The organism is Glycomyces sambucus (genome assembly GCF_900102815.1).
In the GTDB taxonomy this organism is placed as follows: domain Bacteria; phylum Actinomycetota; class Actinomycetes; order Mycobacteriales; family Micromonosporaceae; genus Glycomyces; species Glycomyces sambucus.
Genome location: NZ_FNGF01000008.1, coordinates 1 through 42861, shown reverse-complemented (window position 1 = coordinate 42861; position 42861 = coordinate 1). Strand labels below are relative to the sequence as shown.

The following is a 42861-nucleotide window of genomic DNA, read 5'->3' as shown; positions in this document are numbered from 1 at the left end:
CCGGCTCCGGCTCCGGCTCCGGCTCCGGCTCCGCGGTCTCGCGTCCCCTTCCCGCTCCCGAACCGGAGGCCGACATGACCGCGCAAGTCCCCGCCGAACCGCCGTACCGGCAGATCGCCGCCGAACTGCGAGCGGGCATCGCCGCGGGGGACCTGCGACCGGGCGACCGCGTGCCCTCGGTCCGGCAGATCTCGGCACGCTGGGGCGTCGCGATCGCCACCGCGAACCGCGTCATGGCGGTCCTCCGCGACGAAGGGCTGGTCGTCACCCGGGTCGGCTCGGGCACCGTCGTCGCCGACACCCCGGCCCGCCGAGCCGCCCCCCGCACCATCGAACCCGCACCCCGCGCTCCCCGCCGCGGCCTCCTCCCGCCCGCCCTCAACCTCGCGGCGATCCGCCACACGGCCGTCGGCATCGCCGACCGCGAAGGGCTGCAATCGGTCACGATGCGCCGGGTCGCCTCCGAACTCGGCGTCGGCCCGATGTCCCTCTACCGGCACGTCGCCACCAAGGAGGACCTGCTCCTGGAGATGGTCCAGGCGATCGCGAGCCCCGACGACCTCCCCGCCGACGTCTCCGGCGATTGGCGCACCGACCTCGAACGGGTCGCCCGCCTCCAGTGGGACCTCTACCGCCGCCACCTCTGGGCCGCGCGCGCGATCTCCTTCACCCGCCCGCTCCTCGTGCCCGGCCTCGCCGCCTACACCGAATGGACCCTCCGGGCCCTCGACGGGCTCGGCCTCTCACCGCGCACCTGCGCGCGAGAGGCCCTGTCGCTCCACGCGATCGTCAACACCGCCGCACTCGCGGTCGCCGCCGAGAACGAGGCCGAGCAGGAGACCGGCGTCAGCCTCGCCCACTGGCACCGCACCCAGCGCGACCAGACCGCCGACCTCCTCACCGGCCACGACTTCCCCCACCTCGCCGCCACCCCTGAAGACGCCTTCACCGACATGGAGGCCCTCTTCGAATACACCCTCGCCCGCCACCTCGACGGCTTCGCAGCCCTCCTCGCCGCCCGAACCCCCAAGCCCCGCTGAGCAACAAGAACCGATCTCGCCCCCAAAACCACCCGGTCGCTCCGGCAAACAATCATTCCGCCCACTGCCCAGCGGCCCGCCCACTGCCCAGCGGCCCGCCCACTGCCAATCGGCCCGGCCCGACCGCCCACCACCCAGCGGCCGACAGCCAACCACCCAACAGCCCGACCGCCCACCGCCCAGTCGCCCCCGCCGCAACTGCAGCAACCCATAGAACCGCCCCACCCTCCCCGCCTTAGTAGGCCCACCCACCCCAAAACCTTTCCCACCAGCCCGGACAGAAGTTATCCACAGGCAGGAAATCAATCCTGTACAGCAGGGCCCCGACCTGTGATTGTTGGTAGCAAAAACACCTTTCTCCTGGTGGTGGTTGGAGGAGGAGGGAGGTGGAGTCGGTCTGGCAGGACTGGCGGTGAATGTGGGATTCCCCGGGGGCCGCCCCCGAAGACCGCGCGGGAGTGCACTCCCGCGCGGCTCCTGCCAGACACACCTCGCGAGGTGGATGAAGAAAGCGCGGGCGCATCGGCACCCAGCCGATGCGCCCGCACCATAAACAACACCACCGACAGCAGTCGGCGATCTGCTCACCCGCCCTGTCGCCCCAGCGCATCGGCGACCTCGTCGAGGCGGTCCGCTCTCGACGCCTTGACGAGCACGACATCGCCCGCCGTGATCCGTCCCCGCAGCCAGTCGATGGCCGCGCCGTTGTCCGCCAGCGCGATGCCGCGCTCGCCCGCCCCCTCGGCCGCCGGCGCTGCGGCCTCGCCGACCGCCACGACCAGGTCGGCCCGGGCCGCCGCGTACTCCCCGATGGCCCGGTGCTCGGGATCGCTTTCCTCGCCGAGTTCGAGCATCCCGCCCAGGACGGCGATGCGCCGCGCGCCCTCGACTGCGGCCAGCGCGTCCAACGCGGCGCGGGCCGAGTCGGGGTTGGCGTTGTAGGAGTCGTTGAGGAGCACCGCACCACCGGGCAGCTCGCAGAGCTCCATGCGCCACTTCGACAACGAAGCCCCCGCGAGCGCTGCCGCGCTCGTGTCCAATGGGATCCCGACCGCGAGGCCCGCCGCCGCAGCCGCCGAGGCGTTGTGCGCTTGGTGGGCGCCGACCAGCGGCAGCGCCACTCGGGCCGAAGCCCCGTGGGCCCGCAGCGTGAAGGTCGGGCGTCCGAGGCGGTCCAGCACCAGGTCAGCCACCCGCACGTCGGCCTCTGTCGCCGTGCCGAAGGTGAGTACCGGCCCGTCCGTGAGCGCGCGCATCGCGGACACCGCCGGGTCGTCGGCGTTGAGGACCGCCGTCCCGCCCGGCGCCAGGCCCCTCACCAACTCCCCCTTTGCCTTCGCGATGCCCGCCCGCGAGCCGAAGTACGTCAGATGGGCCTGGCCGACATTGAGCACCACCGCCACGTCCGGCGCGACCAGTTCCGTGAGCGCCGCGATGTCGCCGATGCGCCTCGCGCCCATCTCAAGGGCGAGGAACCGCGTGTCCGCGTCGGCCCGGAGCAGGGTGATGGGTACTCCGAGCTCGTTGTTGGCCGACCCGATCGCCGCCACGGTCGGGCCAGCGCTCGACAGGACCGCTCCGAGCAGGTCCTTCGTGCTCGTCTTCCCCTGCGAGCCGGTCACGGCGACCGCGGTGAGCCCGCCGCGCAGCCGCGCGACCACCTCCGCCGCGAGCGCCTGCAACGCGGCCTGCGCATCGGCCGTGACCACAGTTGGCAACGCGGTCGCCCGCGAGCCGAGCACCGCCACCGCGCCCGCGCGCCCGGCCTGCTCTGCGTAGTCGTGGCCGTCGACCCGCTCGCCCTTGAAGGCGACGAACAGGCCGCCCGGCGCGGACTCGCGGCCGTCGAGCACGGCCGGAGCGGTCACGCGAATTGTGCCGTCGGCCTTCGCCGGGCCGCTGGTGTTGACCGTGCCGCCGGTGATCGCGGCGATCTCGTCCAGACTCATCGGGATCATCGGCGGACCCCGGAACGCCCGCCGGCTCTGTGGAACATCATGCGGCCAGTCCAGACCGCGCCTGGTTGCGAGAGCGTATGCGGATCCCCATACGCGGGCGATATGTTCACGGTCGCTGCCGAACCCGAACCCGAACCCGAACCCGAACCCGAACCCGAACCCGTCCCGGCCGGGCCCGTGGCTTGACCGGGGTCCGACCACGGTCTGACCACTCCGCCGAGCCCCGGCCCGATCCGGCTCGCAGCCGGACCCGGCGTCGAGCCGCGCGACCTATCGCCCGCATATCGAAAAGCCCATACGCCCTCACAACACCGCGGCGCCTTCACTGGGGCGCATGACTGACAGCGAACCGGGCGGCCCGCCGACCGGCATCACGGTGTACGGGTGCGGGGCGGACGAGGCCGAGCTCTTCCGAGAACTCGCGCCCCGCCTCGGCGCCGTGCCGACCATCGCCGCGGCGCCCGTCTCCGAAGCGAACATCGAACTGGCGCAAGGCAACCGGTGCATCAGCATCGGCCACAAGACCCGGGTCACCAGCGCGACGCTCCTCGCGCTGCGCCGCGCCGGGGTCCGGTACGTGTCCACGCGGAGCATCGGCTTCAACCACGTCAACGTCAAGTACGCCGAGAGCGTCGGCATCACCGTCGGCAACGTCGCCTACTCGCCCGACTCGGTCGCCGACTACACGATCATGCTCATGCTCATGGCGATCCGGCACGCGAAACCGGTCGTCCTGCGCGCCGAGGTCCACGACTACCGCCTCCACGAGACCCGCGGCCGCGAGCTGCGCGACCTCACCGTCGGCGTCGTCGGCACCGGCCGCATCGGCGCCGCGGTCGTCGACCGGCTCCGCGGTTTCGGTTGCCGCGTCCTCGCCCACGACAACCGGCCCAAGACCGACGCCGAGTACGTCGCCCTCGACGACCTGTTGCGCCGCAGCGACATCGTCACCCTCCACACCCCGCTCAACGCCGGCACCCACCACCTCCTCGACCGCCACCGCATCGAGCGCATGAAGCCCGGCGCGGTCGTCGTCAACACCGGCCGCGGCCCGCTCCTCGACACCGAGGCCCTGGTCCGGGCCCTCGAAGGCGGCCGGCTCGGCGGCGCGGCCCTCGACGTGGTCGAGGGCGAGGAGGGCGTGTTCTACGCCGACCGCCGCGGCGACCCGGTCGGGAGCAAGCCGCTCCTGCGCCTCCAGGAGCTCCCGAACGTCATCATCAGCCCCCACACCGCCTACTACACCGACCACGCGCTGCGCGACACCGTCGAGCAGTCGATCGCCAACTGCCTTGGATTCGAAAGCGGGAACCGCCATGGATAAGCTGCACATCGCCGTCCTCTTCGGAGGGACCTCCGAGGAGCACCCGGTCTCCGTCAAGTCCGCGCGAGAGGTCGCCGCCCACCTCGACCCGGACCGGTACCGCCCCTGCTACATCGGCATCACGAAGGCCGGCGCCTGGCGCCTCTGCGACGCCCCCGCGCCCGGCTGGGAGGACGGCGACCACCGGCCCGCCGTGCTCTCCCCCGACCGCGCCGCCCCCGGCCTGCTCGTCCTCGACGACGGCAAGTACGAGTCGGTCCGCATCGACGCGGTCCTGCCCGTCCTGCACGGCAGGCACGGCGAGGACGGCGCGATTCAGGGCCTCCTCGAACTCTCCGGCATCCCCTACGCGGGCTGTGACATCCAGAGTTCCGCGCTCTGCATGGACAAGTCCCTCGCGTACACCGTCGCCAGGGCCGCCGGGATCGCGACGCCGCGGTTCTGGACCGTCCGCGGCGAAGGCGACGTCGACCCCGGCGCCCTCCCCTACCCGGTCTTCGTGAAGCCCGCCCGCTCCGGATCCTCCTTCGGCGTCACCAAAGTCCACGCGGAGGACGAGCTCGCCGAGGCCGTCGCGACCGCCCGCCGCTACGACGCGAAGGTCCTCATCGAGGAGGCCGTGCACGGCAGCGAGATCGGCTGCGCCGTCCTCGGCGACGGCGCCGACCTGGTCACCGGCGAGTGCGACCGGATCGCCCTCTCCCACGGCTTCTTCCGCATTCACCAGGAGGACGCCCCCGAGACCGGCTCCGAGAACTCGACCCCGATCGTCCCCGCCGACATCCCCGACGCCGCCCGCGACCTCGTCCGGGACACCGCGAAAGCCGTCTACCGGGCGCTCGGCTGTGGCGGCCTCGCCCGCGTCGACATGTTCCTCACCGACGACGGCCGCGCGGTCCTCAACGAGGTCAACACGATGCCCGGCATGACGTCGTACAGTCGCTACCCGAGAATGATGGCGGCCGCGGGACTCCCGCTCGCCGACGTGCTCGACCGGATGATCTCGCTCGCCCTGGGGAAGGACCGTTGAACGACGACTTCGTGTTCATTGACGACCACGTGCCGGGCGTGACCTGGGACGCCAAGTACGCCACCGCCGACAACTTCACCGGCGCCCCCGTCGACGGCTACCTGGCCGCCCGCGTCGCCGGCACCCGCGCCCTGTGCACCGCGCTCGAGGCCGCCCAGGAGAAGGCCCGCGCCCTCGGCTTCGGCCTGCACCTGTGGGACGCCTACCGCCCGCAGCGCGCCGTCGACCGCTTCCTCGCCTGGACCGCGCTCCCCGAGGACGGCCTGACGAAGGCCCGCCACTACCCGAACATCGACCGGTCCGCGATGGTCGAACTCGGCTACATCGCCGCGAACTCCGGCCACAGCCGCGGCGGCACCGTCGACCTCACGCTCGCGCACCTCGACACCGGCGCGCTCGCGGAGATGGGCGGCGGCTACGACCTCATGGACCCCGTCTCCCACCACGGCGCCGCGGGCGTCCCGGCCGTCGCCGCGGCCAACCGCCGGCTCCTGCGGACCCTCATGGAGGACTGCGGGTTCCGCGCCTACCCGTGGGAGTGGTGGCACTACACGCTCGAAGACGAGCCGTACCCGGACACGTACTTCGACTTCCCCGTTGCCGAGGCAGATCCGTCAAGGTCCACTGAGGAGGGATTGTGCTGATCAGACCGGTGCGCACCGCGGACGCCGACGCCGTGGCGGTCCTCCTCGGCCAGCTCGGCTACCCGCAGCACGAGGGCGTCGCGGCGAGACTCGAAGCGTGGCACGCGGACCCGTCCAGCGCGGCGTTCGCCCCCGAGTCGGAGGACGGGGTCCTCGGCGTGATCGCGGTCCACGTCTGCCCGTACTTCGAGCGGCCCGGCGCCTGGGGCCGGATCGTCGCCCTGGTCGTGGCCGAGACCGCACGCGGCCAAGGCGTCGGCGCGAGGCTCGTGGCCGCCGCCGAGTCGTTCGCGGCCGCTCGCGGCTGCGAGCGCATGGAGGTCACGAGCAACGACCGGCGGGCGGACGCCCACGCGTTCTACGAGGCCCGCGGGTACACCGTCCAGAACGGACGGTCGTCGCGGTTCCTGCGCGATCTCGACGCCCCCGGACCCGGCACTCCCGGCCTCAGTGGTCCTGCCGGGGCAGCTCGACGGTGACCCGCAGGCCCCCGCCCTCCCGCGCCTCCAGCGCCAGCGTGCCGTCGTGCGCGAGGACGATGCTCTGCACGATCGCGAGCCCGAGGCCCACCCCCGCGTGGTCGGAGCGCACCCGCCGCGTCCCGCGCTGGAACGGCTCGGTGAGCGTCGCGACCAGGTGCGGCGCGAGCACCGGACCGGTGTTCTCCACGCTGAACCGCACCGACTGCGGCCCGACGGCGGTGGAAACCTCCACGGTCCCGTCGTCGGGCAGGTTGTGGACGATCGCGTTGTGCATCAGGTTCACCGCCATCTGGAGCAGCAGTGCGTGCGAGCCGACGACCGGCGCCACGTCCCCCGAGGTCCGCACCGCGGTCCCGCGCGCCTCCGCGAGCGGCAGCAGCGTCTCGGCGGCCTCCTCCGCGACCAGCGACAGGTCGACCGGGTCGCGCGTGAACGACCGCCGGTCGGCGCGGCTGAGCAGCAGCAGCGCCTCGGTGAGGTCGATCGCCCGCGTGTTCATGATGGAGAGCCGCTCGACCAGCTCCCCGACCTCCTGCCCGGGGTCGTTCCGCGCCACCTCCAGCATCGTCTGCGTGATCGCCAGCGGCGTCCGCAGCTCGTGCGAGGCGTTGGCGGCGAACCGCTGCTGCTCGGCGACGTGCGCTTCGAGCCGCGCGAGCATGGTGTCGAACGCGTCGGCCAGCTCCCGGTACTCGTCGCGGCGCCCCGGCAGGTTGACGCGGTGCGAGAGCGACCCGTCGGCGGCCATCCGCGTCGCCTCGGTGATCCGTGCGACCGGCGCGAGCATCCGGCCCGCGAGGAACCACCCGCCGACCAGGCCCAGTACCAGCAGGAACACCGCGAGCACGGCCGCCTTCGGCGCGAACGCCCGCCACAGGTCGTACCGGCCCGGGATGAACAGCCCCGGCCCGCGCATCCCGTCGTGCAGCTCACCGCGCACCGAGACCGCCTCGGCCGGAACGTACCTGAGCAGGAACATCCACACGACCCCGAGCAGCAGCAGCCCGGCGACCAGCAGGAACCCCGTGTAGCTCAGCGTCAGCTTGAGCCGGACGCTCATCCCCTCGGCCCTAGGCAAGGTCCGCGCCGCCGCTCTCGATCCGGTAGCCCACGCCCGGCACCGTGGCGATGAGCCACGGCTCGCCGAGCCGCTTGCGCAGCGCCGAGACCGTGATCCGGACGGCGTTGGTGAACGGGTCGGCGTGCTCGTCCCACGCCCGCTCCAGCAGGTCCTCCGCCGAGACCACCCCGCCCTCGGCCGCGACCAGCACCTCCAGGACCGCGAACTGCTTGCGCGTCAACGCGACGTACCTGCCGTCCCGGAACACCTCCCGCCGGAACGGGTCGAGCCGCAGCCCCGCGATCTCCCGCACCGGCGGCCGGCTGTGCGCCCGCCTGCGGTCGAGCGCCCGCAGCCGGAGCACCAGCTCGCGCAGCTCGAACGGCTTCGTCAGGTAGTCGTCGGCGCCGATCCCGAACCCGCTCGCCTTGTCGTCGAGCCGGTCCGCGGCCGTCAGCATCAGGATCGGGATGCCGCTGCCGGAGGCCACGATGCTCTCGGCGACCTCGTCGCCGCTCGGCCCGGGGATGTCGCGGTCGAGCACCGCGATGTCGTAGGCGTTGACGCTCAGCAGCTCCAGGGCGGTGTCGCCGTCGCCGGCCACGTCGGCGGCGATGGCCTCCAACCGGAGCCCGTCCCGGATGGCCTCCGCCATGAAGGGCTCGTCCTCGACGACCAGTACACGCATGGCCCCAATGCTACGAGTCCGGGCATATCGCCCGCATATCGAAATCCGCATACGGGCCCACAACAGCGCTCCTCCTTCACTGGAGCCATGACCCGAACCGACGCGCCGCCGCGCACCCGCCTTCGCAGGCGGGCCGCCGCCGCGATCCTCCCCGTCCTCTCCCCGCTCGCGAAGGCCCTCGGCTACCGCCTCCTGCGCATCCGCGACCGCGGCGGCCTCGGTATCGAGGACGGCGCGATCCCGTACGGCACCAGCGTCTTCGACGACGACGTGCCCGGCGTCGCCAACCTCGATCCGGCCCTGCTCGACGCCCTCCGCCGGGCGGCGGCCGACGCCGCCGCTGACAGGGTCGCGTTCACCGTCAACAGCGGCTGGCGCACCCCCGACTACCAGCGCCGGCTCCGCCGCGAGGCCGTCGCCCGGTACGGCTCCGAGGAGGCCGCCGCCCGCTGGGTCTCCACCCCCGAGACGTCCCCGCACGTCAACGGCGCGGCCGTCGACCTCGGCCCCGCCGCCGCCCAGGCGTGGCTCGACGCCCGCGGCGCCGCCTACGGCCTGTGCCGGATCTACGGCAACGAGCCCTGGCACTACGAGCTGCGCCCCGAGGCCGCCGTCACCGGCCCGCCGCCCCTGCACCCGACGCCCGCCGACGACCCCCGGCACCGCCCCTTAGGGACGTGATCCGTTGCGGCGCCGCATGTCCTGGACCGCGCGCGGGAGCGTTCTCATGTACCGTCGAAACGATCCGAACGCGCTGAACGACGGGAACGCCCATGCCGCCCAGGAGCCGGAGCTCGTCGACAGACGGGGCCGCGAAGATCCTCACCAAACCCCTCGACGACCTGAACGTCTGGCGCCCCGCGTCCCCCAAGGACCGCAGCAGGGGCCCGGAGGCCGGCGGCAGCAAGGACCCCGATCCCGACGGCCCCGTCCAGGGCCCGAAGAAGGACCCGCTCACCACCTACTCCGACGACAGCGACGCGCTCAACCGGTACCTGCGGACCCTGAACAAGAAGGACTACAGCGAGGAGGACCGCAAGCGCTTCAACGAACTCGCCGGGGACGTCTCCAAGCGGCTCGACGAGCTCCCCAAGCGGCCCGGCACCACCTACCGCGGCGCCCCGGGCGGCGAATGGCTCGACAAGGTCAAGAAGGACGGCATCTACTCCGACCCCGCGTTCATGAGCTCGTCCACCGACCGGCGGACCGCCGAGCGTTTCAAGGCGATCGCCACCGGCGCCTTCGGCGGCGAGCGCAAGGACGGCGTCATGATCACCGTCGACGGCAGGAACGGCCGCGACATCATGGGCCAGTCGAGCGCCGCCCACCAGCGCGAGGTCCTGTTCGACCAGGGCTCCCTCTTCAAGGTCAAGGACAAGTACAAGGACGGCGACACCACGTTCCTCCACCTGGAGGAGCTGACGTAGCCGGGTGGACCGCCGGCGCCGCCCGGACCGACCGGGTCAGCGCTCGGACGTTCGCCCTGGTCGCGGACGGTAGTGCCCGTATCGCCCAAGCTGCATAGACCGGCGGACCGCTGCCGCCGCCCGAGCCGCCTGGACCGGCGAGTCGTCCGCCCCGCCCGGGTCGGCGACCACCCGGCCTTTCCGCCCCTCCCGCGCCGCTCGGGTCGACGGAACGCCCGCGCCGACCGGCGTGCTCGGGCGTCCGCCCTGGGCGACGGCGTCAGCACCACTAGGCCCACGCGACCGAACCCTGATCCGTCCCGCCCGCTCCCGACCACCCTCCCCGCCGCCCTCCCGACCTCCCCTCCCCGCTGCCCTCCCGACCTCCTGAAAGAGGCCGCATCCGCGTATCCCGGTAATACCAGTCCCTCCCTGTCCGCCGACTCCGGTCGTACCGTGGAGGGATGGATCGAAGCCAGGACGCCGCCGCGTTCCTCAAGTCGCGGCGCGACCGCGTCACCCCCGACAAGGCCGGGGTCTTCGGGTCGGGCCGCCGCCGCGTGCCCGGCCTGCGCCGCGAGGAGGTCGCGTTCCTCGCCGGGGTGAGCGTCGACTACTACGTGCGCATGGAGCGCGGCGACCTGCGCGGCGTGTCCGCCGAAGTCCTCGACGCCCTCGCCCGCGCGCTCCACCTCGACGAGGCCGAGACCGCCTACCTCCACGACCTCGCCGCGGCCGCCGGGCCCGGCGCCCGCAGGCGCCGCGACAAGCCCGCCGAGCCGGTGGTCCGGCCCGCGCTCCAGCGGTTCGTCGACGCCGTCACCGGGGCCGCCGCCACGGTCCAGAACCGGCCCGGGGACATCGTCGCGGCCAACGTCCTCGGCCGGGCCCTGTACGCGCCGGTGCTCGACAGCCCCGCCGGGCGCGGGAACACCAGCCGGTTCCTGTTCCTCGACCCCGCCGCCCGCGTCTTCTGGCCCGACTGGGAGACGATCGCCGACCAGAACGTCGCCTCGCTGCGGTCGATCGCGGGCCAGCACCCGCACGACCGCACGGTCACCGACCACATCGGCGAGCTCGTCACCCGCTCCGACGACTTCCGGGTCCGCTGGGCCGCCCACGACGTGCGCTTCCACCGCACCGGCGTCAAGCGCCTCCACCACCCCGAGGTCGGCGACCTCGAACTGGCCTACGAGGCCATGGACCTGCTCGCCAGCCCCGAACTGCACCTGACCGCCTACACCGCCGCGCCCGGCACCCCCAGCGCCGAACGCCTCGCCCTCCTCGGCAGCCTCGCCGCCAGCGCGGACCGCGAAGCCGACGACACGAGCACCAGGGGCGGCGCCGAACGCTGACCGGCCCGACAGGCTCTCGGCGCAGCGGCGCCGAACGCTGAACGCTGAACGGCCCGGCGGGCTCCCGGCGCAGCGGCGCCGCCCTCGACGCCGGCACCAGGGGAGTAACGGCAGACCCTCCCGGGGCCGCCGGAACACCCGTAGCGTCGGAGCCGTGAGGGCGGTGCCCGCCCCGACCGACGCCATCCGAGAGGACACCACGATGAAGGCCACGCTCATGTACGCCGCCGGCGACGTCCGGGTCGAGGAGATCCCCGACCCCGTCCTCAAGGAGCCGACCGACGCGATCGTGCGCGTCGTGCGCTCGTGCATCTGCGGCTCCGACCTGCACCCGTACCACTCGATGAAGGTCGCCACCCATGGTCAGACGATGGGCCACGAGTTCATCGGCGTCGTCGAGGACACCGGCGCGGAGGTCACCTCGATCCGCAAGGGCGACTTCGTGATCGCCCCGTTCGCGGTCTCCGACGGCACGTGCGAGTTCTGCCGCGAGGGCCTGCACACCTCCTGCCTCCACGGCGGGTTCTGGAACGACGGCGACCTGGGCACGCAAGGCGGCCAGGCCGAAGCGGTCCGCGTCCCGCTCGCCGACGGCACCCTGGTCGCCGTCCCCGGGATCACCGAGGACTCCCCGCTCCTGGCATCGCTGCTGACGCTCTCGGACGTGTACGGCACCGGCTGGCACGCCGCCCGCGCCGCCGGCGTCACCGGCGGCGACACGGTCGCGGTCATCGGCGACGGCGCGGTCGGCCTCATGGCCGTCCTCGCCGCCAAGCAGCTGGGCGCCGAGCAGATCATCCTCATGGGCCGTCACCAGGCCCGCACCGACCTGGGCCGCGAGTACGGTGCCACCGACGTCGTCGCCGAACGGGGCGAGGAGGGCATCGCGAAGGTCCGCGACCTCGCCGGCGGGCGCGGCGTGCGCAAGGTCCTCGAAGCGGTCGGGCACCTGCCCGCCTACGACCAGGCCCTCGGCGTCGTCCGCGACGGCGGCACCATCGCCCGCGTCGGTGTCCCGCAGTACTCCGAGGCCCAGCTCGGCTGGCGCTTCTTCGGCCGCAACCTGACCTTGACCGGCGGCCCGGCGCCCGCGCGGGCCTACATCGAGCCGCTGCTGCCGGGCGTCCTCGACGGGAGCGTCAACCCGGGCAAGGTCTTCGACCGCACCATCGAGATCGACCAGACCCCCGAGGGATACGCTGCGATGGACGTCCGCGAAGCCCTCAAGGTCATGATCCGCTTGTAGCGAACCGCGAACCGCGAACCGCGAACCGCGAACCGCGAACCGCGAACCGCGAACCGCGAACCGCGAACCGCGAACCGCGAACCGCGAACCGCGAACCGCGAACCGCGAACCGCGCGGACCGACGCGGCATCGCCCGGCCTCAGGCGGAGGCCGGGCGCGGACGTCAGCTCAGACCGTAGGACCAGATGGTCGTCTGTTCGACCTCGGTGCCGGCTGTGTCGGTGGCGGTGGTGCGGACCGAGACGTACTCGGCGTCCTCTGGATGGTGGAGGTCGGCCGTGGCGGTGCCGGCGGTGTGGTCCACGTCGAGTTCGACGGCTTCCCAGGTGCCTTCGAGGTCGTAGGAGACCTCGAGCTCCATCGCGTCCGCTCCGATGCCGCTGCCGGAGGCGTCCATCAGCTGGAGGGTGATCGCCTGCTCGCGGTTCGGGGTCATGCCTCCCGCGACGTCGGGGGCAAAGAGCGCCACGGCGGGGAGGACCAGCTCCTGTTCCGGCTCGAGCGCGGCCGGGTCGAGGTCGAAGCTCCAGTCGATGAACGACTTGAAGGCGAAGGGCCCGCTGGCCTGCTCGCGGGAGCCGGCGACGGTGAGGTGGTAGCGGCCGGCGCCGTCGACTCGCAGTTCGAAGCCCTCGCGCGGGTCGATGCCGGAGGACGAGTCGAGCAACCGCCCGTCGCGCCTGAGTTCGGCGTCGCCGTTGTAGCCGACGAGGACGACCTCTTCACCGTTGAGGCTGGCGCCCAGGGGGACGGCCGCTTCGAGGACGGCCCCCTCGTCGGTCCGGGCGATGTACGCGTCACCGGGCCCGGCCATCACCGGCCCGCGCGGGAAGGCCCGTTCGGTCCACCCGGGTGTGAAGACGGTGTCCTCGACCTCCTCGACGAAGCCCTCGCTCATCGCCTCGGTCTCGGGATCGAAGACGCCGCCCAGAACCGTGGTGTCCCAGGCGATCTCCGGAGTCGCGGTGTAGAGGTTCAGCCGCTGCGACGGGAAGGGCGTGTCGACGACGGCGCACATCGAAAGGCCGATGCCGCCGCCGGCGCGGTCGCCGTACTCGCAGGTGTAGCCCTCGACCGGTACGCCGAAGCCGGTGTAGTCGGTGGCGACGGCCGCGAGTTTGCCGTCGTACGTCTCGAAGGAGGTGTCGAGGGGGAAGCCGCCGGTCTCGGTGAACGCGAGGTTGTACTGGTAGGGCTCGGCGGCGCCGTCGGGGCTCGCGAGGGTCGGCTGGTACCAGAACCCGAGCTCGTATCCGGGGACCTCGGTCTCGGGCATGAGGTACAGGTCGGTGCTTGACGTGCCGAAAACGCCGACACCGGCGCCGCCGCCGTCCTTCATGGCGACGATGTTGGCGCCCATGGACACCAGTTCGGCGTCGGACCGCTCGACCTCGGCGGTGACGAGTCCGGCCCGGGCGCCGTCGAGGACGAGTTCGGTGTGCCGGTCCCCGATGGTCACATGGGAGATGCCGAAGACGTACTCGCTGAAGGTGTCACCGGGCCCGAGGTTCCAGACGGCATGCGTGAGCAGGTAGTCGCCGGGTTCGAGGTCGGCGGTGGCGACACCGTTCTCGTCGAACTCGAGCATGCCGCTGTCGTCGGGATCGGCGGTGTCGTACCAGTAGACGTAGCCCGAGTCGGGGATCTCGCCCGCGTGGTCGCTGACGACGACGGTGAGAGTCGGGTCCTCGGCGGCGCGGGGGTCCGAAGGGAGGGCGCCGTAGGTGCGGAGGTCGTCCTCGCTGAGCGCGGCGGCGTCGGCGTGCCCGTCCGCGGCGAGCCTGGTGACGTTGTAGCGGCGAGCGTCCTCGGCGCCAGCGGTGAGTTCGTCGGCTCTGTCGCCGGGGATGACGATGGTGCCCTCGCCGTCCGCGGCCGGGACGGTCGTGAAGGCGATGTGCTCGCGGCCCGCGGCGGGTGCGATCCCGAAGGCGCCGCCGGGCAGGACTCGCACCTGGTCCCCTGTCGGCAAAGTGACGGTGTCGGCCCCCGCCGCGAATGCGCTGGCGGTGAGCCGGTGGGGTGGTTCGGTCTCGGCGGCCGCCCCCGAAGTGGCGATCGCGCCCGAGAGGACGGCCGCCGTGCACAGCGCGGCCGTGGTTCGTCGTCGCAGCATGACGAATCCTTTCTGATCGGTGTGGCAGAGCTGGGATCCTCAGCCTTGAGACGGAAACGGCCGCTTCCGAGGTTGCATGCGCACGCCCACCTGCACCTCCTGCCCGAACGGTGGCGATGCTCAGTCCGAAGCGGCCGGGCCGCCACCCGAAGACCCGACGCGTCTCCCTGTTCACCCGGCCGGGCAGTTCACGACCGCGTGCCTGATCGCCGCGGCCCGCACACCCGATTCCTGCTCATGCCCGGGGCCGCTGCACTCGCGCCGCCTCGCTTCGGCGAGCATCCGCAGCGTCGTTATCGACCGCTTCTCCCGACCACTGGCCGCATCGGTGTTGAACTCCCGCAATGAAATCGGATAAACCTGACCCCATGCCCACCCACGTCGGCGAAGCCGCCGAGACCGACGCCCGCAAAGCCGTCCCGCGCCGGGTCCTGGTCGCCCTGTGCGCCACCCAGATCACCAGCTGGGGCGTCCTCTTCTACGCCCTGCCCGTACTCCTGGCCGACATCACCGCCGACACCGGCTGGACGACCGCTGGCGTCATGGGCGCCTTCTCGATCGGGCTCGCCGCCTCAGCCCTCGCCGGAATCGTCATCGGCCCGATCCTCGACCGGCGCGGCCCGCGCCTGGTCATGACCGCAGGCTCAGTCCTCGCGGTGATCGCCGTCATCGGCATCGCGATCGCCCCGAACCTGTGGTGGTTCACCGTCGCCTGGATCCTCTCGGGCATCGCCCAGGCCGCCGTCCTCTACAAGCCCGCGTTCGCCGCCATCACCGCCTGGTACGGCCCGCAGCGGGTCCGAGCACTGACGATCCTCACCCTCGCCGGCGGTCTCGCCTCCACCGTCTTCGCACCCCTCACTGCGCTCCTCGCAAGCTTTTTCGACTGGCGCGGCACCTACCTCGTCCTCGCCGCGATCCTCGCCCTCGTCACCGTCCCGGCACACGCCCTCGCCCTCGACCCGCCCTGGCCCGCGCACCACCCTGTGAAAGCGTCCAAGGGGTCCGCGCCCGCCATGAACCGGCGGCAGATCGTCACCTCGCCGACGTTCATCGCCCTCGCCGCCGCCATCGCACTGGCCGCCTTCGCGATGGGCACCTCGAACCTCTACCTCGTTCCCCTGGCGACCGGCCGCGGCATGGACACCACCACCGCCGCCTGGGTCCTCGGCCTCTGCGGCGCCGGCCAGCTCCTGGGCCGCATCGCCTACGCGCCCCTCGCCGCCAGGACCGGCACCACCGCCCGCACTATCGCCATCCTCGCCACCGGCGCCGCCACCCTGCTCGCCACCGCCCTCATCGCCGGCCCGGTCTGGCTCGTCTTCGCCACCGTCATCGTCCTGGGCGCCGCCCGCGGCGCCTTCACCCTCCTGGACGCCACCATCGTCACCGACCACTGGGGCCCGGCCGGCTACGGCACCCTCCACGGCATCCTCACCGCACCCGCCACCGCCGCCCTCGCCCTCAGCCCCTGGGCCGGCGCCCACCTCGCCACCTGGACCGGCGGCAACCCCCGACTCTTCACCCTCCTCGCCACCCTCACCGCCACCGCAGCCATCATCGTCCTGATAGAGCGGATCACGAAGCGGCCCTAGAAGACTCGACACAAGTGAGGCAAACAGCGCATCCCCTGCTCCGCACACGAAGGGCAAAGAAATAGGGACCATCTACACGATGGTCCCTCAAATCCTATATGTCAGTTTGTGGAGGTACTGGAGCCTTATTCGAACAAGTTTCCGCTGGTCAAAGCGTTGCGATCTGACCTGTCGAACCATGCGAAACCCGACACGAAAAGGCAGGAACACAGTCCAGGTTGCAAATCCTCTGTTCGGACCGAACCCCGTCCGCTCCGCAAACGGCTGGCCCCCAGGGACCGCCAACGACTCATCGCAGACTACCTCGCCGGGGCCTTGCAGAAGGAACTCGCCACGCGATACTCGATTGGTTTGTCGAGCGTGAAGACCGTCCTGCGAGAAGCCGGCGCCAAGAAGTACTCGGCCCGCGTCTAGAAGCCCGAAGGTTGCGGCGGGCGCTGATTGTCACCAGCGCCCGCCGTCCTCCTCACGCCAGACCTTCGGGTCAGGTTCTGGGCCGTCCGAACGCTCAACCTCAGCGGTGAGGGCCTCCACCTGCGCTGGTCCCATCAGATCGAGCAGGATCTGCGTGATCTGGTGGGGATCGATGTGCTCGCGCTGGTCGCCGGTGATCCGGATTCGATACTTCTTCCTCGGCATTTGGTTCCCCCATCTCTCTTGGATGGAGCGAGGGGAATTCCTGGCCCTGAACATATCTCCGCAATTCGCGCCTATTGGGCTGCGACACGTCGCGGCAAAGCATGACGCTCGGGTGCTGTCGTACGGTTCTGCTACAACCGACGGATGGATGGGGTCGCGCGTCCCACGCGCTATCAGCACACGAGCTCCGATGCGAAAGCACTGCTCGCCGCAGGCGAGTCCGCAGGGATCGAGTACAAGCGCGAAGCCAAAGCGGTCAAATCCGCGACGTTGGCAGCGTTGGCGAACTGGGTTGCGCTCGATCCTTCCCGCGAAGTCGCCCACCTACTCGTCGGCGTGGAAGAGGTGACCGACCGGGCGACCGGTTTGACCTCCGGGATCGTGTACGGCCTGTCGAACGGGCTCGAGAAGTCGGTGGCGCAGATTCTCGATGTATCAAGCAGCATCTATCCGATTCCGGTAGACCTTTTCATGGTGGAGGAGGCTGTGGACGAGGAGCACCCGTTCCTTCGCGTCGAGCTGCGACCCACCATGGCGCCGCACCATGACGGGCAAGGACGACGGCAAACACGCCAGGGCCGGTCCACGAGAGCCATGACCGACGACGAACTGCTCCAGGTCTATCTCGACCGCGAAGCCGGCACGTTCGCCGCCCGGTTCCGCCACACCACCACCGAGCTGCGCGAGGCCGTCGGCGCCGTGGGGTCCCAGGTCGACCTGATCGCCGAGGCCATCGAACGCAACATCGGCGGCCCGCTGGAGGAGCTGACGGCCACCGCTCACCGTGCCGTATCCGCCGCTGAGGACGCCGAGTCCGCCGCGATGAACGCCGGATCGGCGGCCAACATGCTGGAGGACGGCGTGACCAAGGTCGAACGGATGGTCCGTGATTTGAGTGAGGTCGTCGACGAACTCCAGGACGACTCACTCGATGCCCTCGTCTCGCGGGTCTTTCACCTCCGACGGCGGGTGTGGTGGGTGTTCTCCCTCGACACCTCGAAGCGGTCCTCGACCGCCGCAGAGCGCCTGACCAGGTGGATGCGCCAGCAACTCTCGGGTGACATCTCACCCGAAGCCGCCCGCAACTCATGGGAGCTGCGAGTCTGGGACCAGCTCCTGGCCGAGCGGAAAGAGCAGAAAGGCGGCAGGGGAACCCTGAAGTGGTGGACTTCCGCAGCAGCGGAGATCAAGAGCTATCTCAAGTCCCCTGCCTTCCAAGGCCCCGACCTCCCCGACCTGCGGACAGAACTAAACGGCGACATCAACGAAGCCCTCGACGACCCCGAGAGCCTGACCCACGAGTTCTACGACTCGCTACAGCGCTGACCCCACCACACGACCATCACCACGACTAACCCGCACAGGAGCACTCAACCGTGACCACACCCCAGGACCAGCCCCAGAACCCGCCACATCTCACCCCTGAATACGTCGAGGCCATCCTCGCCCGCATCCGCGACTACGCCCTCTGCTCAGATCTGCGTATGTACGCCTGGGCCCGGCGTCGGACAGCACAAGACTGAGGACGCCGAAGACGCCTTCGAGGAACTGCAGGAGTTCCTGCACCAGCTGACCACCGACCAGCCCCCCTCGCTGGCCGATAACGATGAGGAGCCCATCACCGACTCCCTTCGAGCGCAATTCCAACGCACGGATGCGGCCGTCGCCGAGAAGGGCGTGCCCGACGACGTCCTGGCGCCCCTCGCGGCCGTGGGCGTGGTTGTGTCCGCGTGGCGCAACACCCTCGAGCCCTGGCACTACCTGTTCACCGACGCGCAGATGTCATGGATGAGTCTGACCTCCACCCGTGACATCACCCCGCACATGCACCCCGACACGAACGCCCCCGACTTCGCCGCCATCAAGCAGGTCCTGTGCGACCCCGACCGCCTCGTCCTCCCCGGCGTCCCTGCACATGACGTGCTTGGCCCGGCCTGGCCCTCGATCGCCACCCGCATCGCCGCCCACGTCCGGAGATACCAGGAGGACGAGTACACAACGAGAGTGCTCGCCAACTGGGGCGGCATGGCCGGTTCCCGCTGGTGGGGACGCCAGGACTGGGAGGACCACGCCTACGCGATCGCCGACCACCTGGAACTCAACCGGTACCGCACCCGACAGTTGATCCACGAACCCTGGAAGCTCCCGTTCGAGATGTGGGAGCGAGCGATCGAGCACCAGAAGGACGTCCAGTACCGTCGCTGAGGTTCGGGTCCGCGTCTGGATGTCGGTGGGGCCTATTGGCGTCCGACGGCGGAGGGCTGGATTTCGAAGCCGAAGGTCGTGCCGGTCTCACCCAGGGCGTGGTTCATGCCCGATCTGAAGATCATGATCCAGATCCGTTCGACGGCTACTGCGATCCGCTCGTTCAGCGCTGCCTTGAACTCGTTCCAGACCTCGTTGTTGCCGATGGTGGCGTTGGCCCGGCTGTAGAGGGCGGCGACATCGGGATCGGTGAGCGCGGCGAGCTCGATCCTCTGCCACGCCTCATCGGGACTCACCGGCTGGGGCGACTCGCCGAGCTGGTCGAGATAGTAGAACCGCCCTCGTCGGCCGTACATGTCGAGCGCCTCGATGACCGGGATGACGACCGGGTCAGCTTCAACTTCGGCAAGTAGCCCGCGAACGTACTGGCTCTTCGACCTGGTGCGTTCGCGAAGCTCGGCGATCACTTTCTGATGCATGTCGCCAAGCTTGTGTCCGTGGTCGCGCATCACCGCGGCGCTTGGCCATTGCTGGTTGACGTCAAGCGCGATGAGGCCGAGGGTGAGCTTGTAGAGCTTCTCGACACCGATCGAGAGCATCGTCAGGATCGGGTCGCGGGTTGTTTCGACGAAGGCTCCGGTGCGGACCACGCGAATGCCGTAGGCGAGCAGGTTCCGGGTCGAAGTCATCTCCTGGAGCAGCGCGATGGTCTGCTTCTGGTTGAGGTTCGGGAGCACCATCGATCAACGCTATCGGTCAGCAGGGTCCTACGCGATCCTGCTCTCGTACCGACCTATCGACTGAGTAGGGGACTTACAGTCCATGCTATCCAGGACCGGCACGCCCTGAATCCAGGATGAGGCGCGCGGTTGACGGATGCGGTGGGAACCGTCCGACGGAGTCGTTCCCCACCTCGTGAGGTAATCGCGAGTCGCGCAGTGGGGTGATTATGGCCAGGAGGTACTTGGCCCTGGTCACGGCGAGCTTGTCGGACCGGCGGTGCACCATGAAAGGTATGACAGCCACGCCCTTTTTCTCGGCCGACCGGTTCCAATACTGGGCGATCGACTTCGTACGCAACGAGTTCGAAGTGGTCACAGTCGACGGGCAGCGCCATACCGAGGCGCTGCCGCCGCCAACACTGCGCGACAATCAGGTTGCACGCTCGGTCTTCGACTGGGAGCGGTGGTGGGTGTGGAACACCACGGTGCGCGGCGACCTGTTCGCCTCAGAGGCATACAGCCCGATGAACACCGACAAGGGACGACCGGCCGTCTACCTCGACCAGAACCACTGGAGCACACTCGCATGGGCCAGAGTCGACCCTTCCAAGGTCAAGAACCAGGACGAGCTCGCTGCGGCGCAGCGGATCATTGCGCTCGCCGCTGACGCCGGCATCGTCTTGCCGCTCTCCTCGGCGCACCTGACGGAGACTGGCCCGCTGTACGGGGACCGCCGCTACCAGGTGGGACTGATGATGGCCTCAATGTCGGCCGGATGGCAGCTCCGGTCGCCGCTGAAGGTCTGGGGCAACGAACTTGCCGCCATGCTCGCTGGGTACGAGCACCTCCCGGTCCCGCCTTCGACGAAGATGCCGGTGGTCACCCTCGAACCCCTGGCGTGGTCCTCGGGCGGCCCGCACGCGCACGAGATCGACAATGACTTGGAGTTGTTTCAACTCGTCCTGACCGAGCCGTCGGTCATCCTGTCGACGCTGATTGATACGACCCCGTTGCAGCGAAGCGAAGCGTCCGCGTGGGTGGAACGCAACCGGCAGATCACCGAGCTCTTCGCCGCCGAGGATCTCACCGAGGCCGAGCGGAGGCGGCGGACGACGGGGCTGTTCTGGTGCGAGAACATCCAGGAGCTGGAACGCGCCGCTGCCATTGTCGGTGTCGATGCGAGCCGGTTTGCCCAAGACGCTGATGCACTGGTTCACCAGCTCAAGACGATGCCGTATCTCTCGATCCTGTCGACGCTGTTCCAGTACCGGCACCTCGACCGCAATGCGCGCTGGAAGAGCGGTGACTTCTTCGACATGCTGTACCTGTCGTGTGCGGCGGCCTACTGCGACTACGTCGCCGCTGAGACGTACACCGGGACGCAGATCCAGCAGATCCTGCGCCAGCAGGGGAAAAGAGTGAACACGTTCGTATCGCTCACCGATCTGGTCGCGGCCCTCGATCGTGACGGCGTCATGACGGCAAGCGAGCGAGCGGCGCGCGGAGACCACTGAGCCCCCTCCGGCCCCTGCGCCGAGCACGATGTGCGTTCGGGATCGGCCCGGTTCTCTCCTCAAATCCGCCGGCAGGGCGACCAGGTAGAAGATATCGACTTCAGGAGGCCCAACTCGCATACCCGCGGAGGATGAGCTTGACGGCGTCAGAGACAGGGAGGTTGTCTGAGATGGTCAACCACTGGTGCTTGTCGTGTTCTGTGAGCTTGATGGGCTCGACTGCGGTTGTAGTGATGGCGAAGTTGAATTGACGGGTTGGTTTGCCGCTGCCGCTGGTGTAGTCGAAGTGGCCGAGGTAGGTGGTGATCTCGGTGAGGTCGAGGCCGGTTTCTTCTTTGACTTCGCGGGCGAGGGCGGTGTCGAGGCGTTCGCCGGGGTCGACTTTGCCGCTGGGGAGTTCCCAGAGGCCGCCCATGAAGTCGTCGGCGGGGCGTTTGAGTAGGAGGACTCGGTCTTCTTCGTCGGTGATGACGGCGCCGACAACGAGCTGGATGATGCCGTCTTCTGCAGCTTGGGCGGTGAGCTTGTCGATGAGTTGGTCATCCATGCTGGGCTCCTGTCTCAATGAGGTCGGTGTGGTGGGCGCTGACTTTGCGGAAGGCTTCGAGGTAGGCGTCGGCGGTGTGCTGGTCGTCCACGCGGTGCCAGACGGGGAGCTTGATGGTGTCCGCGTGGAACGCTTCGGCTCTGGGGAACTGTCCTGGAGCATAGGCGAAGCGGCGGGAGAGGGTCGGGAACAGCGGGCCGGGTTCTTGGAAGAGCGGGAGCAGGTTCAGCGGGCAGGTTGAGCCGGGGCGGTCGGCTTCGAGGGCGCCTTCGGCCTGGAGGGCTTCGAAGTAGTGGTCGAGGGTGAGCCCGTTGAGCTGGTCGGGACGGTAGCGGAGGATCAGGCCGTACCAGGAGGAGCGGTCGCCCTCGGCGGGAGCGATCGGTTCGATGCCGGGGATGTCGCTGAGCTGGTCGCGGAGGTAGGTGGCGGTCTCGTCGCGGCCGGCGAGGTAGGTGTCCAGGTTGCCGAGTTGCTCAAGGCCCATCGCGGCGGCGAGCGGGTGGATGCGGTGCTTGAGGCCCATACCGGTGACCGCGTAGCGGTAGAGGTCGTCGGTCTTGGGGATCTCGTTGCGGCAGCGCTTGTTGTACTGACCGTGGAGGAGCGCGCGGTGGTGGATCTCGGAGTCGTCGGTGAGGAGGAACCCGCCTTCGCCTGCAGAGAGGGGCTTGGGGCCGTTCATACTGAAGGCCGCGGCGTCGCCGAACGACCCGATCTTGCGGCCAGCGGCGGTGGCGCCGTGAGCGTGGGAGCCGTCCTCGAAGAGGCGGAGGCCGTGGAGGTCGGCGATGCGGCGCAGCTCGATGACGTCGGCTGGTGCGCCCCACATGTGGGTGACGGCGATGGCTCTGGTGCGGTGGGTGATCCGGGTGAGTACGTCGGCCGGGTCGAGGTTGCCGCGTTCGTCGCACTCTGCCAGGACCGGCGTCGCGCCGACGTGCAGGAGTGGCGTGACGGTGGCGAAGAACGTGTAGGCCGGGACGATGACCTCCATGCCGGGGCCGATCCCGGCGGCGGCGTACATCGAGTAGAGCGCCGCCGTCCCTGAGCTGGTGAGGAGCGCATAGCGGACGCCGAAGTATGTGGCGAGGGCGTCTTCGAGGTCGGCGATGACGCCGGAGCGGTCGTAGATCGAGACGGCGGTGTCGAGTTGGTCGGCCACGGCTTTTCGGGTGGCGTCGGTGATCGGCGGCCAGGTGAAGTGCGGGCCGGGCCGATCGATCGCGGATGTGCCGCCGAGGAGGGCGAGCGGGGAAGTCACAGGAGCTCCTTCGGGTTGATGGCGGTGCGATGGCGGACGGACTCGTAGCAAGCGGTGATGAAGGCCAGGTGCGCGAGGTGCTCGGCTGGGCCGCTCGGGTTGGTTCTGGTGCCGTCGAGGACGCGGGCGAAGTGGTCGATCTGGGCGGTCGCCGCGGCCGGCCAGGACTGCTCGCGGGTGAGGGATTCGATGACGTCGCCGTGGTTGTCGAGGCGGCGGATGCGGCCGCGTTCGAGGGCGACGATGCCTTTGGAGCCAACGAGGCGGATCTGCTCGCTCTTGGGGCCGATGAATCGGGACAGGAGCGCGGAGCCGTAGAGGCCGGAGTCGTACGCGAAGTGGACGAGGGCGGTGTCCTCGGCGTCGTAGGCGCGGTCGGGCCGGGCGGAGGCCGAGGTGTCGGCGATGATCCGGTCGGGGAGGCCGAAGTACCAGAGGATCATGTCGACGAGGTGGTAGCCCATGTCGATGACGCAGCCGCCACCGGCTTGGGCGATGCGACCGCGCCAGCCTTCGGAGGGGTCCTCGATGTGCAGCGTGTACTGGGCGTCGATGACGATCGGAGTGCCGATCTGGTCGGCGAGTTGGATGAAGCTGGAGTAGATCGGATTGAAGCGCCGCTGCAGGGTGACCATCAGCTTGATCCCGGCTCCGTCGCAGATCGCGGCGAGTTCGCGGGCCTCGCCGAGGCTGGTCGCGAACGGCTTCTCCTTGAGCACGTTCACGCCGTGCTCGGCGGCGCACTCGACGACATCACGGCCGACATGATGCGGTACGCAGACGACGACCAGGTCGAGGGCTTCGGAGGCGAACATCTCGCGGTAGTCGGTGTAGCCCTTGACGTGCAGTTCGTATTGCAGCTCGTGGATCACATCGGGGTTGTCGTCGCAGATCGCGATGAGTTCGACGGCGTCCGAGGCGGCCAGGCCGGGAAGGTGGTCTTCCCTGGCCTGCGCGCCAAGGCCGACGACCGCGGCTCTGAGTGTCATCAGGTCAGTCCTCTCGGGGGTCGAGTGACGGAGTTGGTGAGGGTGGGCCGCCGCGCCCACCATGCGCGGCGGCCCAGGGGGCGGCGCCGCCGAATCGGCGGTGCCTGGGGAGGCGGGTCAGCAGTCTTCGGTGGGACTCGGGTTGTCGCCCTTGGAAGCTCGTTCGGCTTCTCGTCGGCGGGCGCGCTGGAGGTACCACTCCAGTGGTCGGCGTGGTGCGGATGGCGGAGGCTCGATGTCCCATTCGGGGTGCTTGCCGAGGAGGAGCGCCAATCCGTGACCGGTCATCGCCGACGCTCGGTGTAGACGTGTGCAGCTCGAACCCGCTGGGCGTTGAGCCATGTCTTCGGGCGGCCGAGGTCTCCCGACCAGTTGACCTCGAAGCGGTCGTTGGCGTCTGAGACCTCACCGGACGTCCGGTCATCCTCGGAGAACAGGAGGATGTACCCGTCACCGAGCTGGGGGTCGACGTAGACCTCGACGTTCACATGGTCGTCGGTCGCCCAGAATCGGCAGAAGGTCATCCGGTCCGGTACTCGCGGAACTGAGGTCGAGGCGTCTGTTGCCTTGCCTTCGTGAAGGCCGGTCTCACCGTTCATCTCAAGTCCCGTTCCGTTGGAGTTCCGGCACAAGCTGTCACATGTGTAGCCTGGAGCAGGACATCAACGTGTTCAAGCACTTGAAACGGACAAGCCAACCCGTCCAATTGCTGGTCCGATTCGGACCGGATCGGAGGCGAAGTGCCGAAGCCACTCAAAGCTCAGGACCCCGGTCGGAGTGTGGATGCATGGGTCGGCGCTGAGCTGCGACATCGCCGGATGCAAGCTGGCCTGAACCAAGCGGAACTCGCAGATTTCGCCAAGGTCGACTCCTCGCTCATCAGCAAGCTGGAGCTGGGGGTTCGCGGGCTGCAGACCGACACTGCCCGCCGCCTTGACCAGGTTCTCCGCACGGAAGGCTTCTTTCAGCGAGTACTCCCGCTCGTCGAACGGAAAAAGGACAAGCGCACTCGGCCATCGGACAACCTCTCTGAAACAGCCTCCGACACAGGCGGAACACTCCTTCCCGAGGGCATGCTTGAGTCTCGTGTTTCCGGCGATTTCAGGGAGGGCAATGTGCATCGACGTGATCTGCTGGTCGCAGCGGTCGGCTTGACCGGTCTCGCCGCGCAGGTGGCACAGTCTCTGGAGCAGCGACTCGACTTCTTCGCGCTGGACGTCGATGACGGGGCATTGCAGCAGGTCGAACAGGCCGTCAAAGCGCTCGCCCGCAGCAACCGGCCAGCTGAAGAGACGCTTCAGTCGGCTCAGCAGGTGGCGGATCGCGTTGCAGTTCTGGCCGATCGAACTCGCCGTCCTTCGAAACTCGTTGCTGCGCATCGGTCTGCTGGACAACTACATGCGCTCATGGCTTCCTCGGCATTCGACCTCGGGGAATGGGACGCCTGCGACCAGATCAGCGTCGCGGCTCGCACCTACGCCTCGCTCGGTGAGGACGACTCGCTCCAAGCCTGGGTGCTGGGCCTCCAAGCATCGGCCGCGAACTGGCGATCCGATCCTGATGCGGCGCTGGTCTTCCTGGAGGAGGCGTCGGCGCTGGCGCCGAAGGGCGAACCCGCACTTCGTGTTCGGGCGATCATGGCACGCTCGTTCGCCCTCCTTGACGATGTCGACGCGCTTCGCAGTGTTCTGCAAGTCATCGAGGCGGAGGCCGGCCCGAACTCAGAGGATCGGCTCGGCGCACAGATCGGCGGCGAGTTCTCCTTCGGCACCGCGCGAGCGGCAGCGTGCCTGGCGACGGCGTGCCTCGACTCCGGCCTGGGCGCTGAAAGCGAGCGTTGGGCGACACGGGCGTTGGAGGCCATGGACGCCACTCCGTTCTCCAACCGCAGCGTCTCGCAGGTCGCCGGTGCCCGGATCGACCTGGCAGCCGCTCAACTGCTCTCAGGTCGTGCGAGTGAGGCGGTGGCGCTCCTCGAATCGGTCATGAAGACCTCGCTCGTCGGCAACGCCTCGATCGCGGGTCGTCTGCGGCGGGTCCGCGGCATGCTTGCCCATCAGCGGTATCAACGGGATGATCGAGTCCGCACGGTCATCGACGTCATCGATGGCAGCACCGGCATCGACCAGAAGAGGTGACGATTTGAGGCTGCTCGTCCTCGGAGGAACACAGTTCGTCGGGCGCGCGGTGGTCGCTGAGGCGCTCGCGCACGGCTGGGACGTGACCACCTTCAACCGGGGCCGGTCGGGCCGCGACCTGGCCGGTGTCACGGCGATCAGGGGCGACCGGTGGGACCGGTCCGACCTTGAGCTCCTGGCTGAGGCCGAGCCTTGGGACGCGGTCGTGGACTCCTCGGGGTACGTGCCGCGGAATGTCCTCGAAGTCGCGGAGGTCCTCGAACCGTCGGCGCGACGGTTTCTGTTCGTCTCGACGCTGTCGGTCTACGAGGGCTGGCCGGTGCAGCCGCTGACCGAGGATTCGCCGACCCTGCCGTGCCCGCCGGACGCCGATGAGACGTTCGGGACCAACACCGAGAACGGCCCAACGCAGTACGGCTACCAGAAGTCCGGCTGCGAAGCCGCGGTCCTCCAGGTGTTCGGGGCACAGCGAAGCGCGCTGCTGCGGGCGGGGGTCGTGCTCGGCCCGCACGAGTACGTCGGCCGGCTCCCCTGGTGGCTGGAGCGGATCGCGCGCGGGGGCCGCGTGCTCGCCCCCGGCGATCCCCAGCGGTCTATCCAGCCGATCGACGTCCGGGACATCGCCAGTTTCGCTATCAGCGCCGTCGAGAACGGCGTTGTGGGGGCGTTCAACCTCACCGGATCGGGCGAGGAGACGTTCGGGGACTTCCTCGACGCCTGCGTCAAGGCGACCGGCGCCGCGCCCGAGCTGATCTGGACTCCCGACGAGGTGCTGCTGGAGCATGGCGTCCGGCAGTGGTCGGAGCTGCCGCTCTGGCGAGTTGCCCCAGGGACCTGGGACGTCGACTCCGCGAAGGCGAGGGCCGCCGGCCTCGTGAACCGGCCGATCGCGGAGACCGTCCGAGACACGTGGGAGTGGCTGCGCGGCGTGCAGCTCGACGAGAACGAGCGGTCGGCAGAGATCGGCATATCCCCGCAGAAGGAACAGCGCATACTCGACCGCTGACCGGACTACCGGTGAAGCGACGTCCGGACGAGGATCGCCGGGTCGGGCCAGACCGTGGGCACCTCGTCGGACACGTAGCCGAGTTCCAGGCTGCTGAGATAGCCGTCGTCGGTGAAAAGCACGAGGTTGTGCGTGCCGTCGTCGTAGGAGCCGAGGACCACCGGACTCGCCAGTGACGGCGCCGGGCCAACAAGGGGGTGGTCCACTTCGAGGCCGACCGAGGGACACCCGCACTCGCAGCCGCCGACCACCCTCGCGAACGGAATCTGCGCCCGAAGTGCCGAGCACACCGGATCGTCTCCTGCGAGGAACACTTGCAGGGTTCTGACGACTTCTGAAGAAAGCGGTTGGCCGCTGGCGTAGTCGGCCCGATCACCTGTCGGCATTGCGGCGTTCTTCCTTTCAGCGCTTCTGGGCAGGGACCCCCATGTATACCCCCGGCGGTGCGGGGTTGTGAGGGTCTGCGCCACCCTCACAGACCCTCACGAACTCCGCTTGTGAGGGTCATTTTCCCTGGTAGCAGCCTACCAATCTTCAAATTCCCTCATACAGGCCGTGTGAGGTCGGTGCGGGTCCGGTGCGGGTTCCGTGCCGGGTTGTGAGGGTCCGGTGCGGGTCTGTGAGGGTCGAGCAACCCTCACAACCCCGCACGGCCGGGGGTCTATGAGTGGTCGGCGAAAAGGAGTCGGCCAGGTCGTTGGAGCGAGGGCTCTCGGCGACAAGGCATCGGGGAGGTGCTTCTCATGGAACCGATAGATCTGATCCTCGAAGTCGGGCGGTCCCCAATTGCGGGGCGGTTCGGCACAGCGTTGATTGTGGCGCTCGCAGCGCTACTCGCGATCGTGCTGGGCCGCCGAATCCTGCGAACCTGGATGTACCGGCGATGGAGCGTGAGCGCGTCGTACGTGGCCATCGCGGCTCCGCCGGAGGTCGACGTGAAGAGTGCGGCTGCCGCTTGGAAGACGCTCGGCAGATACGAAACCGGGAGATGGTCCCGCCTGCTGTTCGGGCAGGCCCACCTCGTCTGGCAGTACCGCTTCCGCGGCTCTGGGCTCGAAGTCGGAATCTTGGTACCTGGCTGTCTGAACGCGGCGCAAATCGCCGGGGCGCTCAAGGCCGCCTGGCCTGGTGCGACCACACGAATCCTGCCCGTAGAGCCGTCGCTCGACGCGGAGCGCTTCTCCGCGGGAGGGCAAGTGCGCTGGGCGCCTGTCATCGCGCCCGTCCAACCTGACGCACCGCTGGATCCGCTCCGCACCCTGCTCGAAGCCGGGCCGACCCCGAGCGAGGACGTGACCGCGGTGGTCCAGGTGATCGCGCAGCCCGCGAGCCGCCGTCAGATCCGCCGACTACGAAGGTCCGCTGCCGGACCGAACGCGGCGCCGACGTTCGGACAGGAGCTATGGAGCTTCGTCCGCCCCACTCCGCCGAGGTCGAACGAGCCGGAGCTGGTCTGGGAGCGGGAGCAACGGCAGGCGCTCCTGAAACGGCTAGGCGAGCAGTGCTGGAACGTGTCGGTGCGTTGGGCCGTCGACGGCCCCGAGGGGCGAAAGGACCGCACGAAGCAGCACGCCGGCTCGATCGCCGCCGCGGTGATGTCGATGCTCGACTACGGGCACCGGCGAGGCCACTTGGCGAAGCCCGCAGCCGTCTGCAACAAGTGGCGGCCGGGTCGGACCACGATCCTCAACACCGGCGAGCTCGCCCACCTCGCACACCTGCCGACGGACCTGATCGTTCCGGCGATGGAGCGAGCGGGAGCCCGCGCGATTCATCCAGTCCGCGGAGTGCCCTCTGGCGGGCGCAGTACGAAGGTGCTCGGCCGCTCGGCCGAGAGCGGGCGCAAGGTCGCGCTGAGGACGGTCGATGCCCGGAGCCATCTCCACGTGATCGGCAGGACGGGCACCGGGAAGTCGACGCTCTTGCAGCATCTGGCGCTGGCCGATATCCGGAACCGTCGTGGACTCGTCCTGGTCGACCCGAAGGGCGACCTTGTGGACGACCTCCTAGATCGGCTCGATCCCGCGGAGGTGGCCGGGCGGCTGTACCTGATCGATCCGAGGCAGGAGCGCAATCCCGGCCTGGCTCCGCTGGCGGGAGAGGACCGCTACCTGGTCGTCGACCAGCTCGTGGGGATCTGCCGGAGCATCTGGCATCAGTTCTGGGGTCCGCGAGCGGATGACGTCCTGCGGTTCTCGCTGCTGACGCTCTGGGAGCTCGGGGAGCCGTTCACGCACTTGCCGAATCTGCTCTCGCTGCCGAACTTCCGCGCCAGCGCCATCCGGCGGCTGCCCGAGAACGCGGGATCCGTGCTCAAGCTCGCAGACACCGATATCAGCGGGCTCCGCGGGTTCTGGGGCTGGTTCGAGCAGCATTCGCTGCAACAGCAGGCCGTGATCGCCGGACCGGTCCTGTCGAGAGCCAGAGCGCTGTTGTCGCGGCCGTTCGTGCGGGATCTCATCGGCAATCCGGTCGCACCCGTCGACCTGGGAGACGTCCTGTCGAACGGCGGCATCGTGCTCGCCCGGCTGTCCAAGGGCGAGTTGACCGATGGCACGTCCCAACTGCTCGGGTCGATCCTTGTCACCAAGGTCTGGCACGCGGCTACCGCCCGCGCCGGCCTGCCTCAGGAGCTGCGACCAGACGCAACGCTGATGCTGGACGAGGCGCACAACTTCCTCAACATGCCCGGCAGCGTCGACGACATGCTCGCCGAAGCCCGCGGGCTCCGCCTGTCGATGACGCTCGCGCACCAGTACTTGGCCCAGCTCCCGAAGGAGCTGCAATTCGCGGTCTCCTCGTCGGCGCGGACGAAGGTGTACTTCTCGGTGAGCCCGGAGGACGCGAAGCAACTCGTCCGGCACGTCGGTCCGCATGTGAGCGAGCACGACCTGTCGTGGCTCGCCGACTACACGGCCGCTTGCCGCCTTCAGGCCGACGGTCGTGCGCTACCGGCGTTCACGCTCGAGACCGAGCCGCCCGCACCGATCGTCGGTAAGGCGGATCAGATCCGCGCTGAGGCGGTAGAGCACCTGCGCTCGATCAGTGCGGGAAATTCGGGAGCCGTGCTGCGACTGCCGAGTGACTCCTCCGGAATCAGTGCGCGATCCACTAGGCGGGTCAAGCGTCAATGGCCCGCACCGAGAGGCGCACAGAGACCGGACCAGTCACAGCCCTGGTCACGGCCGGATTCTGAGGAGGCGGCCTGATGCCCCGACTCGAATACCCGCGAACGGCATCCATAGATGGAGTGCTGCGCAGGCTCACTCCAAGGGACTTCGAGCTGATCCGTCTGCTCGGCAGGCACTCCATGTTCACTCTCGAACAGATCACCGCATTGCTCTTCACCTCCGACCGGTCCGCCCGCAGACGGTTGGAAGTGCTGCGTGCGATGGACGTCGTAGCTCGCTTCCGTACTTGCGTGAGGCCCGGCAGCCAGGCGTACCGCTACACGCTCGGTCACCGCGGCGCGTACCTGTACGCCGCAGCGGAGGGACTGCAATCGCCCCGGCGTCCAGCTTGGGAACGCCGGATGGCGGAACTCGCGACGTCATCGCGATCCGAGCACCTGCTCGGGGTCAACGGGTTCTTCGCCCGGCTCACGGCGGCGTGCCGCCGCGACGGAACGCTCGAGCTTGCCGAATGGCTGAGTGAGAGCGAGACCGCGAAGCTGACCGGAGGGCTGGTCCGTCCAGACGCCTCAGGAATCCTGCACGGGACAGCCGGAGCCGTCGAAGTCTGGTTCGAGTACGACACCGGGACGGAGACCACCGAACGGGTGGCCCTCAAACTCGATCGCTATCAGGAGCACCTGAGCGGCTGGCCAAGGACCGTCCTGTTCGAGCTGCCCAGTGCCGCCCGGGAGGAGCACCTTCACTCAGCTTGGCGAACTGTAGGGCAACGGTTTCCTGTCGCAACGACCGTCGCAGGCCGCGCTGCTGATCCGACGGCTCAAGTTTGGCGGGTTCCGAACCAGCCCGTGCTCTGGCGGCTGGATGAGTTGCCATGACGAGCGCCGTCCCGGCTATGGGCAGCCGATCCGATTGCGAGCCTTTTAAAGCCGTCGAAGCACAGGCTCGTATCGTCCACGAGTTTGAGCTACGGTCGTCGAAAGCCGCTCCTACCAGCAAAAACACGCAGGTAGACGTCACTGGGGCGGTGAACCCGAATGGCTAGAAAACAGGTTCGGGTCACCGTCACCGGTCAGCCCAGGAAGCGGATCGATGCCCGCCAGATCGCGCAGATCCTGCTGGAGCACGCCGCCGAAAGGAAGGACAGCGGTTCGTCCGACAACGACAGGAAGGACCAGGACGCCGATGAACGCTGAACCCGTTGATGGGGCGAAATCCGGCGGTAGGGCAGTCGTCTACCTCCGGGTTTCCTCCCAGGGCCAGGTCGACACCGACTACGACCCGGAGGGGAACTCGATCCCTGCCCAACGCAAAGCCTGTGAGCGCAAGGCGCAGGAGCTGGGCTTCGAGATCGTGGAGGAGTACGTCGATCCCGGTCGCTCAGGCATGGAGGTGAAGAACCGGCCCGCGTTCCAGGAGATGATGGCGCGCATTCGGAACCAGAAGGACATCGACTGTGTGATCGTCTACGCCCGCTCGCGCATCCACCGGAACGCGACCGACGCGGGTCTGACCCGCCGCGAACTCAAGCAGCTCGGCGTATCGCTCGTCTCCGTGCGCGACTTCACCGACGACTCCGAGGTCGGCGACATGGTTGGGACGATCCTCGACGCGGTCAACGAGTACCAGTCCCGCGCCTCCGGTGCCGACATCGCTTACAAGATGGAGGCGAAGGCCAAGCGCGGCGGCACTCCGGGACGGGCGAAGCTCGGCTATATCAACATGATCGAGGAGGTCGACGGCCGCAATATCCGCACGGTCAAGACCGATCCGGAACGGCGGTCCTTCATCCCGCTCATCTTCGAGATGTTCGCAACCGGCGAGTACTCGACACCGCAACTCCGCGATGCGGTCACCAGGCTCGGTCTGCGCTCACGTCCGACCAAGCAGCACCCGGCCGGGCGGCCGATCTCGAACCACAAGATCGACCAGGTCCTGCGCGATCGCTACTACCTCGGGCACGTCACGTACAAGGGCCGCGAGTACCCCGGACGCCATGTCGCCCTCGTCAGCCAGGTGGTCTTCGATCGAGTCCAGGCGCTCCTGGAGACTCGCACCGGAGCCGGGACCCGCCAGCGCGTGTACGACCATCCGCTCAAGTCCGGGCTGAGCTGCGGGCGCTGCGGCGGCCGGATCTATCTTGATCGCGGCAAGAACCAGCGCGGCGTCGTGTACTTCTACTTCATCTGCCTCGGCATCCGCGATCGCTCCTGCGATCTCCCTCGTCTTCGCGCCGAGCAGGTGGATGTGGCTGTCGCCGACCACTTCACGACACTGCAACTCGGCAAGTCGTTCATCACCGCCACAAGGTCCGCGATCGAGGCCGGCATGAAGGACGCGGCCAAGCTCGGCCAGCAGATGCGGCGCAAGCTCCGCAAGGAGCGCGCCCGGATCGCGGAGCAGCGGAGTCAGCTCCTCGATCTCGTCGGGAACTGGCCGCAAGACCTCCTCGACGCCAAGATGAGCGACCTCAGCGATCAGCTCGTCCGGATCGACGGCGAACTCGAAAGCACCGACTCGGCCCCGGTGATCGAGGCGGGGAAGGCCGTGAACACCCTGCTCGAACTCCTGGACGACCCCAGAGGGCTCTACCGCAGCCTGACCGACAAGGGCAAGCGCCGCTTCGTACAAGCCTGCTTCGCCAAGCTCTACGTCAACGCCGACGAGCACACCGAAGCCCCGTTCATCGAACGCGACGAGCTCAGGCCGCCGTTCACGCCGCTGCTCGGCGGGTACGAAAAACGCCAGCGGAGGGAATCTCCGCTGGCGTCTACCAGCTCTTCAAAGGCCACCTGTTCGAATGGTGACCCGCTGGTGGAGCTTAGGGGATTCGAACCCCTGACCTTTTCCATGCCATGGAAACGCGCTACCAACTGCGCCAAAGCCCCTTGATTGGCGTTCCAGAGGTCGTAGACCTTGGAACCGGCACTAGTTTACACAGTGTTCGGGGGCGGGCCCAGGGTGGGGCGCGAGACCGGGGTCACGTGGTTCTACCAGGGGTAGGGGCCGGGTCGGGACTGCATGGTGATCCAGCGGGTCTCGGTGAACGCCTCGATGTTCGCGGGGCGGCCGCCGAAGCGGGTGCCGGTGCCGGAGGCGCGGACGCCGCCGAAGGGGGCGTGAGCTTCGTCGCTCACGGTCTGGTCGTTGATGTGGACGATGCCGGTGGGGATGCGCTCGGCGAGGTCCCACGCGCGCATGACGTCCCTCGTGATGATGCCGAGGGAGAGCCCGTACTCGGAGTCGGCCGCGATGGCCGCGGCTTCGTCGAGGGTCTTGAACGGGCGGACCGGGGCGACCGGGCCGAAGACCTCCTCGCGCCAGGCGGGGGTCGAGTCGGCGAGGCCGGTGAGGACCGTCGGGCGGTAGAAGAGGTCCTCGTAGCTGCCGCCGGTGGTGACGGTGCCGCCGGCGTTGACGAGGGCGTGGATCTTCTCGCGCTGGGGCTCGTCGATGACCGGGCCGAGGTCGACCTTGCCGGTGAAGGGGTCGCCGACGGTCATGGCCTCGGCCTTCGCGGTGAGGGCTTCGAGGAAGGCGGTGTGGAGCGACTCGTGAACGAGGTGGCGCCCGGCGGTCATGCAGATCTGGCCCTGGTGGAAGAAGGACCCGAAGGCGGCGGCGCTCGCGGCCTGGTCGACGTCGGCGTCGTCGAGGACGAGGAGGGCGGAGTTGCCGCCGAGTTCGAGGTGGACGCGCTTGAGGAGCCGCCCGCCCGATTCGGCGACGGCGCGCCCGGCCTTCGTGGAGCCGGTGAAGGAGATGACGCGGATGTTCGGGTCGGCGACGATCGCCGCGCCGACGTCGGGGCCGCCGGGGACGAGGTGGAGCAGGCCCGGCGGGAGGCCGGCCTCCTCGAAGACCCGGGCCATGACGACGCCGCCGGAGACCGCGGTGCGCGGGTCGGGTTTGAGGACGACCGCGTTGCCGAGGGCCAGGGCCGCGGCGACGGAGCGGATGCCGAGGATCAGCGGGGCGTTGAACGGGGCGATGACGCCGACGACGCCGGCCGGGACGCGGCGGGCCACGGAGAGCCGGGGCGACTCGGAGGGGATGAGCTCGCCGATCGGGGAGGAGGCGAGTGCGGCGGCCTCGTGGCATTCCGCCGCGGCCACATGGGTTTCGAAGCCGGCCTTCATCGGGACGGCGCCGGATTCGCGGGTCAGCCACTCGTGGATCTCGGCGGCGTGGGCCTCGAAGAGCGCGCCGGCGCGGCGGAGGACCGCGGCGCGGGCGTGGAACGGCGCTGCGGCCCAGGCGGGTTGGGCGGCGGCTGCGGCGCGGCCGGCGGCCGCGATGTCGGCGGGGACCGCGACCGCCGCGTGGGCGAGGGTCGCGCCGGTGGCGGGCTCGACCACGGCGCGGACCGTCCCGGTCGGGTGCCAGGCGCCGTCGAAGCGGGCGGAGTCCCAGATCGCAGGGTCGAGAAGTGCAAGGCCGAGAAGTGCAGGGTCAAGGAGTGCTGCGGGGGAGGGCATTTCGGTGGACATCGTCGTCGCTCCTGTCGGCGTGGGGAGGGCGTGCGGTGTGGCCGAGAGGGTACCGGGTGTTCGTCTTGCGGATTCATGTTCGTCATGTGAACGCAAGCATCGTATCGAGATCGGGCATTCCAGGCAAGGTTCGCCCGATCGCGGCCGTTGGAAAACGATCGATGTTCGTGTATGCTTCATCCGTTCGCATACCGAACTCCCCTGGAGGTAGCGCATGGCGCGGCTGGCCGCCCTCCCCGAAGCCCTCGCAGCGGCCGTCCGGGACGGCGACGCCGTCGCCATGGAGGGCTTCACCCACCTCATCCCCCACGCGGCGGCGCACGAGCTGATCCGGCAGGGGCGGCGCGACCTCACCCTGATCCGCATGACCCCGGACGTCATCTACGACCAGCTCATCGGCGCCGGCTGCGCCGCGAGACTCGTCTTCTCCTGGGGCGGCAACCCCGGCGTGGGGTCCCTCCACCGGCTCCGCGACGCCGTCGAGCACGATTGGCCCCGCGACCTCGCGATCGAGGAGCATTCGCACGCGGGCATGGTGAACCGGTACGTCGCCGGCGCCTCCGGGCTGCCGTTCGCGGTGCTGCGCGGCTACGCCGGCACTGACCTGGAGGGCGTCACCGACTCGATCGCGCCCATCACCTGCCCTTTCACCGGCGAACGCCTCACCGCGGTCTCGGCCCTCAACCCCGATGCGGCCGTGATCCACGCGCAGCGCGCCGACCGCGAGGGCAACGTCCAGCTCTGGGGGATCGTCGGCGCCCAGAAGGAGGCGGTGCTCGCCGCCGCCCGCTCGGTGGTCACCGTCGAGGAGATCGTGGACGAGCTCGCACCCGTGCCCGGCGCGATCCTCCTGCCGCACTGGGCGGTCGACTGGGTCTGCGAGGTCCCCGGTGGCGCCGCGCCCTCCTACGCGGCCGGGTACACCGACCGCGACAACGACTTCTACCGGCGCTGGGACGCGATCAGCCGCGACCGCGAGACGTTCCGGAGCTGGATCGACGCGAACGTGCTGGGGGTGCAGGCGAAGTGAGCGGAACTGGGGACGGGGAGCGAGTCGGACCGCAGGCAGGGATGAAAGGGTCGAACTCGCACGGGCCGGACCGGCCGCGCTCGGATGGGTCCTGGTCGGATGAGCCCAGGCTGGACGCCCCGGAGCGGGCCGAACCGGCGCCCAGCGCCGAGGACATGATGACCGTCGCGGCGTCCCGCGCGCTGGCCGGGCGGCGGACCTGCTTCGTCGGGATCGGCCTGCCTTCCCTGGCCGCCAACCTGGCCCGGGCCACCTGCGCGCCCGGGATCGTCCTCATCTACGAGTCCGGGACCATCGGCTCCAAACCCGACCGGCCCCCGCTCTCGATCGGGGACGGCTCGCTCGCCGAGACCGCCGATACCGTCGTCTCCAGCGCCGAGATCTTCAACTACTGGCTCCAGCCGGGACGCATCGACGTCGGCTTCCTCGGTGCGGCCCAACTCGACCGGTTCGCGAACCTGAACACCACCGTCATCGGCGACTACCGCCGCCCGAAGGTCCGCCTGCCCGGCGCCGGCGGCGCCCCCGAGATCGCCGCTTCCTGCAAGGAGACGATCGTGGTCGTGCGGCACACGCCGCGGATCTTCGTCGACCGGCTCGACTTCACCACCTCCGTCGGCCACGGCGACGGCCCCGGAGCGCGTGAACGGCTCGGCCTGCGCGGCGCCGGCCCAGTCAGGATCATCACCGATCTCGGTGTGCTCGAACCCGATCCGGGCACCCGGGAACTGGTGCTCGTGAACGTGCACCCGGGAGCCCGGGTCGAGGACGCGGTCGCCCGCACCGGATGGCCGCTCCGGGTCGCACCCGACCTGGCGGCCACCGAACCGCCGACCGCGGCCGAACTCGACGCTTTGCGCGCCTTGACCTCTTGACGCACCACGACCCACCGGGGGCCCGCCCCTCGTAAGGAGCGACGACATGGCGAACCCCCTGCGCCGCGACGGCCTCGGCGTCCACCCCGACCGCGACTTCCCCGCCTACCGGTCCACCGCGCTGCGCCACCCGAAGCGGCCGCTGATCCCGCTGCACGACCCCGAGACCGAGCTCTCGGCGCCGTTCCTCGGCACCGGCCCGATCGGCCCCGTGGACGCGGACCTGACCGCGCAGCACGACGGGGCGCCGCTGGGGGAGCGGATCGTCGTCACGGGGCAGGTGCGGGACGGGAACGGCACGCCGCTGGCCGGCCAGCTCGTGGAGGTGTGGCAGGCGAACGCCGCGGGCCGGTACGCGCAGGCCGAGGACGTCCACGACGCCCCGCTGGACCCGAACTTCACCGGGGTCGGCCGCTGCCTCACCGACGAGGACGGGCGGTACCGGTTCGTCACCGTCAAGCCCGGCCCGTACCCGTGGCGCAACCACGACAAGGCATGGCGGCCCGCGCACCTGCACTTCTCGCTCTTCGGCACCGCGTTCGCCTCGCGCCTCATCACGCAGATGTACTTCCCTGGCGACCCGCTCTTCCCCTACGACCCGGTCATGCGGTCGGTGACCGACGCGGCCGCGCGCGAGCGCATGGTCGCCGCGTTCGACCTCGACGCCACGGTCGACCAGTGGGCCACCGGCTACCGCTGGGACATCGTCCTGCGCGGCCCGGCCCGGACGGTCTTCGAGACCGACCTCCCCGAGGAGGTCCGATGACCGACCGGACCAACGACGCGGGCCAGGCGGACCGGGCCGACCAGGCCGAACACGCCGATCAGGTTGACCGGACCGACCGAGCTGACCGGGCGGACCACTCCGGCGAGGCCCGGGACCGGACCACCGGCCAGGCCGAACGCTCCGGAAGCGCCCGCGATCGGACCGCCGACCAGGCCGTCCAGGAGCCGGACGCGACCGCGGAGCAGGCCCTCACGCCCGCCCAGACCGTCGGGCCCTTCTACGGTTTCGCGCTCCCCTACGCGGGCGGGCCGGTCGTGGTCGAGGGCGGTGACCTGCGCGTCCACGGGACCGTCTTCGACGGCGCGGGCGATCCCGTCCCGGACGCGCTGGTCGAGGTCCTGCAAGCGGACGCAGAGGGCCGGCTTGGCGGCGGCCCGCACGGCGGCCTGTTCGGGCGCTGCTCGACCGCGCCCGAGGGGCGCTTCGCGTTCACGACCGTCTTGCCCGGCGAGGCCGGGGACGGCTGCGCGCCGCATCTGGCGGTCATCGTCCACGCCCGCGGCCTGCTGCTCCACCTCCATACGCGCCTCTACTTCCCCGACCACGCCCGCAACGTCTCCGATCCCGTGCTCGCGAAGGTCCCGGACGAGCGGCGGCACACGCTCATCGCCGTCCCCGACGAGGACGGATTCCGCTTCGACATCCGCCTCCAGGGCGAGCATGAGACGGTGTTCTTCGATGTGTGAATCGTCCACCGCGATCGATTCGGCCGCGTCGTCGTTGGCGGCGTCGACATCGGTGCCAGTCGTGGTGGCCGCGGCGACCGCGTCAGGCCGTCCGACGCCCGGGCGAGCACCGATGAGGGGAGGGGCCCGGTGACCGAGATCTTCGACGCGGTGTTCGCACGCGGCCGGGCCGCCGAGGCGGTCTCGGGGCCGGCCTGGCTCGCGGCGCTGCTCCGTACCGAGGCGGCGCTGGCCCAGGCGTCGGCCGACATCGGGGCCGTCAGCCGCGAAGCCGCCGACGCCGTGACCGCCGCCGCGGTCCCCGACGACTTCGACCTCGCCGCGGTCGCCGCCTCCGCGGCCGCGATCGGCAACCCCGTCGCGGGCGTGGTCGACCGCCTCCGCGAACTCGTCCCCGAACCCCACCACGCGGCGATCCACCCCACCGCCACCAGCCAGGACATGCTCGACACGGCGATGATGCTCGTCGCGCGGGACGCCGTCACGGCGATCGCCGACGACCTCGACGCCTGCGACGCCGCACTCGCGGACAAGCTCGTGGACGAGACCTGGGAGGACGAGCCCCGCATGTGGGGCCGCACCCTCCTCCAGCACGCCGAACCGATCACGTACGCGAACCTCAACGGGATGTGGGCCGCCCTCATCAAGGAGGCCAGAGACGGGCTCGGGCGCCTCGAATTCAGCGTCTCCCTGTCCGGCCCGGTCGGCGTCCGGGGAGGCAAGCCCGTCGTCGAGAGCGTCGACCTGCGCGCGCACTTCCACCGCCGCCTCGGCCTCGACGGGAACCCGTCCGCGTGGCACACCCGACGCGGCCGCGTGGTCCGCATCGGCGCGGCGGCCGCGGAGGCCGCCGGGGCCTGCGCCAAGGTCGCGGTCGACGTGATCCTGCTGAGTCAGAACGAGATCGGCGAGATCCGGGAGGGCCGGCCCGGCGGGTCGACCTCGATGCCGCACAAGCGCAACCCGGTGGCCGCGACCTGCGCCCGCGCGTGCGCGGCCCGCACTCCGGGACTCGTCGCGACGCTGTACGCCGCGATGCCGCAGGAACTCCAGCGCTCACCCGGACTGTGGCACAGCGAGTGGGAGACCCTCTCGGACCTGCTGCGGCTCACCGGGTCCGCAGCGGCCTGGCTGCGCGAATGCCTGGAGGGCCTGGAGATCGACACCGCGGCCATGGCACGGAATCTCAAGGAGGCCGCCGGATGATCCCCCACTACGCCGTCGACGGCGACGGACCGCCGCTCCTGCTCCTCAACTCCCTCGGCACCACCCTCGACATGTGGCGACCGCAGATCACGCCGCTCGGGGCCCGGTTCTGCCTGGTGCGCTTCGATGCCCGCGGGCACGGGGGTACGCCGTTCGCGAGTGGCGGCGACAGCGGTCGTGCACGTCGCGGCGGCGACGGCCACGGCCACGCCGGTGGCGACTCCACCGGTGACGACGCGACCGACGACCGCGGACCCGGCCGCCTGACCATCGACGACCTCGCAGGCGACGCGATCGACCTGCTCGACCACCTCGGGATCGAGCGCGCCCACGTCGCGGGCGTCTCGCTCGGCGGCGCGGTCGCGATGCGGCTGGCCGTGACGCGTCCCGAGCGCGTCGACCGGCTCGTGCTCGTGTCGACCGCCGCGAAGCTCGGCACCCCGGAAGGCTGGCGCGAACGCGCCGACATCGTGCGCGCCAACGGCACCGCCGCCATCAGCGAAGCCGCGATGGGCCGCTGGTTCTCCCCCGCCTTCATCAGCGGCCATCCCGACACGGTCGCCGAGTTCCGGCGGCGCTTCGACGCCTGCGACGACGACGGCTACGCCGCCTGCTGCGAGGCACTGGGCGCCATGGACCAGCGCGACGACGTCCACCGCATCACCGCGCCCGCGCTCATCGTCGGCGGGACCGCCGACGAGGTCACGACCCCCGCCGACGCCGCGTTCCTCGACGAGCGCATCCCCGACTCCCGCATGCTCCTCGCCGAAGGCGCCAAGCACCTCCCCACCGCCGAACGACCCGACCGGTGCAACCGACTGCTCACCGAGTTCCTGGAGGAAGACCATGACGACGACTGACGGAGACGCCGTGCGCCGCAACGTGCTCGGCGACGACCACGTGGACCGCTCGAACGCCGCCCGCACCGACTTCGACCGCGACTTCGGCGAGTTCCTCACCGAGTACGCCTGGGGCGGCGTCTGGTCCAGGCCCGGCCTCGACACGCGCACGCGCCGCCTGCTCACCATCGGCGTGCTGTGCACGCTCGGCAGCGACGACGAGCTCGCGATGCACGTCCGCGCCGCCCTCGACGACGGCGTCGGCGCCGACGAGATCAAGGAGGTCCTCCTCCACGCCGCCGTCTACGCCGGCCTGCCGCGGGCGAACCGCGCCTTCCGCGTCGCGGGCGCGGTGGTCGCCGGACACGGCCCCGCCGACGCCGGACTGGACGAGATCGGCCTCGCCGACCTCCCCGAGCGCGACCCCGACGGGCACGACATCGCCGAGCGCGGTTGAGCGTCCGCCCGCGGCGCACGGATAGGCTGAGCCCATGCAGGAGACCCCGGACAGTGACGAGGCGCCGACGAGCGCGCCGCGCAACTCCGACTACGTCCAGACCCTCGCGCGCGGGCTCGCCGTCATCCGCTCGTTCTCGGCCGAGCGGGAGGCGATGACCCTCAGCGAGGTCGCCAAGGAGACCGGGCTGACCCGCGCCACCGCGCGGCGGTTCCTCCTGACGCTCACTGAACTCGGGTACGTGCGCTTCGACGGCCGGTACTTCGCGCTCACGCCGCGCGTGCTGGAGCTCGGCTTCGCGTACCTGTCGAGCCTGTCGCTGCCGGAGATCGCGCAGCCGCACCTGGAGCGCCTGGTCGCCGAGGTGCAGGAGTCGGCCTCGGTCGCGGTGCTCGACGAGACCGACATCGTCTACGTCTCCCGGGTCGCGACGCAGCGGATCATGCGCGTCTCGATCAACATCGGCACCCGCTTCCCGGCCGTCAGCACCTCGATGGGCCGGGTCCTGCTGGCCGATCTGCCCGGCGACCTGCTGGACGAGGCGCTGGCCGCCACGGAGATGACCGCGTTCACCTCGCACACGATCACCGACGAGGCGAAGCTGCGCGAGGAGCTGGACCGGGTGCGCGCGCAGGGCTGGGCGTTCGTCGACCAGGAGCTGGAGGAGGGGCTGCGGTCGATCGCGGTCCCGATCCGCGACCAGTGGGGCAAGGCCGTTGCGGCCGTGAACGTCTCCTCGCACGCCAGCCGCACCGACCTCGACTCGGCGCGGCGCGACCTGCTGCCGCCGCTGCTGGTGGCGTCGGCGCGGATCCTCGCGGACATGGCGATCCAGTTCGGCTGACGTTCGGGGCCGGGCCTCCTGGCCGGTTCTCTGCTTCCAGGGCGTTAGGCCGCCTCGATGACGACCGCGATGCCCTGGCCGACACCGATGCACAAGGCCGCCAGACCGTAGCGCTTCCCTTCGCGCTTGAGCCGCCACGCGAGTGTGGCGAGGAGCCGCGCGCCGGAGCAGCCGAGCGGGTGGCCGACGGCGATCGCGCCGCCCTGCGGGTTCACGATCTCGGGGTCGAGGTCGGGCCAGGACGCGAGGCACGCGAGCGACTGCGCCGCATACGCCTCGTTCAGCTCCACGGAGTCGAGGTCACCCCAGCCGATCCCGGCGCGTTCGAGGGCGCGCTCGGCGGCGGCGACCGGGCCGATGCCGTACCGGTGCGGTTCGACCGCCGTGACCGCACGGGAGACGATGCGCGCCAGGGGGCTCCCGTGGACTTCGGCGGCCGATTCGCCGGCGAGGAGGAGCGCGGCGGCGCCGTCGCTCAAGGTGCTGGCGTTCCCGGCGGTGACGGTGCCGTCGGTGCGGAACGCGGTGCGCAGCTTCGCGAGGACCTCGGGCGTGGTCGCCGGGCGGATGGCCTCGTCGCGGTCGAGCTCGGGGAGGGGGAGGACTTCATCCGCGAACGCCCCGGACTCCCAGGCGGCGTGGGCGAGGCGGTGGCTGCGAGCGGCGAAGGCGTCCTGGGCCTCGCGGGTGATACCGAACTCGTCGGCGAGGATCTCGGCCCCCTCGCCGAGGCTCACGGTCCACCGGGAGTCCATGGCGGGGTTGACGAGTCGCCAGCCGAGAGCGGTGTCGGCGAGTTCGAGCCCGCCGCGCGGGAAGGGCTTCTCGGTTTTCGGCAGGACCCACGGGGCGCGGCTCATCGACTCGACGCCGCCGGCGACGACGAGGTCGGCGTCGCCGCACTCGATCGTGCGGGCCGCGGCGACGACGGCCTCGGCACCGGAGCCGCAGAGGCGGTTGACGGTGGTGCCGGGGATCGAGGTCGGGAGGCCCGCGAGGAGGACGGCCATGCGGGCGACGTTGCGGTTGTCTTCGCCCGCGCCGTTGGCGTTGCCGAGGACGACGTCGCCGATCGCGGCCGGGTCGAGGTCCGGCCGGCGGTCGATGAGGCCGCGGAGGGCCTTGGCGGCCAGGTCGTCGGGGCGGACCCCGGCGAGCGCGCCGCCGTGGCGGCCGATCGGGGTGCGGACGGCGTCGAGGATGAAGGCGGTGCTCACGGCGGCCCCAGGGGTTCGCGGAAGTGGTCCATTTTCATTGTGCGCATGATGAAACTGTGTGCTCATTGCGAACATTAGTGAACCGGAGGGGGCTTCGCAAGATGCGCTGAAGCTAAAGGTGGAGACCATCCCTAGCCCCCACCCACCCAGTAGGGGACCGTAGCGGCGATGCTTGCCGACGGGTACGACAGAAATCCGGTGGAAAACGGTCCCCAAGGCCGAAATTCACTGGATCGGGTGAAACGCGGGCATCAGACTCGCTGCGGGGAGCGGGGAGCGGGGAGCGGGGAGCGGGGAGCGGGGAGCGGGGAGCGGGGAGCGGGGAGCGGGG

At 70.0% G+C, this 42861-nt stretch carries 38 protein-coding genes, 1 tRNA gene and 2 pseudogenes; 27 read left to right on the top strand and 14 right to left on the bottom strand.

Annotated features, from left to right (window positions below):
* The coding region (locus tag BLS99_RS22035) for a TetR/AcrR family transcriptional regulator C-terminal domain-containing protein (RefSeq protein WP_218126787.1) at positions 1 to 1040 on the top strand (1040 nt) is incomplete at its 5' end.
* Between the two features lie 584 nt (positions 1041 to 1624).
* Here the strand turns inward: BLS99_RS22035 and BLS99_RS22030 are convergent.
* Positions 1625 to 2998, bottom strand: coding sequence for a UDP-N-acetylmuramoyl-tripeptide--D-alanyl-D-alanine ligase (locus BLS99_RS22030; RefSeq protein WP_091053891.1), 1374 nt, complete (start codon positions 2996 to 2998; stop codon positions 1625 to 1627).
* Between the two features lie 334 nt (positions 2999 to 3332).
* Between BLS99_RS22030 and BLS99_RS22025 the strand changes: the two genes are divergently transcribed.
* Genes BLS99_RS22025 through BLS99_RS22010 form a run of 4 tightly spaced genes read left to right on the top strand, consistent with a single transcriptional unit; the run spans position 3333 to position 6475 of the window.
* Complete coding sequence (locus BLS99_RS22025; RefSeq protein ID WP_176953479.1) at positions 3333 to 4322, top strand: D-isomer specific 2-hydroxyacid dehydrogenase family protein; 990 nt, start codon at positions 3333 to 3335, stop codon at positions 4320 to 4322.
* Positions 4315 to 5352 carry a D-alanine--(R)-lactate ligase gene (gene vanA / locus BLS99_RS22020; RefSeq protein WP_091053890.1) on the top strand — a complete coding sequence of 346 codons (1038 nt, stop codon included), beginning with the start codon at positions 4315 to 4317 and terminating at the stop codon, positions 5350 to 5352. The genes BLS99_RS22025 and vanA overlap by 8 nt, the downstream gene beginning before the upstream one ends.
* Positions 5349 to 5996, top strand: coding sequence for a D-Ala-D-Ala dipeptidase VanX (gene vanX, locus BLS99_RS22015; protein ID WP_091053889.1), 648 nt, complete (start codon positions 5349 to 5351; stop codon positions 5994 to 5996). The genes vanA and vanX overlap by 4 nt, the downstream gene beginning before the upstream one ends.
* Positions 5990 to 6475 carry a GNAT family N-acetyltransferase gene (locus BLS99_RS22010; RefSeq protein ID WP_091053888.1) on the top strand — a complete coding sequence of 162 codons (486 nt, stop codon included), beginning with the start codon at positions 5990 to 5992 and terminating at the stop codon, positions 6473 to 6475. The genes vanX and BLS99_RS22010 overlap by 7 nt, the downstream gene beginning before the upstream one ends.
* On the opposite strand, the gene BLS99_RS22005 is transcribed toward BLS99_RS22010, so the two are convergent.
* Positions 6444 to 7538, bottom strand: a complete 1095-nt coding sequence (locus BLS99_RS22005; protein WP_281243626.1) for a sensor histidine kinase — start codon at positions 7536 to 7538, stop codon at positions 6444 to 6446. The two genes, BLS99_RS22010 and BLS99_RS22005, sit on opposite strands and share 32 nt — an antisense overlap.
* A 10-nt stretch (positions 7539 to 7548) precedes the next feature.
* A complete protein-coding gene (locus BLS99_RS22000; protein ID WP_091053886.1) occupies positions 7549 to 8226 on the bottom strand; it encodes a response regulator transcription factor in 678 nt (225 codons plus the stop codon).
* Between the two features lie 87 nt (positions 8227 to 8313).
* On the opposite strand from BLS99_RS22000, the gene BLS99_RS21995 reads away from it, so the two are divergent.
* The 4 genes from BLS99_RS21995 to BLS99_RS21980 all read left to right on the top strand — a co-directional run bounded on the left by BLS99_RS21995 (position 8314) and on the right by BLS99_RS21980 (position 12233).
* On the top strand, positions 8314 to 8907 hold the full coding sequence (locus tag BLS99_RS21995; protein WP_091053885.1) for a M15 family metallopeptidase: 594 nt from the start codon (positions 8314 to 8316) through the stop codon (positions 8905 to 8907).
* 92 nt (positions 8908 to 8999) lie between these two features.
* The gene (locus BLS99_RS21990) at positions 9000 to 9653 is read left to right on the top strand and encodes an ADP-ribosyltransferase (protein ID WP_091053884.1); all 654 of its coding nucleotides are present in this window, start codon (positions 9000 to 9002) and stop codon (positions 9651 to 9653) included.
* Positions 9654 to 10096: 443 nt separating this feature from the next.
* Entirely contained in the window at positions 10097 to 10987 is an 891-nt protein-coding gene (locus tag BLS99_RS21985; protein WP_091053883.1) for a helix-turn-helix domain-containing protein, read from the top strand.
* A gap of 202 nt (positions 10988 to 11189) precedes the next feature.
* Positions 11190 to 12233, top strand: a complete 1044-nt coding sequence (locus BLS99_RS21980) for a zinc-dependent alcohol dehydrogenase family protein (protein WP_091054085.1) — start codon at positions 11190 to 11192, stop codon at positions 12231 to 12233.
* Positions 12234 to 12396: 163 nt separating this feature from the next.
* Here the strand turns inward: BLS99_RS21980 and BLS99_RS21975 are convergent, their stop codons facing one another.
* Entirely contained in the window at positions 12397 to 14349 is a 1953-nt protein-coding gene (locus BLS99_RS21975) for a hypothetical protein (RefSeq protein ID WP_091053882.1), read from the bottom strand.
* 368 nt (positions 14350 to 14717) lie between these two features.
* On the opposite strand from BLS99_RS21975, the gene BLS99_RS21970 reads away from it, so the two are divergent.
* Positions 14718 to 15944 carry an MFS transporter gene (locus BLS99_RS21970; protein WP_091053881.1) on the top strand — a complete coding sequence of 409 codons (1227 nt, stop codon included), beginning with the start codon at positions 14718 to 14720 and terminating at the stop codon, positions 15942 to 15944.
* A 444-nt stretch (positions 15945 to 16388) separates the two neighbouring features.
* Here BLS99_RS21970 and BLS99_RS21965 read toward each other — a convergent pair whose 3' ends face one another.
* Positions 16389 to 16583 (bottom strand): hypothetical protein, encoded by a 195-nt coding sequence (locus tag BLS99_RS21965; RefSeq protein ID WP_091053880.1) that lies wholly within the window; start codon positions 16581 to 16583, stop codon positions 16389 to 16391.
* A gap of 144 nt (positions 16584 to 16727) precedes the next feature.
* Between BLS99_RS21965 and BLS99_RS21960 the strand changes: the two genes are divergently transcribed.
* Entirely contained in the window at positions 16728 to 17909 is a 1182-nt protein-coding gene (locus tag BLS99_RS21960) for an AlbA family DNA-binding domain-containing protein (RefSeq protein ID WP_091053879.1), read from the top strand.
* A gap of 351 nt (positions 17910 to 18260) precedes the next feature.
* Complete coding sequence (locus BLS99_RS21955) at positions 18261 to 18788, top strand: hypothetical protein (protein WP_091053878.1); 528 nt, start codon at positions 18261 to 18263, stop codon at positions 18786 to 18788.
* Positions 18789 to 18820: 32 nt separating this feature from the next.
* On the opposite strand, the gene BLS99_RS21950 is transcribed toward BLS99_RS21955, so the two are convergent.
* Positions 18821 to 19528: a hypothetical protein gene (locus BLS99_RS21950; protein WP_091053877.1), complete on the bottom strand. Its 708-nt coding sequence runs from the start codon at positions 19526 to 19528 to the stop codon at positions 18821 to 18823.
* 275 nt (positions 19529 to 19803) lie between these two features.
* Here BLS99_RS21950 and BLS99_RS21945 point away from each other — a divergent pair, with 275 nt between their 5' ends.
* A complete protein-coding gene (locus BLS99_RS21945) occupies positions 19804 to 21024 on the top strand; it encodes a hypothetical protein (RefSeq protein WP_143034906.1) in 1221 nt (406 codons plus the stop codon).
* Positions 21025 to 21124: 100 nt separating this feature from the next.
* On the opposite strand, the gene BLS99_RS21940 is transcribed toward BLS99_RS21945, so the two are convergent.
* The 4 genes from BLS99_RS21940 to BLS99_RS21925 form a co-directional block, all read right to left on the bottom strand.
* Positions 21125 to 21571 carry an NUDIX hydrolase gene (locus BLS99_RS21940; protein WP_091053875.1) on the bottom strand — a complete coding sequence of 149 codons (447 nt, stop codon included), beginning with the start codon at positions 21569 to 21571 and terminating at the stop codon, positions 21125 to 21127.
* Complete coding sequence (locus tag BLS99_RS21935) at positions 21564 to 22835, bottom strand: DegT/DnrJ/EryC1/StrS family aminotransferase (protein WP_091053874.1); 1272 nt, start codon at positions 22833 to 22835, stop codon at positions 21564 to 21566. The genes BLS99_RS21940 and BLS99_RS21935 overlap by 8 nt, the downstream gene beginning before the upstream one ends.
* The gene (locus BLS99_RS21930; RefSeq protein WP_091053873.1) at positions 22832 to 23824 is read right to left on the bottom strand and encodes a Gfo/Idh/MocA family protein; all 993 of its coding nucleotides are present in this window, start codon (positions 23822 to 23824) and stop codon (positions 22832 to 22834) included. The genes BLS99_RS21935 and BLS99_RS21930 overlap by 4 nt, the downstream gene beginning before the upstream one ends.
* A 284-nt stretch (positions 23825 to 24108) precedes the next feature.
* Entirely contained in the window at positions 24109 to 24423 is a 315-nt protein-coding gene (locus BLS99_RS21925; RefSeq protein WP_143034905.1) for a hypothetical protein, read from the bottom strand.
* Positions 24424 to 24564: 141 nt separating this feature from the next.
* On the opposite strand from BLS99_RS21925, the gene BLS99_RS21920 reads away from it, so the two are divergent.
* Positions 24565 to 25962, top strand: coding sequence for a helix-turn-helix domain-containing protein (locus BLS99_RS21920; protein ID WP_143034904.1), 1398 nt, complete (start codon positions 24565 to 24567; stop codon positions 25960 to 25962).
* Entirely contained in the window at positions 25898 to 26968 is a 1071-nt protein-coding gene (locus BLS99_RS21915; RefSeq protein WP_245712369.1) for an NAD-dependent epimerase/dehydratase family protein, read from the top strand. Before BLS99_RS21920 ends, BLS99_RS21915 begins: the two co-directional genes overlap by 65 nt.
* Positions 26969 to 26973: 5 nt before the next feature.
* On the opposite strand, the gene BLS99_RS25830 is transcribed toward BLS99_RS21915, so the two are convergent.
* A complete protein-coding gene (locus BLS99_RS25830) occupies positions 26974 to 27354 on the bottom strand; it encodes a hypothetical protein (RefSeq protein WP_143034903.1) in 381 nt (126 codons plus the stop codon).
* Between the two features lie 357 nt (positions 27355 to 27711).
* Between BLS99_RS25830 and BLS99_RS21910 the strand changes: the two genes are divergently transcribed.
* From BLS99_RS21910 to BLS99_RS27820, 4 genes and pseudogenes are all read left to right on the top strand, one after another.
* A complete protein-coding gene (locus BLS99_RS21910) occupies positions 27712 to 30177 on the top strand; it encodes a type IV secretory system conjugative DNA transfer family protein (protein ID WP_143034902.1) in 2466 nt (821 codons plus the stop codon).
* Complete coding sequence (locus tag BLS99_RS21905; protein ID WP_091053868.1) at positions 30177 to 30977, top strand: replication-relaxation family protein; 801 nt, start codon at positions 30177 to 30179, stop codon at positions 30975 to 30977. Before BLS99_RS21910 ends, BLS99_RS21905 begins: the two co-directional genes overlap by 1 nt.
* Before the next feature lie 159 nt (positions 30978 to 31136).
* The gene (locus BLS99_RS27160) at positions 31137 to 31295 is read left to right on the top strand and encodes a hypothetical protein (protein ID WP_245712368.1); all 159 of its coding nucleotides are present in this window, start codon (positions 31137 to 31139) and stop codon (positions 31293 to 31295) included.
* A pseudogene (locus tag BLS99_RS27820) lies at positions 31285 to 32304 on the top strand (recombinase family protein); the annotation flags it as partial. The gene BLS99_RS27160 and the pseudogene BLS99_RS27820, both read left to right, overlap by 11 nt.
* Positions 32305 to 32911: 607 nt before the next feature.
* Here BLS99_RS27820 and BLS99_RS21890 read toward each other — a convergent pair.
* Both BLS99_RS21890 and BLS99_RS21885 read right to left on the bottom strand, forming a co-directional pair.
* A tRNA-Ala gene (locus BLS99_RS21890) sits at positions 32912 to 32987 on the bottom strand.
* Between the two features lie 102 nt (positions 32988 to 33089).
* The gene (locus BLS99_RS21885) at positions 33090 to 34589 is read right to left on the bottom strand and encodes an aldehyde dehydrogenase family protein (RefSeq protein WP_218126785.1); all 1500 of its coding nucleotides are present in this window, start codon (positions 34587 to 34589) and stop codon (positions 33090 to 33092) included.
* 214 nt (positions 34590 to 34803) lie between these two features.
* Between BLS99_RS21885 and BLS99_RS21880 the strand changes: the two genes are divergently transcribed.
* The 8 genes and pseudogenes from BLS99_RS21880 to BLS99_RS21845 all read left to right on the top strand — a co-directional run bounded on the left by BLS99_RS21880 (position 34804) and on the right by BLS99_RS21845 (position 41313).
* Entirely contained in the window at positions 34804 to 35619 is an 816-nt protein-coding gene (locus BLS99_RS21880; protein ID WP_091053865.1) for a CoA transferase subunit A, read from the top strand.
* A 155-nt stretch (positions 35620 to 35774) separates the two neighbouring features.
* Positions 35775 to 36494 carry a CoA-transferase subunit beta gene (locus BLS99_RS21875; protein WP_245712367.1) on the top strand — a complete coding sequence of 240 codons (720 nt, stop codon included), beginning with the start codon at positions 35775 to 35777 and terminating at the stop codon, positions 36492 to 36494.
* A 46-nt stretch (positions 36495 to 36540) separates the two neighbouring features.
* Entirely contained in the window at positions 36541 to 37260 is a 720-nt protein-coding gene (pcaH, locus tag BLS99_RS21870) for a protocatechuate 3,4-dioxygenase subunit beta (protein WP_091053863.1), read from the top strand.
* A gap of 212 nt (positions 37261 to 37472) precedes the next feature.
* Positions 37473 to 37967: pseudogene (pcaG, locus tag BLS99_RS21865) on the top strand (protocatechuate 3,4-dioxygenase subunit alpha); the annotation flags it as partial.
* A 129-nt stretch (positions 37968 to 38096) separates the two neighbouring features.
* The gene (locus tag BLS99_RS21860; RefSeq protein ID WP_176953478.1) at positions 38097 to 39173 is read left to right on the top strand and encodes a lyase family protein; all 1077 of its coding nucleotides are present in this window, start codon (positions 38097 to 38099) and stop codon (positions 39171 to 39173) included.
* A complete protein-coding gene (locus BLS99_RS21855; protein WP_091053860.1) occupies positions 39170 to 40033 on the top strand; it encodes an alpha/beta fold hydrolase in 864 nt (287 codons plus the stop codon). The genes BLS99_RS21860 and BLS99_RS21855 overlap by 4 nt, the downstream gene beginning before the upstream one ends.
* Complete coding sequence (gene pcaC, locus BLS99_RS21850) at positions 40020 to 40469, top strand: 4-carboxymuconolactone decarboxylase (RefSeq protein WP_091053859.1); 450 nt, start codon at positions 40020 to 40022, stop codon at positions 40467 to 40469. Before BLS99_RS21855 ends, pcaC begins: the two co-directional genes overlap by 14 nt.
* A 34-nt stretch (positions 40470 to 40503) precedes the next feature.
* Complete coding sequence (locus BLS99_RS21845; RefSeq protein WP_091053858.1) at positions 40504 to 41313, top strand: IclR family transcriptional regulator domain-containing protein; 810 nt, start codon at positions 40504 to 40506, stop codon at positions 41311 to 41313.
* A 44-nt stretch (positions 41314 to 41357) separates the two neighbouring features.
* Here BLS99_RS21845 and BLS99_RS21840 read toward each other — a convergent pair whose 3' ends face one another.
* Positions 41358 to 42530, bottom strand: a complete 1173-nt coding sequence (locus tag BLS99_RS21840) for a thiolase family protein (RefSeq protein WP_091053857.1) — start codon at positions 42528 to 42530, stop codon at positions 41358 to 41360.
* Between the last annotated feature and the right edge of the window lie 331 nt (positions 42531 to 42861).

Bases quoted from the DNA above. Each gene is read 5' to 3' on its own strand.
- BLS99_RS22030 (WP_091053891.1), bottom strand. From the start codon at position 2,998: ATGATCCCGATGAGTCTGGACGAGATCGCCGCGATCACCGGCGGCACG.
- BLS99_RS22025 (WP_176953479.1), top strand. From the start codon at position 3,333: ATGACTGACAGCGAACCGGGCGGCCCGCCGACCGGCATCACGGTGTAC.
- vanA (WP_091053890.1), top strand. From the start codon at position 4,315: ATGGATAAGCTGCACATCGCCGTCCTCTTCGGAGGGACCTCCGAGGAG.
- BLS99_RS22005 (WP_281243626.1), bottom strand. From the start codon at position 7,538: ATGAGCGTCCGGCTCAAGCTGACGCTGAGCTACACGGGGTTCCTGCTG.
- BLS99_RS22000 (WP_091053886.1), bottom strand. From the start codon at position 8,226: ATGCGTGTACTGGTCGTCGAGGACGAGCCCTTCATGGCGGAGGCCATC.
- BLS99_RS21995 (WP_091053885.1), top strand. From the start codon at position 8,314: ATGACCCGAACCGACGCGCCGCCGCGCACCCGCCTTCGCAGGCGGGCC.
- BLS99_RS21990 (WP_091053884.1), top strand. From the start codon at position 9,000: ATGCCGCCCAGGAGCCGGAGCTCGTCGACAGACGGGGCCGCGAAGATC.
- BLS99_RS21985 (WP_091053883.1), top strand. From the start codon at position 10,097: ATGGATCGAAGCCAGGACGCCGCCGCGTTCCTCAAGTCGCGGCGCGAC.
- BLS99_RS21980 (WP_091054085.1), top strand. From the start codon at position 11,190: ATGAAGGCCACGCTCATGTACGCCGCCGGCGACGTCCGGGTCGAGGAG.
- BLS99_RS21975 (WP_091053882.1), bottom strand. From the start codon at position 14,349: ATGCTGCGACGACGAACCACGGCCGCGCTGTGCACGGCGGCCGTCCTC.
- BLS99_RS21970 (WP_091053881.1), top strand. From the start codon at position 14,718: ATGCCCACCCACGTCGGCGAAGCCGCCGAGACCGACGCCCGCAAAGCC.
- BLS99_RS21965 (WP_091053880.1), bottom strand. From the start codon at position 16,583: ATGCCGAGGAAGAAGTATCGAATCCGGATCACCGGCGACCAGCGCGAG.
- BLS99_RS21960 (WP_091053879.1), top strand. From the start codon at position 16,728: ATGGATGGGGTCGCGCGTCCCACGCGCTATCAGCACACGAGCTCCGAT.
- BLS99_RS21950 (WP_091053877.1), bottom strand. From the start codon at position 19,528: ATGGTGCTCCCGAACCTCAACCAGAAGCAGACCATCGCGCTGCTCCAG.
- BLS99_RS21945 (WP_143034906.1), top strand. From the start codon at position 19,804: ATGACAGCCACGCCCTTTTTCTCGGCCGACCGGTTCCAATACTGGGCG.
- BLS99_RS21940 (WP_091053875.1), bottom strand. From the start codon at position 21,571: ATGGATGACCAACTCATCGACAAGCTCACCGCCCAAGCTGCAGAAGAC.
- BLS99_RS21930 (WP_091053873.1), bottom strand. From the start codon at position 23,824: ATGACACTCAGAGCCGCGGTCGTCGGCCTTGGCGCGCAGGCCAGGGAA.
- BLS99_RS21925 (WP_143034905.1), bottom strand. From the start codon at position 24,423: ATGAACGGTGAGACCGGCCTTCACGAAGGCAAGGCAACAGACGCCTCG.
- BLS99_RS21915 (WP_245712369.1), top strand. From the start codon at position 25,898: ATGATCGAGTCCGCACGGTCATCGACGTCATCGATGGCAGCACCGGCA.
- BLS99_RS25830 (WP_143034903.1), bottom strand. From the start codon at position 27,354: ATGCCGACAGGTGATCGGGCCGACTACGCCAGCGGCCAACCGCTTTCT.
- BLS99_RS21910 (WP_143034902.1), top strand. From the start codon at position 27,712: ATGGAACCGATAGATCTGATCCTCGAAGTCGGGCGGTCCCCAATTGCG.
- BLS99_RS21905 (WP_091053868.1), top strand. From the start codon at position 30,177: ATGCCCCGACTCGAATACCCGCGAACGGCATCCATAGATGGAGTGCTG.
- BLS99_RS27160 (WP_245712368.1), top strand. From the start codon at position 31,137: ATGGCTAGAAAACAGGTTCGGGTCACCGTCACCGGTCAGCCCAGGAAG.
- BLS99_RS21885 (WP_218126785.1), bottom strand. From the start codon at position 34,589: ATGTCCACCGAAATGCCCTCCCCCGCAGCACTCCTTGACCCTGCACTT.
- BLS99_RS21880 (WP_091053865.1), top strand. From the start codon at position 34,804: ATGGCGCGGCTGGCCGCCCTCCCCGAAGCCCTCGCAGCGGCCGTCCGG.
- BLS99_RS21875 (WP_245712367.1), top strand. From the start codon at position 35,775: ATGATGACCGTCGCGGCGTCCCGCGCGCTGGCCGGGCGGCGGACCTGC.
- pcaH (WP_091053863.1), top strand. From the start codon at position 36,541: ATGGCGAACCCCCTGCGCCGCGACGGCCTCGGCGTCCACCCCGACCGC.
- BLS99_RS21855 (WP_091053860.1), top strand. From the start codon at position 39,170: ATGATCCCCCACTACGCCGTCGACGGCGACGGACCGCCGCTCCTGCTC.
- pcaC (WP_091053859.1), top strand. From the start codon at position 40,020: ATGACGACGACTGACGGAGACGCCGTGCGCCGCAACGTGCTCGGCGAC.
- BLS99_RS21845 (WP_091053858.1), top strand. From the start codon at position 40,504: ATGCAGGAGACCCCGGACAGTGACGAGGCGCCGACGAGCGCGCCGCGC.